60 protein-coding genes and 1 pseudogene (1 of these 61 only partly in view) are annotated in these 49,765 nt (G+C 61.9%); 36 read left to right on the top strand and 25 right to left on the bottom strand.

All coding sequences use genetic code 11. From position 1 onward, the window contains the following. Nucleotides 1-11 carry the final stretch of a patatin-like phospholipase family protein gene (locus JQ567_RS13260; protein WP_212439214.1) on the top strand. The gene continues 1,147 nt to the left of window position 1, outside the view, so 11 of the gene's 1,158 nt are visible here — the last part of the coding sequence; the start codon falls outside the window, past its left edge; its stop codon occupies nucleotides 9-11. Between the two features lie 24 nt (nucleotides 12-35). On the opposite strand, the gene JQ567_RS13265 is transcribed toward JQ567_RS13260, so the two are convergent. Next, nucleotides 36-668: a LysE family translocator gene (locus JQ567_RS13265; RefSeq protein WP_212439215.1), complete on the bottom strand. Its 633-nt coding sequence runs from the start codon at nucleotides 666-668 to the stop codon at nucleotides 36-38. Between the two features lie 710 nt (nucleotides 669-1,378). Between JQ567_RS13265 and JQ567_RS13270 the strand changes: the two genes are divergently transcribed. From JQ567_RS13270 to JQ567_RS13285, 4 genes are all read left to right on the top strand, one after another. Further along, nucleotides 1,379-1,600, top strand: a complete 222-nt coding sequence (locus tag JQ567_RS13270; protein ID WP_212439216.1) for a hypothetical protein — start codon at nucleotides 1,379-1,381, stop codon at nucleotides 1,598-1,600. A 6-nt stretch (nucleotides 1,601-1,606) separates the two neighbouring features. Continuing rightward, on the top strand, nucleotides 1,607-2,026 hold the full coding sequence (locus JQ567_RS13275) for a hypothetical protein (RefSeq protein ID WP_249165434.1): 420 nt from the start codon (nucleotides 1,607-1,609) through the stop codon (nucleotides 2,024-2,026). 518 nt (nucleotides 2,027-2,544) lie between these two features. After that, complete coding sequence (locus JQ567_RS13280) at nucleotides 2,545-3,030, top strand: hypothetical protein (RefSeq protein ID WP_212439217.1); 486 nt, start codon at nucleotides 2,545-2,547, stop codon at nucleotides 3,028-3,030. 996 nt (nucleotides 3,031-4,026) lie between these two features. Continuing rightward, nucleotides 4,027-4,584 (top strand): lytic transglycosylase domain-containing protein, encoded by a 558-nt coding sequence (locus tag JQ567_RS13285; protein WP_212439218.1) that lies wholly within the window; start codon nucleotides 4,027-4,029, stop codon nucleotides 4,582-4,584. Here JQ567_RS13285 and JQ567_RS39045 read toward each other — a convergent pair. Then, the gene (locus tag JQ567_RS39045) at nucleotides 4,547-4,717 is read right to left on the bottom strand and encodes a pentapeptide repeat-containing protein (protein WP_409363597.1); all 171 of its coding nucleotides are present in this window, start codon (nucleotides 4,715-4,717) and stop codon (nucleotides 4,547-4,549) included. The two genes, JQ567_RS13285 and JQ567_RS39045, sit on opposite strands and share 38 nt — an antisense overlap. A gap of 95 nt (nucleotides 4,718-4,812) precedes the next feature. On the opposite strand from JQ567_RS39045, the gene JQ567_RS13295 reads away from it, so the two are divergent. From JQ567_RS13295 to JQ567_RS13335, 9 genes are all read left to right on the top strand, one after another. Then, a complete protein-coding gene (locus JQ567_RS13295) occupies nucleotides 4,813-5,796 on the top strand; it encodes an ABC transporter substrate-binding protein (RefSeq protein ID WP_212439220.1) in 984 nt (327 codons plus the stop codon). Between the two features lie 156 nt (nucleotides 5,797-5,952). After that, nucleotides 5,953-7,542, top strand: a complete 1,590-nt coding sequence (locus JQ567_RS13300) for a M48 family metallopeptidase (RefSeq protein WP_212439221.1) — start codon at nucleotides 5,953-5,955, stop codon at nucleotides 7,540-7,542. 119 nt (nucleotides 7,543-7,661) lie between these two features. After that, complete coding sequence (locus JQ567_RS13305; RefSeq protein ID WP_212439222.1) at nucleotides 7,662-8,219, top strand: hypothetical protein; 558 nt, start codon at nucleotides 7,662-7,664, stop codon at nucleotides 8,217-8,219. Between the two features lie 43 nt (nucleotides 8,220-8,262). Beyond that, complete coding sequence (locus JQ567_RS13310) at nucleotides 8,263-8,634, top strand: nuclear transport factor 2 family protein (RefSeq protein ID WP_212439223.1); 372 nt, start codon at nucleotides 8,263-8,265, stop codon at nucleotides 8,632-8,634. 70 nt (nucleotides 8,635-8,704) lie between these two features. After that, the gene (locus JQ567_RS13315; protein ID WP_212439224.1) at nucleotides 8,705-9,016 is read left to right on the top strand and encodes a hypothetical protein; all 312 of its coding nucleotides are present in this window, start codon (nucleotides 8,705-8,707) and stop codon (nucleotides 9,014-9,016) included. 83 nt (nucleotides 9,017-9,099) lie between these two features. Continuing rightward, nucleotides 9,100-9,780: a Crp/Fnr family transcriptional regulator gene (locus JQ567_RS13320; protein WP_212439225.1), complete on the top strand. Its 681-nt coding sequence runs from the start codon at nucleotides 9,100-9,102 to the stop codon at nucleotides 9,778-9,780. Between the two features lie 869 nt (nucleotides 9,781-10,649). Further along, entirely contained in the window at nucleotides 10,650-10,874 is a 225-nt protein-coding gene (locus JQ567_RS13325) for a response regulator (protein WP_249165435.1), read from the top strand. A gap of 429 nt (nucleotides 10,875-11,303) precedes the next feature. Continuing rightward, complete coding sequence (locus JQ567_RS13330) at nucleotides 11,304-11,522, top strand: DUF6894 family protein (protein ID WP_212439226.1); 219 nt, start codon at nucleotides 11,304-11,306, stop codon at nucleotides 11,520-11,522. Between the two features lie 47 nt (nucleotides 11,523-11,569). Then, nucleotides 11,570-11,782, top strand: coding sequence for a hypothetical protein (locus tag JQ567_RS13335; protein ID WP_249165436.1), 213 nt, complete (start codon nucleotides 11,570-11,572; stop codon nucleotides 11,780-11,782). Nucleotides 11,783-11,796: 14 nt separating this feature from the next. Here JQ567_RS13335 and JQ567_RS13340 read toward each other — a convergent pair whose 3' ends face one another. Together JQ567_RS13340 and JQ567_RS13345 are read right to left on the bottom strand one after the other, a co-directional pair. Next, nucleotides 11,797-11,994 (bottom strand): hypothetical protein, encoded by a 198-nt coding sequence (locus JQ567_RS13340; RefSeq protein WP_212001685.1) that lies wholly within the window; start codon nucleotides 11,992-11,994, stop codon nucleotides 11,797-11,799. Nucleotides 11,995-12,168: 174 nt separating this feature from the next. After that, entirely contained in the window at nucleotides 12,169-12,444 is a 276-nt protein-coding gene (locus tag JQ567_RS13345; RefSeq protein ID WP_212439227.1) for a hypothetical protein, read from the bottom strand. A 334-nt stretch (nucleotides 12,445-12,778) separates the two neighbouring features. On the opposite strand from JQ567_RS13345, the gene JQ567_RS13350 reads away from it, so the two are divergent. After that, nucleotides 12,779-12,955 carry a hypothetical protein gene (locus tag JQ567_RS13350; RefSeq protein ID WP_212439228.1) on the top strand — a complete coding sequence of 59 codons (177 nt, stop codon included), beginning with the start codon at nucleotides 12,779-12,781 and terminating at the stop codon, nucleotides 12,953-12,955. A gap of 270 nt (nucleotides 12,956-13,225) precedes the next feature. Here JQ567_RS13350 and JQ567_RS13355 read toward each other — a convergent pair whose 3' ends face one another. Together JQ567_RS13355 and JQ567_RS13360 are read right to left on the bottom strand one after the other, a co-directional pair. After that, nucleotides 13,226-13,480 (bottom strand): hypothetical protein, encoded by a 255-nt coding sequence (locus JQ567_RS13355; RefSeq protein WP_212439229.1) that lies wholly within the window; start codon nucleotides 13,478-13,480, stop codon nucleotides 13,226-13,228. A 239-nt stretch (nucleotides 13,481-13,719) separates the two neighbouring features. After that, entirely contained in the window at nucleotides 13,720-14,934 is a 1,215-nt protein-coding gene (locus JQ567_RS13360; protein ID WP_212439230.1) for an NAD(P)/FAD-dependent oxidoreductase, read from the bottom strand. Nucleotides 14,935-15,340: 406 nt separating this feature from the next. On the opposite strand from JQ567_RS13360, the gene JQ567_RS13365 reads away from it, so the two are divergent. Further along, on the top strand, nucleotides 15,341-16,651 hold the full coding sequence (locus JQ567_RS13365; protein ID WP_212439231.1) for an adenylate/guanylate cyclase domain-containing protein: 1,311 nt from the start codon (nucleotides 15,341-15,343) through the stop codon (nucleotides 16,649-16,651). Between the two features lie 33 nt (nucleotides 16,652-16,684). On the opposite strand, the gene JQ567_RS13370 is transcribed toward JQ567_RS13365, so the two are convergent. The 3 genes from JQ567_RS13370 to JQ567_RS13380 form a co-directional block, all read right to left on the bottom strand. Beyond that, the gene (locus tag JQ567_RS13370; protein WP_212439232.1) at nucleotides 16,685-17,401 is read right to left on the bottom strand and encodes a dihydrofolate reductase family protein; all 717 of its coding nucleotides are present in this window, start codon (nucleotides 17,399-17,401) and stop codon (nucleotides 16,685-16,687) included. Nucleotides 17,402-17,488: 87 nt separating this feature from the next. Then, nucleotides 17,489-17,899, bottom strand: a complete 411-nt coding sequence (locus JQ567_RS13375) for a cyclophilin-like fold protein (protein WP_249165437.1) — start codon at nucleotides 17,897-17,899, stop codon at nucleotides 17,489-17,491. A gap of 141 nt (nucleotides 17,900-18,040) precedes the next feature. Further along, nucleotides 18,041-18,436: a cupin domain-containing protein gene (locus JQ567_RS13380; protein WP_212439276.1), complete on the bottom strand. Its 396-nt coding sequence runs from the start codon at nucleotides 18,434-18,436 to the stop codon at nucleotides 18,041-18,043. A 252-nt stretch (nucleotides 18,437-18,688) separates the two neighbouring features. Here JQ567_RS13380 and JQ567_RS13385 point away from each other — a divergent pair, with 252 nt between their 5' ends. Further along, complete coding sequence (locus JQ567_RS13385; RefSeq protein ID WP_212439233.1) at nucleotides 18,689-19,582, top strand: LysR family transcriptional regulator; 894 nt, start codon at nucleotides 18,689-18,691, stop codon at nucleotides 19,580-19,582. A gap of 18 nt (nucleotides 19,583-19,600) precedes the next feature. Here JQ567_RS13385 and JQ567_RS13390 read toward each other — a convergent pair whose 3' ends face one another. The 4 genes from JQ567_RS13390 to JQ567_RS13405 are packed head-to-tail and all read right to left on the bottom strand — an operon-like array spanning nucleotide 19,601 to nucleotide 21,570. Beyond that, nucleotides 19,601-19,996: a putative quinol monooxygenase gene (locus JQ567_RS13390; protein WP_249165438.1), complete on the bottom strand. Its 396-nt coding sequence runs from the start codon at nucleotides 19,994-19,996 to the stop codon at nucleotides 19,601-19,603. A 25-nt stretch (nucleotides 19,997-20,021) separates the two neighbouring features. Beyond that, nucleotides 20,022-20,399, bottom strand: coding sequence for a cyclophilin-like fold protein (locus tag JQ567_RS13395; protein WP_212439234.1), 378 nt, complete (start codon nucleotides 20,397-20,399; stop codon nucleotides 20,022-20,024). Next, nucleotides 20,396-20,788 (bottom strand): DUF1330 domain-containing protein, encoded by a 393-nt coding sequence (locus JQ567_RS13400; RefSeq protein WP_212439235.1) that lies wholly within the window; start codon nucleotides 20,786-20,788, stop codon nucleotides 20,396-20,398. Before JQ567_RS13400 ends, JQ567_RS13395 begins: the two co-directional genes overlap by 4 nt. A 20-nt stretch (nucleotides 20,789-20,808) precedes the next feature. After that, nucleotides 20,809-21,570, bottom strand: a complete 762-nt coding sequence (locus JQ567_RS13405; RefSeq protein ID WP_212439236.1) for a carboxymuconolactone decarboxylase family protein — start codon at nucleotides 21,568-21,570, stop codon at nucleotides 20,809-20,811. A gap of 1,462 nt (nucleotides 21,571-23,032) precedes the next feature. Here JQ567_RS13405 and JQ567_RS13410 point away from each other — a divergent pair. From JQ567_RS13410 to JQ567_RS13425, 4 genes are all read left to right on the top strand, one after another. Then, on the top strand, nucleotides 23,033-23,662 hold the full coding sequence (locus tag JQ567_RS13410; protein WP_249165453.1) for an OmpA family protein: 630 nt from the start codon (nucleotides 23,033-23,035) through the stop codon (nucleotides 23,660-23,662). Between the two features lie 149 nt (nucleotides 23,663-23,811). Beyond that, the gene (locus JQ567_RS13415) at nucleotides 23,812-24,735 is read left to right on the top strand and encodes an ABC transporter ATP-binding protein (RefSeq protein WP_212439279.1); all 924 of its coding nucleotides are present in this window, start codon (nucleotides 23,812-23,814) and stop codon (nucleotides 24,733-24,735) included. After that, complete coding sequence (locus JQ567_RS13420) at nucleotides 24,732-25,493, top strand: ABC transporter permease (RefSeq protein WP_212439237.1); 762 nt, start codon at nucleotides 24,732-24,734, stop codon at nucleotides 25,491-25,493. The genes JQ567_RS13415 and JQ567_RS13420 overlap by 4 nt, the downstream gene beginning before the upstream one ends. Before the next feature lie 228 nt (nucleotides 25,494-25,721). After that, nucleotides 25,722-26,519, top strand: coding sequence for a L,D-transpeptidase (locus JQ567_RS13425; protein WP_212439238.1), 798 nt, complete (start codon nucleotides 25,722-25,724; stop codon nucleotides 26,517-26,519). Between the two features lie 76 nt (nucleotides 26,520-26,595). Here JQ567_RS13425 and JQ567_RS13430 read toward each other — a convergent pair whose 3' ends face one another. The 3 genes from JQ567_RS13430 to JQ567_RS13440 all read right to left on the bottom strand — a co-directional run bounded on the left by JQ567_RS13430 (nucleotide 26,596) and on the right by JQ567_RS13440 (nucleotide 29,946). Continuing rightward, the gene (locus tag JQ567_RS13430) at nucleotides 26,596-27,057 is read right to left on the bottom strand and encodes a DUF6691 family protein (protein WP_212439280.1); all 462 of its coding nucleotides are present in this window, start codon (nucleotides 27,055-27,057) and stop codon (nucleotides 26,596-26,598) included. Nucleotides 27,058-27,069: 12 nt separating this feature from the next. Next, nucleotides 27,070-27,495 carry a YeeE/YedE family protein gene (locus JQ567_RS13435; protein ID WP_212439239.1) on the bottom strand — a complete coding sequence of 142 codons (426 nt, stop codon included), beginning with the start codon at nucleotides 27,493-27,495 and terminating at the stop codon, nucleotides 27,070-27,072. 165 nt (nucleotides 27,496-27,660) lie between these two features. Continuing rightward, a complete protein-coding gene (locus JQ567_RS13440) occupies nucleotides 27,661-29,946 on the bottom strand; it encodes a spermidine synthase (RefSeq protein ID WP_212439240.1) in 2,286 nt (761 codons plus the stop codon). Between the two features lie 266 nt (nucleotides 29,947-30,212). On the opposite strand from JQ567_RS13440, the gene JQ567_RS13445 reads away from it, so the two are divergent. Beyond that, the gene (locus JQ567_RS13445; protein ID WP_212439241.1) at nucleotides 30,213-31,814 is read left to right on the top strand and encodes an NAD(P)/FAD-dependent oxidoreductase; all 1,602 of its coding nucleotides are present in this window, start codon (nucleotides 30,213-30,215) and stop codon (nucleotides 31,812-31,814) included. Between the two features lie 41 nt (nucleotides 31,815-31,855). Here JQ567_RS13445 and JQ567_RS13450 read toward each other — a convergent pair whose 3' ends face one another. Next, nucleotides 31,856-32,020: a hypothetical protein gene (locus JQ567_RS13450; protein ID WP_212439242.1), complete on the bottom strand. Its 165-nt coding sequence runs from the start codon at nucleotides 32,018-32,020 to the stop codon at nucleotides 31,856-31,858. A 570-nt stretch (nucleotides 32,021-32,590) separates the two neighbouring features. Between JQ567_RS13450 and JQ567_RS13455 the strand changes: the two genes are divergently transcribed. Continuing rightward, entirely contained in the window at nucleotides 32,591-33,481 is an 891-nt protein-coding gene (locus tag JQ567_RS13455) for a 50S ribosomal protein L11 methyltransferase (protein ID WP_212439243.1), read from the top strand. A 64-nt stretch (nucleotides 33,482-33,545) separates the two neighbouring features. Here the strand turns inward: JQ567_RS13455 and JQ567_RS13460 are convergent, their stop codons facing one another. Beyond that, nucleotides 33,546-33,740 (bottom strand): hypothetical protein, encoded by a 195-nt coding sequence (locus JQ567_RS13460; RefSeq protein WP_212439244.1) that lies wholly within the window; start codon nucleotides 33,738-33,740, stop codon nucleotides 33,546-33,548. Nucleotides 33,741-33,922: 182 nt separating this feature from the next. Between JQ567_RS13460 and JQ567_RS13465 the strand changes: the two genes are divergently transcribed. The 5 genes from JQ567_RS13465 (at nucleotide 33,923) to JQ567_RS13485 (ending at nucleotide 39,886) form a co-directional block, all read left to right on the top strand. Next, entirely contained in the window at nucleotides 33,923-35,758 is a 1,836-nt protein-coding gene (locus tag JQ567_RS13465; protein ID WP_212439245.1) for an aminopeptidase P family protein, read from the top strand. Nucleotides 35,759-36,037: 279 nt separating this feature from the next. Next, a complete protein-coding gene (locus JQ567_RS13470; RefSeq protein WP_212439246.1) occupies nucleotides 36,038-37,306 on the top strand; it encodes a multidrug effflux MFS transporter in 1,269 nt (422 codons plus the stop codon). A gap of 899 nt (nucleotides 37,307-38,205) precedes the next feature. Further along, nucleotides 38,206-38,670, top strand: a complete 465-nt coding sequence (locus JQ567_RS13475) for an Rrf2 family transcriptional regulator (protein ID WP_212439247.1) — start codon at nucleotides 38,206-38,208, stop codon at nucleotides 38,668-38,670. Further along, the gene (locus JQ567_RS13480) at nucleotides 38,660-39,361 is read left to right on the top strand and encodes a class I SAM-dependent methyltransferase (protein WP_212439248.1); all 702 of its coding nucleotides are present in this window, start codon (nucleotides 38,660-38,662) and stop codon (nucleotides 39,359-39,361) included. The genes JQ567_RS13475 and JQ567_RS13480 overlap by 11 nt, the downstream gene beginning before the upstream one ends. A 15-nt stretch (nucleotides 39,362-39,376) precedes the next feature. Next, the gene (locus JQ567_RS13485) at nucleotides 39,377-39,886 is read left to right on the top strand and encodes a peptide deformylase (protein ID WP_212439249.1); all 510 of its coding nucleotides are present in this window, start codon (nucleotides 39,377-39,379) and stop codon (nucleotides 39,884-39,886) included. A 37-nt stretch (nucleotides 39,887-39,923) separates the two neighbouring features. Here the strand turns inward: JQ567_RS13485 and JQ567_RS13490 are convergent. Next, nucleotides 39,924-40,668 (bottom strand): annotated as a pseudogene (locus JQ567_RS13490) (SDR family NAD(P)-dependent oxidoreductase). Between the two features lie 170 nt (nucleotides 40,669-40,838). Here JQ567_RS13490 and JQ567_RS13495 point away from each other — a divergent pair. Then, on the top strand, nucleotides 40,839-41,222 hold the full coding sequence (locus JQ567_RS13495; protein WP_212439250.1) for a helix-turn-helix domain-containing protein: 384 nt from the start codon (nucleotides 40,839-40,841) through the stop codon (nucleotides 41,220-41,222). A 15-nt stretch (nucleotides 41,223-41,237) separates the two neighbouring features. Here the strand turns inward: JQ567_RS13495 and JQ567_RS13500 are convergent, their stop codons facing one another. Next, complete coding sequence (locus tag JQ567_RS13500; protein ID WP_212439251.1) at nucleotides 41,238-41,636, bottom strand: RidA family protein; 399 nt, start codon at nucleotides 41,634-41,636, stop codon at nucleotides 41,238-41,240. Between the two features lie 147 nt (nucleotides 41,637-41,783). Between JQ567_RS13500 and JQ567_RS13505 the strand changes: the two genes are divergently transcribed. Next, nucleotides 41,784-42,380 carry a TetR/AcrR family transcriptional regulator gene (locus JQ567_RS13505; protein ID WP_249165439.1) on the top strand — a complete coding sequence of 199 codons (597 nt, stop codon included), beginning with the start codon at nucleotides 41,784-41,786 and terminating at the stop codon, nucleotides 42,378-42,380. 128 nt (nucleotides 42,381-42,508) lie between these two features. Next, a complete protein-coding gene (locus tag JQ567_RS13510) occupies nucleotides 42,509-42,916 on the top strand; it encodes a DoxX family protein (protein WP_212439252.1) in 408 nt (135 codons plus the stop codon). Between the two features lies 1 nt (nucleotide 42,917). Here JQ567_RS13510 and JQ567_RS13515 read toward each other — a convergent pair whose 3' ends face one another. Then, nucleotides 42,918-43,397, bottom strand: a complete 480-nt coding sequence (locus JQ567_RS13515; protein WP_212439253.1) for a GNAT family N-acetyltransferase — start codon at nucleotides 43,395-43,397, stop codon at nucleotides 42,918-42,920. A 118-nt stretch (nucleotides 43,398-43,515) separates the two neighbouring features. Between JQ567_RS13515 and JQ567_RS13520 the strand changes: the two genes are divergently transcribed. The 4 genes from JQ567_RS13520 to JQ567_RS13535 all read left to right on the top strand — a co-directional run bounded on the left by JQ567_RS13520 (nucleotide 43,516) and on the right by JQ567_RS13535 (nucleotide 45,229). Then, nucleotides 43,516-43,830, top strand: a complete 315-nt coding sequence (locus tag JQ567_RS13520) for a helix-turn-helix transcriptional regulator (RefSeq protein WP_249119179.1) — start codon at nucleotides 43,516-43,518, stop codon at nucleotides 43,828-43,830. Continuing rightward, nucleotides 43,827-44,279 carry an SRPBCC domain-containing protein gene (locus tag JQ567_RS13525; RefSeq protein ID WP_212439254.1) on the top strand — a complete coding sequence of 151 codons (453 nt, stop codon included), beginning with the start codon at nucleotides 43,827-43,829 and terminating at the stop codon, nucleotides 44,277-44,279. The genes JQ567_RS13520 and JQ567_RS13525 overlap by 4 nt, the downstream gene beginning before the upstream one ends. Next, nucleotides 44,276-44,923 (top strand): glutathione S-transferase family protein, encoded by a 648-nt coding sequence (locus JQ567_RS13530; protein ID WP_212439255.1) that lies wholly within the window; start codon nucleotides 44,276-44,278, stop codon nucleotides 44,921-44,923. The genes JQ567_RS13525 and JQ567_RS13530 overlap by 4 nt, the downstream gene beginning before the upstream one ends. A gap of 144 nt (nucleotides 44,924-45,067) precedes the next feature. Continuing rightward, on the top strand, nucleotides 45,068-45,229 hold the full coding sequence (locus tag JQ567_RS13535; RefSeq protein ID WP_212439256.1) for a hypothetical protein: 162 nt from the start codon (nucleotides 45,068-45,070) through the stop codon (nucleotides 45,227-45,229). 90 nt (nucleotides 45,230-45,319) lie between these two features. Here JQ567_RS13535 and JQ567_RS13540 read toward each other — a convergent pair whose 3' ends face one another. After that, nucleotides 45,320-45,472, bottom strand: coding sequence for an AraC family transcriptional regulator (locus tag JQ567_RS13540; protein WP_249165440.1), 153 nt, complete (start codon nucleotides 45,470-45,472; stop codon nucleotides 45,320-45,322). Between the two features lie 158 nt (nucleotides 45,473-45,630). On the opposite strand from JQ567_RS13540, the gene JQ567_RS13545 reads away from it, so the two are divergent. Then, nucleotides 45,631-47,217: a multicopper oxidase family protein gene (locus JQ567_RS13545; RefSeq protein ID WP_249165441.1), complete on the top strand. Its 1,587-nt coding sequence runs from the start codon at nucleotides 45,631-45,633 to the stop codon at nucleotides 47,215-47,217. Between the two features lie 36 nt (nucleotides 47,218-47,253). Here the strand turns inward: JQ567_RS13545 and JQ567_RS13550 are convergent, their stop codons facing one another. The 3 genes from JQ567_RS13550 to JQ567_RS13560 all read right to left on the bottom strand — a co-directional run bounded on the left by JQ567_RS13550 (nucleotide 47,254) and on the right by JQ567_RS13560 (nucleotide 49,501). Next, the gene (locus JQ567_RS13550) at nucleotides 47,254-47,784 is read right to left on the bottom strand and encodes a dihydrofolate reductase family protein (RefSeq protein ID WP_212439258.1); all 531 of its coding nucleotides are present in this window, start codon (nucleotides 47,782-47,784) and stop codon (nucleotides 47,254-47,256) included. Between the two features lie 410 nt (nucleotides 47,785-48,194). Next, nucleotides 48,195-49,004: an MBL fold metallo-hydrolase gene (locus JQ567_RS13555; protein ID WP_212439259.1), complete on the bottom strand. Its 810-nt coding sequence runs from the start codon at nucleotides 49,002-49,004 to the stop codon at nucleotides 48,195-48,197. 53 nt (nucleotides 49,005-49,057) lie between these two features. Further along, nucleotides 49,058-49,501, bottom strand: a complete 444-nt coding sequence (locus tag JQ567_RS13560; protein WP_212439260.1) for an SRPBCC family protein — start codon at nucleotides 49,499-49,501, stop codon at nucleotides 49,058-49,060. Between the last annotated feature and the right edge of the window lie 264 nt (nucleotides 49,502-49,765).

Below are 49,765 nucleotides of genomic sequence, written 5' to 3' on the forward strand. Positions count from 1 at the left end.
CGGCCGAGTGACGGCCTGACACCGAATTCTCGGTGTCAGGCGTGACGGCGGCTGAACAGCAACAGGCCCCCCATCGTCGCGAACAGGCCTCCTGTCACCCTGTTGATCCAGCGCATGTGGCAGCTGGAGCGCAGGACCGGAGCGATCGCGGAAACGCCGAAGGCACACATCGCCAGCACGCTGAATTCGCATGCGATGAAGGTAAGGGCGAGGATGGAATATTGCGGGGCGAACGGCTCGACCGGGTTCAGGAACTGCGGGAAGAACGCGGTGAAGAACAGGATGGCCTTGGGATTGCTGGACCCGACCAGGAGGCCCCTGACATAATGCGTGCGCAGGCGCCGGCCGCTGTCCGCTGCAGCGCTCTTGATATCGACGGCTTCAGCGTCGTTGCCGAACGTCTTGATGCCGAGCCATATGAGATAGATCGCCCCGATCACCTTGACCACGGTGAAGGCAAGCTCCGATGCCGCGAGCAATGCACCGAGGCCCAGCGCCGAAAGCGCCATGACGCCGAGGACCGCGCTGATGCTGCCAACCGCAGCTGCCAGCGCGCCCGACTTGCCTTCGTTCAGCGCCGTCGTCATGCAGGTGAGCATGGTTGGGCCGGGTGACAGCACCAACACGGCCACGGCGGCCAGGTACAGCAAGTAGGTCGTCAGGGTCATTGTTCGCATCCAAATGCGTGGTGAGGTTAAGCGTGCGTAGTGAGGTTAAGCGACACCCTGTCGGGTGTGCCAGCCGGTGATGGCTATGACGGTGGCAGGTCCATTTTATTAGCAGTTGGGTAGCCGCCCACCCAGCCCATACTTGTACCAAAAGCGACGCGGATTACCCTGAGCGGCCCTCTCCCCGTTCGGAATGTGAGCAATTCCGGCCAGCGAGCCGGAAAATTGCTCGTTTCTTCGACCCTCTGGCCCCTTTTTTCGTCATGGCCGGGCATAGCCGTCTGTAGGACGGCGTCGCTACCGCTCGCCTATGCCCGGCCATCCTCGTCTTTCTTGCTTAATGGAAGCCAAGACGTGGATGCCCGGCACCCGTCTCCGCTAAGCCTTCGACGCGGCCAAAAGTGATTGGCGCGCCGGAGCTTTAGCGAAGGCGGCAAAGCCGGGCATGACGACGTACGGTACGAGACGCTATTTCGTTGATCTCTTTTTGAGTCAGACTCTTAGGAAGCCTCCGAGCGGACCGCAAGCACGCGCTGTTAGAACAGCGCTGCGTCAAGCGGATCCGGGCTCCCTGCCCGCATTTCGAAAATGAATCGCCCATTTTTCAGCCGCCGGCGGGCGATAATTGTATTTTGGCCAGCCGTTGGAACTTTTCGGAACTTCTGCCATTGCAAATTTGCTGATGGTGCGAACCCCAAGGAGTGTTTGCAATGGCAACCCAAATCGTGATGGACCACACTGGCGATACCCGCCATGAGTTTGATGCGAACGACGCGAGGGCGTTGCTTGAAGCGGAAAGGCGCTTCGAACAGCTCACAGGCGCCGGCTTCACAGCGGCAATCAGAAATTCCTCTGGCGATCCGACGGTAACCCGCAGGTTCGATCCGAAAGCCGAAGAAACCCTGTTTTATCCAAGGCTAGTCGGCGGTTAGCGTCTCATGTTGCAGACAACGCTACGTAATGCGGTCCGTAACATCAGGCAATTGCTGGCGGATAGCGTGAACCGCTGGCAATTGCTGCGGGCTCAGTATCGAGAATTGGGCTGCCCTCAAAGGGAGGTGCGCGGCATAAGGTTGTTGCAATCGTGGCTATCGGCTGAACAACTCGTTCAGTTCAACAAATACGGGTATTTCGAAGTCACGGGCTGCCAAAGCGGCAAGCGATACCGCATCTGTTATGGCACCGCGACAAATATTCATGAACTTGACCAATATGGGCGTCCGAAAACCGGTTGGTGTTTTGTACCAAACCAGCCACTGGTTCCGGGCGACGTCATGCTCGCACAGAAAATTGCTTTGGAGACCGACGAGTGGGCTGCACTGGCGGTGGCCAAATCGTTCAGGCCGACTTGGCATTGAACAGACTTGGCATTGAACAGAGCTGGCATTGAACAGAGCTGGCATTGAACCTCAGATGCGACTTCAAGCCTCGCGTCTGAGGGGCCGAGGTCTGCTGCGCCGCCGCAGGCAGGAGCAGCGCTGGCGATCCTGATGCGGTGCAGCACGGGCTGCGCCGGCGGCGTCTCTACGGAAAATGGATGCAAGCAGACTGTTTACCAAGTCGGTCAATGACGTGAAAACCACCTTCCCTAAGCCGTCCGAAACGAATCCGCTCTAGGCTGCCTCCAACAAGCAAGAGGCAGCAATGTTCACGATCATCAGGGCGCTCGTCATCGCGGTATGCGCGTATGCCGGTTCATCGGTAGCAGGCAGTCAATTCCCGGACCTGCCGAACTCCCATCAAATCTACACCGAGTAGCTCACGGAAGTTCGTGATCGAGCTCAGCAACAGCAATTCCGGCAGTAACCACGTTCAGTTACGGACTGTCAGGAATTAGGGCGTTTGCTCTCCGTCAGGTTCTGTGGCGGAGATGGTTATGCCTCTCGGACGATACATAGCCTGGGTCGGCGCATCGTTGCTGGTGTTGCTGTTCGTGGCCAACTGGTTCTTTCCGCAACCTTTGGCGGAGCCCGCCGGTGACGAAGTTAACAGGCCGGTCATCCGGATCGCTTCGCTACAGCAGCCGCCGGAGCGGATCGTCATCGACACCAACCTTCCGACGATCGTTCCGCCGCCCGCGCCCGCCGCCGATGCCATCCCGGACGAGCCGCCCCCGCAAGCACAATCATACGCGCCGATAACTTCTCAGGCGTCGGTTACTGGCGTGGAAAAAAGCAAGCCAAAGGCCACGAAGAGGATGGTGAAGGAGGCTGCAGCCAGACAACCGTCATCGCCCCATGCGCAAATCAACACGCCTGCGGCCCCGAGTAGCAGCCCGGCGCCGATCGCACCGCCTACCAGGTTGTCGTTCGCGAACATCATTTCCGGGCAGCTGGTGAGAGAGCTGTTCAACCTTCATTGAGCCTCAGCGCAGGGACACCATCGTCGTCCCCCCAATGCCGAGCACACGGGCGGCGCCCCCGGCTCCTCTAAGTTCCCACGATGAACGCGGTGACCTACGCCGGGCAACGGCTGGATCATTGCCGCGGCCAATGGATCGATCGCGCGTTTGCTCGCGCCTCCGTGCATTAACCCTGTTGTCAGACTTACTTCGTCGCTCCTGCGCGTAGGTCCATTCTGCCGCTAACCCGCCGCATTGGATCCTAGAAATCGTTCGGCGACGTTGGGCAGATTATTTTCCCCTATTCGGGGCAAGCACCTTCGTTCTGGAAGAGCAGATCATGATGAGGGCAGGTCTCCTCGTTGTCGGCCTCAGCGCTCTGACCATCATGGAGCTGGGGACACCGCGACGCACGAAGACAAGTGCGCCAGATCGGTTCGAGCAACTGACCATCGGCGTCAGCGTATCGGGCGACACCCTGGAGACGGCTGACCGGCGCGAAGTCCACCGTTTGCAGCATGAAGCACCGGTTCAGCCGATCTCATCCGTCGAACCAACACCGCCGCCGGATGCGACGGCGGCCTTAACTCCAGAAAAGGATCCGGGCACCGTTGGGAGCGCTACAGGCGGCAAGAAGCCCGTTGCCGGGAAGTTGCGGCCTGGATCCAAATACACGGAGCCTGACAAACCCAAGCCTCAATCCACAAATCCCAACAAAGCTGCAAGGGTGGCTCGGCCGAAGCCGATGGGCGAGGCCAGGCCGTGTCGTCCGAATGCATTCGATGGTCTGCTTCAAGCATTGAACCTGCCCGCCCGATGTCAGACCTAGCACAATCGCTTTCGTGCAATGTCGGATTGGCCGGCGCCAAACCGGCGCACCTCGCTCGCACCCCAGGAGGAGCAGAGCGTGTGGTCGAAATCAGGCCGCCTCGCCCGGACGAGCGGTGCGTACCTGATAGATCGCGAGACTGGTGCTACGTATCAATCGCCGCGATCGTTCTAGCGGCGGTGATCGCGTTGGCCGTTATCGCAGGCCTCTACATCTTTCGCAGCACGCTTTCAAACCGGCAGACAATCGAGTCAATCGACGTCAAGGCTCTGGTGGAGCGCATCATCAAAGTCGAATCGGCGGGAATTGCGAATAAAAGGAACAAGCTTTCCAGCGCCACAGGGGCCGGTCAATTTCTCGATGACACCTGGCTCGAAGCCATCCGAAAGCATCGCCGCGATTTGATCAAGGGACGCAGCGATAAAGAACTCCTGGAGCTACGACAGGACGCCGAACTTACGCGGGAGATCATTGCGCGGCTGCTTGAGCAATATGCCAGGACACTGCATAAACGCGGTCTGCCCCTCACGTCCGGTTCGCTTTATCTGGCCTATTTTGCCGGACCGGCTGGCGCCGTGGCTCTGCTGTCCGGCGCCGAACATGCCGACGCCGCATCCGTCATGGCCGCCGCTGACGCGACCGGTCGAACCACCCGCCAGAAACTTGTCAGGGCTAACCCATTCCTCGAGGTACTAACGGTACGCGATCTCAAGAACTGGGCCGATCACAAGATGCGCGGCATCTAGATCGCCCTGTTGCCGAGATCCGGCCATTCGCCGTCATGGAACGACCACCTTGCAGTGCGGTCGCACCCTCCAAGTCAGCTTGCTCCAGGTCAGCTTGCTCCAGGTCAGCTTGCTCCAAGTCAGCTTGCTCCAGGTCGGCTTGTGACCCAACGCGGAGCTCCGGCCGCTCTTGGACTCGCGCCGAAAAGTGCTTACCATCGGGTGAAACTGTCGAGCGCGGGGCCGGCCATGAAGCGACGCGAGTTCATCCGGCTGGTCGGCGGCGTGGCGGCCTCATGGCCGCTGGCAGCGCGGGCACAGCAGCGCATTCCGATCGTGGGCTTTGTCGGATTTGCCAATGCCGACGTCGACGACGTGACGGTCGGCGCTTTTCGCAAGGCGCTGGTTGGGCTCGGCCACGTCGAAGGACGCACCATCATCGTCAATGCGCGCAGCGCCAACGGCGACGTCGCGCGCGGCCACGCCATGATCGACGAACTGGTGGCACTGCCGGTGAATGTATTTCTTTCGCCGGGCCAGGCCGCGGCGCGGGCCATCGTGCGCAAGACGAATATTCCCGTGGTCGCGGTGGCATTGCCGGCGGTGCAGAGCGACCCCGAACTGTTCCAGAGTCTGGCCCGGCCCGGCGGTACCGTGACCGGCTTCTCGGCGTTCGGCGAGGAGATTTCGGCCAAGCGCATCGAAATGCTGAAGGAGATCCTGCCCGGCCTGAAGAAACTCGGCGTGATGCACAACGCCACCGATCCCACCTTCAGCGCCTGGGGTTCGCAGACCATGGCGGATGCGAGGACGGCCGGTATCGAGCCGGTACGCCTCGGGCTCAGTGCGCCGTCCGCCATGCAACTCACCGAGCAGATCAAGAAGCTCGCCGACGACGGCGGCACAGCCATGATCGTCATCCGCGATTTCCTGACGGTGGCCATGATGGCGGACATCTGCCGGATCGCAACCGACCTGCGCATTGCCGTGATCGGCGAGCATGCCGAAATCGCGCGGGCCGGCGCGCTTTTCAGCTATGGCGCCGATCTCGCCGACCTGTTCCGTCGCGCTGCAAGCTATGTCGACAACATTCTCAAGGGCCAGAAGCCGGCGGAGATGCCGATCCAGCTGCCGACGAGGTTCGAGCTGATCGTCAATGTCAGGGTTGCCCGGACGCTCGGGCTCACGTTCCCACCGACAATCCTTGTGCTCGCGGATCAGCTGATCGAGTGAAGCCGCAAAGCAGCCCCCGAGACGCACCTAAGCTGATTGCCGGAGGGACCGAAAGGTCAATTGCACTGCCATGATGCGATGGTGACGGCAAAGTGGTTACGACAAAGGAGCGAAAGTCGTATAGTGCCGTCCATAGATGAGCCAGGGAGGAAATCCATGCGGAAGTCTCCATTCGGTGTCGCCGTCGCGGCTCTTATGCTTTCTACGTCTCAGCCGCTGGTCGCCGCGCAAGACGACGTGGACCAGCAGCTCGGCAACGTGAACTTCAAAACCTCTTGCAACGATGTTGCGCAGCGTCGCTTCGATCGCGCGATGCGCTATCAGCACTCGTTCTGGTACAGCAATGCCAAGGAGATCTTCGAGGAGGCCATCAAGGCTGATGCGACATGCGCCATGGCCTATTGGGGCATCGCGCTCACGATGATGGACAATCCGCACGCCGCAATTCCGCGGCCTAATCTTGCGCCCGGCCTCGCCGCGATCACCAAAGCCAGGGAGATCGGAGCCAAGACCGAGCGCGAACGCGACTATATCGATGCGATGATGGTGATGTACGCGGACCACGAAACGATCCCCCACGCCCAGCGCATGCGCGCGCTGCGCGACAAACAGGCCGACATCGCAGCGAAATATCCAGACGATGACGAGGCTCAGATTGCCTACGCCATCACGCTGAACACGTCGGCGGATTTGAAAGACAAGACCTACGCGCAGCAGACCAAGGGCGCCGCAATCCTGGAGCCGATGTCCGTACGGCTGCCGCAGCATCCGGGCGTGACGCACTACCTGATCCACCTCTACGACTATCCGGCGACCGCGCAAAAAGGCCTCGACGCCGCCAACCGCTACGCCAAGATCGCGCCGGCCGCGCCGCACGCCCAGCACATGCCGTCGCACATCTACACCCGCGTCGGCTATTGGAAGGAATCGATCGCCTCCAACGCCGCCTCCGTGAAAGCCGCGAAGGCCGAGAAGTCGGTGGGCAATTACCTGCACGCGCAGGATTACATGGTTTATGCCCACCTTCAGCTCGCCCAGGACCAGCAGGCGCGCGCCGTCATCGACGACATGATCAAAGAGACCGACTTCAAGGCGACGGTCGCAGCGGCCGACTACGCGCTGGCCGCCTCGCCTGCGCGCTATGCGATCGACCGCGGCGACTGGGACGCCGCCGCGCAACTATCTGTCAGGCCGAGCAACCTGCACTTCGCGACGGCGATCTCGCATTTCGCGCGCGCGCTCGGTGCGGCGCGCTCCGGCAAGCCGGAAGCGGCCAAGGCCGATGTCCAGAAGCTCGCGGAATTGCGCGACAAGTTGCGCGACGCCAAGGACAATTATTGGTCGCAGATCGTCGACATCCAGCATCAGGTCGCCGTTGCCTGGGTGCTTCACGCGGAGGGCAAGTACGACGAGGCTCTCAAGGCCATGAGTGCGGCAGCGGACGCCGAGGACCTGACCGAGAAGCATGTGGTCACGCCAGGTCCGATGGCGCCGGCGCGCGAGCTCTACGGCTTCATGCTGCTCGATCGCGGCATGGCCAAGGAGGCGCTTGTGGCATTCGAGGCCACCAAGGCCAAGGAGCCGAACCGCTTCCAGGGCTACGCCGGCGCAGCCAAGGCAGCCGACACGCTCGGTGACAAGGCCGCAGCGCGACAGAACTATCAGCAACTCATGGCGCTCGCGGCGAACGCCGACACGGAGCGGCGCGAGGTAGCGGCGGCAAAGACCTATCTCGCCAGCAACTAGAGCATGATCCGGGAAAGTGGGCACCGGTTTTGCGAGAAGATCATGCCCAAACAAAAGATGGAGCCGGGTGACGATTCGAAGAAAAGTCATCCTGCTCTAGCGACCAGAACGGTGGTGCAATGAGAAGGGTAGCTATCGCCGTCGCAGCAGCCTCGCTGGGGTGCGTACTCGCGGCGGCGTTGGCGTGGTTCGGTCTGCCACGGCACGCGGCGGCAACTGCGACCGCGCCGGTATGGACCGAGGTGGCTTGGCCCTTCCCCATCGACCAGTGGGGGAAGGGCAAGGCGTTCCGCTGCAAGGCGGCCGACTGCGGCGCCGAGGTGAACCTCTATCTGCGTGCCAAGATCGGGTTTTGCAATTGCACGACCGGCGTCGCCGATGACGAAGATCTGGATCGCATGGGAGATCTTGTTCTCGTCGGCGACGTTGCGCCGCTCGGCGCCGGTCGTCCGGTCAACATTGCGTGGATGAAGGGTCGCAGCCGCGCCTACACGCTCAACACGCGCAATCCGCCCGGCAAAACGGCGATATCGGTGGTTTTCAACGAACGCTGCGACATGATCGCCGCAACCGCCGTGCTCGGCAACGACCGGCCGGCGGCGACCGAGCCCAGCGTGATCGAGTTCCTCAACGGCGATAGGGTGATGCGCTGGGCTGAGATCACGCTCGGCCTCTGATGCGAGTGCAGGCAAGACTGTCCAAACGGGATGGAGACGGCAAATGGACATTCGCGCCGCACTGAAGGAGCTGTGTGAAGCCTTCAACGCGCACGATCTCGATCGCATCATGGCATGCTTTTCTGACGATTGTGTGCTGGAGATGCCGAGGGGAAGCAGCCCGTGGGGCTCCCGTTTCGAGGGCAAACAGAATGTACGGGAAGCGCTGGCAACGCGCTTTGAAGGCTTGCCCGACGTCCACTACGGCAACCCTGCGCATTTTGTGGACGCGGCTGCCGACACCGGCATCTCAAAATGGACCCTCACGGGCACCACCCGCGAGGGCGCGCGAAAGGAAGTCCAGGGTTGTGACTTCTATACGTTCCGCGACGGCAAGGTGATCCGCAAGGATTCGTACTGGAAAATCGTTGATTGAGAGTACGGTTTGGGCGCTTTTCGGACCTCATGCGGCGTGCGCAGGATGCCCCGAAGGGGGTTCCCCTTCCATGTTATTTGGCAATGTGAGCAATTTTGACCAGCGAGTCGGTGTTGCGACGCGGCATGATGCTATCGTCACCCCACATCGGAAGATCAGGCAGATGACATGGGCCCGCGAGCTTATGGAAAATAACTCCGTCGAAACCACACGCTACACGATGGCGGAGCTTTACGAACTGCGCCGGCTACTTATCAGGCACTCGCGCTCCATGCCGCCCGGGCCCGCCCGCAATGAGCACCGGCAGATAGCGGCTTCGATGCGCTCGCTCGCCTGCGACAAAAAGTGGCTGGCCGCCCATACCGTGGATGGCCATAAGTAGGGCCGCCTCGGACGTAGTTACATTCCGGACCGCTACGGCCAAAACGGCTAAGGTAGATGTCCTGCCGCGGGACCAAACCGGACATGGCCAACAACACCAATCAGGCTGCCTTTGATCCCAAGGCGTTTCTCGCCGTCGTGGGCGAGGGCAAAACTATCCTTGAATTTCAAAAGGATCAGGTGGTCTTCGCCCAGGGCGACACGGCAGACACCGTCTTTTATGTTCAAAGCGGCCGGGTCAAGGTTGTTGTCATATCCGAGCAAGGCAAAGAGGCGGTGGTCGGGATTTTTGGACCCGGCCAGTTCTTTGGCGAAGGCTGCATGAACGGCCATTCGGTGCGGATCGCGACCACGACCGCGATGGAAGACTGCCTGGTTACCGCTATCACGAAGGCCGCGATGCTCGCGGCCCTTCACGATCAACCGAAGTTTTCCGAGATGTTCATGGCCTATCTGTTGACCCGCAACAGCCGCATTGAGGAAGATCTGATCGATCAGCTCTTCAACTCCAGCGAAAAGCGGTTGGCGCGCCTGCTGCTTCTGCTGGCGAATTTCGGCAAGGAAGGCAGTCCCCAGCCGATCATTCCAAATATCAGCCAGGAGACCCTGGCCGAGATGATCGGCACCACCCGGTCCCGGGTGAGCTTCTTCATGAACAAATTCCGCAAGCTCGGCTTCATCAGCTACAACGGAAAAATTGAGGTCAATAGTTCATTGTTGAATGCGGTCCTGTACGACAAACCCGAGATCAAGCGCGAACCGTAACGATCGAGCGCGTCGCTTCCACGGACCTCTTCACGCCCCTGAATACGTCACGACAAGTGCGGCAACGGCCAGAACGCAGCTCACGATGAGCACCAGGAGAACCGGTCTGCCCAACAGCCCCCCTCTTGCCTCCACCGCCGTCTCGACTATTTGCTTTCCATCTTTATGCATTGAACTCTCCTGTGGGCGGACCAACCGCCGCCCCTCCCACGAGTTCCAGAACCTTTCGGAACGTTCAACGTTGCCGGATTTCTGGTCCCTATAATTGGAAGTGAGCAAAAGAGAACAGCGCCGCCGCCCCGAATGTGATCGGCTTGAATCCGAACGTCGCTGTCCGCAACGGCGACGTTTCCCAAGCGTGGCCCCGGCGCGGAGCAGCCCCCAAGCCCAAGCGCCGGGGCCATTCTGTCCAAATTCACCACGTTCGACCGTGAACGCGAAACGACGTCGCGCCGCGATGCGGCTTCGTTGATTTCTGGTGATCGCAATGGCGATGTGATCGGCCGGCGCGCCGCGATGAGAGCGGCCCCAGCCCGGGGCTGGATTCCTGCTGGGGCCGGTCTTTGAGAACCGGGCGCAGCCGAATGGCGCACCCGTCCTCTGCAAATGTCAGCACATCCCGTTCTTTGGCGCTGTTCAATTTTGACCACTATGCGAAACATGCCGGGTCCTGATTGGGACGGCCCCGACGCGACGTTTGCGCATCGCTATTTTGGAAGGCGCTCCAAGTCATTAACTTTCGGAATGTGAGCAAAATGGAGCAGACGGGGGACCGGGGGAGTGCCAAGCTGGTTCCATCACCGGCCCGCTTCGGTATCTACCGGTGACTGAGAGTTCTGGAACGCTCCCGCCCAATGCAGGGAAGCATCATGACTTCATCCCAACAATTTCTGATCGCGATCGAGCGCCCGCGCTGTCTGCACTGCCAGGCGCGGATGATGCTGGAGCGCGTTTCGCCGGGGCCGATCGGCTTCCAGCACCGGCTGTTCGAATGCCCAAAATGCGATCACGTGCAGACAAGCGTCATTGTGTCGGATCCCTTGAAGTCGAAGGTGGTCGGATGGCTCGGGGGAGAACTCAGAACACCGAACTGAGGTAACGTCCATGCTCCAAAGACAAAGCCAGGGTCCACAATGCACGGCTTGCGGTTCTCCGATGAAGTTGACCGCTATCGAACCGAGCGATACGGGCCAGGACCTGCGAACGTTTACTTGCCCGCATTGCAGGAGGATTCAACGGCACATCATCGAAAGCGCGGTGACTGATGCATGGTTGGATCGTGGCGGATTGGTGGCCTGATGTATCGGCGCCACGAGTGCATCGCCAAAGCGTCAACCTGTCGTGAGAACGCGCACGAGGATCCAACATGTCATGACTACTGGATCGACCAGGCAATCGTATGGCATCAACGCGCCATCGACGCCCGTCGCGAATACGTGGCCACTCACGAAGTTCATGATGGGCACGTGATACCGAAGTAGCCGCGTTGGATTGGCTACCACCCGTGCGATAGAGCATTGACCATGCAAAAGTTCTTTTTTGATATGAAAGACGGCGTCCCGATGCGAGACCGCATCGGCATCGAGTTCAACACGAATGCCGAAGCGATCAGGCACTGCAAGGAGATCGCGCAGGACTTCCGCGACAACAGCCTGCGGGACGACCAGGACCTTGAGATATTGGTTGTCAGCGAAAGCGGAAAAGAGATTTATCGCGAGTTCGTTCACCGCGAACCGGAATAAGGGCGCCAGGACCGACTGCCCCTGCCCGCCTTAAACAGATTGGTCCAATGATGATGACTAACTCAACTCTTGAGTTCGAGCGCTTGCTGGGCAAGGCCGCGCTCGCATTGTGGCCGGACCTCCCTCGCGACGTGCAAGAGAACCTGTTCGAAACCGCTGTGGCCGGTGACATTGGAATGGGAAAACATTTGGCGTCGTACCTGCACGACCACCATCCGAAAACGGCTCATCCCGCGACGCCGACGCAGTTAGCGCAATGAGGGTGTCACGGGCCCTACGAGGCCAAGGCTGCGATTCCGGCAGCAATCCGATTTCTGCCCGGTGTGGTTAGGCGCAACTTGCCAGCGATATCGGCCATGTAGCCTAACGCGATCAATCGGGCGCTGTGTTCGGCAGGGATGACCGCCGGACGGTCATTTACGGCGGTATGGCCAACCGCAAGCAGCGATGCGAATTCTTGATGGGTCAGCATTGTCGCCTCCAGGTCATGGTCTGAGTATGGCCTGCTTCGGCAACACCGCATGGTCAATTTAGCTCAGTCGGAAAAAATTGAATCCGAAAAGATTGAATCCGTCAGTCCCCATTTGAAGCGCGAAGTTCTAAGCGCCCATGTCCGAGTCTGCTCCTAGGACCGAACCCGGGCACTTCACATCGCCGGGGACAACTTATGGATCGCAAAGAAGCCGCACATAAGCCTGACTGGAGGCAAAGCCTGTGGGGTGGAGGATTCGCCATGGCTTCCAGATTCGTAATCGGTGACAAGGTCCATCAAGCATTCAGCAACCACGCCGAGGGAACGGTCGTTGCGGTATTCAAGGATCAGGCCGGTGGACTCCGGTAAGCGGTTGAAATGTTCGGCCACCGCACCATTCAGATCGCAAGCGAAGGCAGCTTGGTCGCCCGCGACGATTGAGTCGTCCAACTGACCCGGCTTTGGGACGGCTATAAGTCGGCGATGCGCTGATCAATGCCGCTCGGTCTGGGAAATCAATCCGGCCTTTGTCAGGGGATTCCAGGAACCATAGCCATAACGCTCTGTTGGTTTCGAGCAATCCGACCAGGTCCCCTCTTCGACCTTTCGGCTGGGCAGCGTGGACTACGGCCATAGAGTTATGGCGAGGTCGGGCGGAGAAATCCGGCAACCTTGGTAACCCGTACGCTGAATAGGTGCTGCAGCATCGTCCCCAGCCGATTCAAAATCCGTTGAGAAGCAGGAAAATACGAAGCTGCGCCTACTCTTGCAATCGAGGCACATGATGGAACAGGTTTATCATATCGATGACGATGTCCTCCGCCAGGTTGACGCACCGCAGGGCTGCGATGTCGTCGAGCAGAGTAATGTCTACACAGCTCTGACAGAGCACGGTTTGGACAATTCAATCCCTGCCCTTGACGTATTGAACAGAGCTGGCGGCGTCGACCCGGAGGATTGAACAAGGCTTGCGAGGTCGAAAGAGGCAACCATGAAAATCGCGCGTCCACCGCCGAGCTGTACCCATTTCCAAACCACGGAGCTGCCGTGCGCCACATGCGGCAGGCCGATGAAGCTGACCCTCATCGAACCAGGCGGCTCCCACATCGAACTGCGCACGTTCGAATGCGCGGGGTGCGACACAGGCGCCAGCTTTTTGATGGCTGTTTAGGCGGCGTCAACGCGTGGCCACTTCAACCCGACGGCCAAATCGCCAAAGGTCCCGCCCGGCTTAGTCGCGGATCATTGCGATCAGCTTGAAGTCCTTGTCGAGCTTGATGTCATACTGCCCATCCCTGCATTTGGCGTCATCGACTTCAAAATAGCCGCTGGCCTCGGTTTCCTTTTCCATCTTGCCGCCCGTGCAGCCAAGGCCTTCCAGGACAACCTTGATTTTCTCGGCCTCGGCCGGTGTCACGGGGGTGTCAGCAAGCGCGAAAGTGCTGCTTGCAAGCGCAGCAGCGAACGCCGTCAAGAAGAGCTTCATCGGTGCATTCTCCAATTGCGCAAACGAAACCAGCCTGCCCCAGGTTTGTTCCAACAACCGAAGGCGTCAGGAGGAACCCGCTTTCTCACGATGCTGCGTGCGTGTTATCGTCCAAAAAAACCAGCCTGAAAGGGAGCAAGTTAATGCGCGGACGGCGTGTAGTGATGGATTCATGACGACGTTCGGTATGTGCAGCCATCTCCTTGCACCTTGTCAGGGCTGCCTACTCCGGCAAGCTCTTATCGCTGCACGGCCGGCGGCTTCTGCACCGTCGGTGCGGCGGCAGCCAGAATGTCCGCCCGTACACCGGTCCGCGGCGGATAGATCCGCTGCTGGTTGATAATCTGCTTGGTCGATTTGGCGACGGCGCCGGAGGCGTGCAGCTGGCGATCCCATCCGACGGTGTGCAGCGCGCCCCAGGCTCCGAGGTCGAGCACGGTGACATACCAATCGATGTCAAGCGGAAGCATCGGCTGCCCAAGCAAATCGGCGACAACGTTGTTTCCGGCAAAGCGGCCCATCGGTCGTGCGAACTGGCAGGACATCACGGTGGAATGCTCGCCATCCACGACGCAGGAAGCCACATCGCCGGCGGCAAAGATGTTTGTCGCACCGGTGAGGCGCATGAACTGATCCACGTGGAGGCGGCCAAGCCGATCGCGCTCGACGTCAATTGTTTGCGCCACCGGGCTTGCCCTCATCCCCCCGCACCACACCACCGTCCGCGCCGGGATGATCTCGCCGGAGCTCAGCGTGACGGTATTCGCATCGATCGCCGTGACCCTTGCGTTGAGCCGCGTTTCCACACCGAGCGCCGCCAGCGCTTCACTGACGATCGGGCGCGCTTGTTCTCCGAGTGTCACGCCAATAACGGGATTGGGATCGACGAGAATAATACGTCGCTCGCCGGAGAGGCCGGCCTTTTCAAGCTTGCCTGGCATCTCGGTCGCGACTTCGATGCCGGTGAAGCCGGCGCCGACGATGACCACCGTGGCGCGGCCTTCGGCATCCGCCTGCTTGCCCAACGCGGCGAGGTGCGCCTCGAGCCGGACGGCCGCCGCATAACTGTCCACGTCGAAGCCGTAGGCCGCCAGCCCCGGTATAGCGGGACGCGCGAGCTGGCTGCCGAGCGTCAGCACCAGCCGATCGTATTCGATGACCTCGCTGCCGCTATTCGTGGTGACGCTCACGTGCTGCTTGACGGGATCGACCGCCCGCACCTCGGCAACCCTGTGATCGACGCCGACCGGGTCGAGCAATTCGGCGAACGGTATCGCCGCCTCGCCGATGTCGACCTCGTAATTGCGAACCCTGATGTTGTGGTAGGGGTTGCGGTCGACGACCAGTATCTCGACATCCGCCGCCGGCGCGCCGATCTCGTCGCGCTTGCGCGCAGCACCCAGGGCGGCCCACAGCCCCGCAAATCCAGCACCAAGGACAACAATGCGCGGCATATGATTTTCCCGAACGTTCGGCGGGAGCTAATCGTGTGAGAGAAGCGGAATCAAGTGTGTTGGGCCAAATCCCGTCAGTTCGGCGACTCCGCTTGCCGCTCATTCCCGTTTCATATTGGCCGCCAAAACCACCTTCCTCCATTTCTTGACCTAGTCCGAGATTAGTTTGGCGAAGTCGGAGGGGATCCGCTAAGAGCCGTGCCGCCCAGACTGGCAAGCTTCACCTGCAAATCCAAATTGGCTTGAGTGATACCTGGTTGAGGGGCAGCAGCCGATTACCGCATGCTGAGGCTGGGCTACGCGGTTTTGACTTCCGCGTACCGCGGCAAACTGTTAAGATCCAGGTCGAACCTGCCCACGGAAGTCGACGAAGCCGATCACGCCACTTTATGTGAAGTGATGCGCAATGGTTCCGAAAACCCAATACGCAAAGAGCGGTGATGTTCGCATCGCCTATCAGGTCGTCGGCGAAGGGCCGTTCGACCTCGTGTTCGTTCCTGGTTTCATTTCGAACCTCGACGTCGCCTGGGAGGAGCCATATCGGGCGCGGGTTTGGACCCGCTTGGCGGCCTTCGCCCGCCTGATCATGTTCGACAAGCGCGGCACCGGGCTTTCCGACAGAACAGTTGGTGTGCCAACCCTCGAAGAGCGCATGGACGATGTTCGCGCGGTCATGGATGCCGCGGGCTCGCAACAGGCCGCCCTGTTCGGCATCTCCGAAGGTAGCGCGATGTCAGTCTTGTTCGCGGCAACCTACCCGGAGCGTACCCGAGCGTTGGTCCTGTACGGCACCTATGGCCACTTCCTCTCGTGGGTGATACCCCCGGACAGGATAGATGCCGCACTGGCTCGCTTGGAGAAAAATTGGGGCACCGGCGAGAGCCTCCGTTTATTCGCTCCCAGTGTGGCATCAGACGAGACGTTCAAGCTGTCATGGGCGCGTTTTGAACGCCTGGGTGCAAGCCCCTCCGCAGTTGTCGCGCTTATGCGAATGAACAGCGAAATCGATGTTCGTCCAATCCTTCCGTCGATCCGAGTGCCGACGTTCATTATTCATCGACAAGGGGACGTTCGCGTCAACGTTGAAGCGGGGCGGTTCATGGCCCGGCAAATCCCAAACGCGAAATATCTCGAGCTGCCCGGCAGCGATCACATGTTGTGGACCGGCGCAACAGAACGGATATTGGATGAGGTTGAAGAGTTTCTGACAGGCTCGCGGTCCGCAATCGAATCTGATCGCGTGCTCGCGACGGTTCTGTTCACTGACATTGTGAACTCAACCAAGCGTGCCGAGACGATCGGAGATCGTGCATGGCACGACGTGCTGGATCGGCACAACGCGCTCGTGCGGCGGGAGATTTCGCGACATCGAGGGCATGAGGTGAGATCAATGGGAGACGGCTTCCTGGCAACCTTTGATGGGCCGGCTCGGTCAATCCGGTGCGCTCTGGCGATCAATGAAGGCGTTGAAGCTCTTGGGCTGCAGGTAAGGGCCGGCCTTCACACCGGCGAGGTCGAGATGGCCGATGATGACCTGAGCGGCATTGCGGTGCACATTGCATCGCGTGTCGCGACGATGGCAAAGCCCGGGCAGGTTCTGGTGTCGAATACAGTCCGTGACCTTGTCGCCGGATCAAACATCAGGTTTCATGACGAAGGTAGTCATTCCCTAAAAGGCATCTCAGAAACGGTCAGATTGTTCGCGGCCGAACGTTAGTAGTGCAAAGCGGCTGCGGCTATATCGAAGACTTTACCCGGGCGCGCGTTCCACTGCGTGACGTAGCCAGACCATTCCGCCCTCAAGCGTCTCGCAGTGAGTCAACCGCAACGCCTGCCCGGCACCGGGACGTTCGCCCTCCGGGCCGCTGTAGTCAACAATGCTTTGCGTGCCGGCAACTCCATCTACCGCGGGGAAAATCAGTGTGCTGAACTCATCGATAAGCTTGTGCTTGAGGAATGCACCATTGATCTTGCCACCGCCTTCGAGTAGTAGCTTCCTCGCGCCGAAAAGGGAGGCCAGCTGCTCCATCGCCCGTGACAGCTCATCGCCTTTTGTGCCGGCGAAGACATATGAAACACCATCTTCGCGAAGTTCGGCGAGGTAGGCGTCAGAAACCTGCTCACCGAGTACCGCAACGACGTGGTCGCCGCCGACATTGTCCTTGCCGTAATGAACATGGCCCGATGGGTCGATAGCGACGGCGAGCTTGCGGCCATGGCGTTCGGCGACATGCGCTTCACGCGGCACCTTCGACGCTTCGGCAATGCTCCGTTCGGTTCCTTTGGCCATTTCACTCATGGTCTTGCGGCCAACGATCCACCCATCAGCCTCGAAGCGTTCATGCATTTTTTCGTGGTACGCGCGCAAAACATCCCACGAAATGCCCGGGGCCGCCCGAGTGAACCGGCTGGGATGAAGGCGTCCATCAATCGACGTGCTCATGTGGCAGATGATGTAGGGTCGCATGAATCGCTTTCTTGTTGAAGGGCACTAACGCCGAGATAAATATAGCCGGTTATGTTCGCGCTCCCATCGAGGCCTGCAGGGCCGCTTTTATTGCGCACGCTCAATCCGAACAGTGACGGATCCGGGTCGGTCGAACATCGAAACGTCGCCGGCCACTTGTCCAAGGATGATAATCCCCGGCTGAGGAACCTGACCATCGCTATAGTAGATGACGAAGTGATCCGAAGTCCAAAGCCCAAGCGTTCCCTTCGAGAAACGTGTTTGGCGCACCGACTCCTGTAGTGGCGCAGGCAGATTGCCGGTCTTTTCCTGGCGCAGGTGATCGCGCATCTGGATCGTAACCGGCAACATGCGGACGAGCGACCTGGCCGCGTCGTTGTCGGCCAGATCGGCAGTCACTTGGCCCCATTCAGAGGAAATCAGAATGCGCTCCATTGCCATGAGAGGTTCTGTCAGTCCGAGGATGGTGACGATCGTTGCCAGCGTCGCCACGAACATGGGGTGTGCTCCTGTGATCATCGGCGGCTCCTCCGCTTGGTTGGCGCTTCCCGGGCCACGAGATACCGCTCAAAGAACGCCTGAAGCTTCTCCCACGGAATGAGTTTCACGCGGTCATAAAGATCAACGTGCCCGGCACCGCTATTTGCTGTATTGCGTGTCACTCACCTTTTCCATCCAATCGACATTCTTGCCGTTGAGAGCTTCCTGAACCGCAATATGCGTCATAGCGGTGTTGGGCGTCGCGCCATGCCAGTGTTTCTCACCGGGCGGAAACCACACTACGTCACCTGGCCGGACTTCCTCGATCGGGCTGCCTTCGGTTTGGACCCAGCCGAGACCAGCCGTAATGATGAGGGTTTGGCCAAGCGGATGCGTATGCCATGCGGTACGCGCGCCGGGCTCGAACGTCACGCTACCGGCGTTCAACCGCATCGGATCACCGACTTGAAAAACCGGTTCGACGCGGACCGAACCGCTGAAGTAATCCTGCGCTCCCCTTGTCGATGGGCGCGAACCATTGCGTTCAATCTTCATTGCCGTTTTCCTTTCCATCGCTTGCTGCATTGGCTGCTGGGCAAGGGCGGGCCGATATCCGACCAGCACTGCCAACCCGCCGACGATGCGAAGCAGATGCCTGCGCGTTACCTCCAAGCCAGTTGAATTCCGCTCCATTGCTCATCCCCGCTCAGCCACGCGAATACGCGTCGTTTCGTCCACGAACATAAGACGTGCGCGTCTTTCGACTAGCCGCTATAATCCGAAAGGACTTATGATGAGGAGCGATAAATGCAGCGCGGCTACCTCGATGACCTTCTGGCCTTTTCGGTCGTTGGCAGAGAACGCAGCTTCACGAGGGCCGCCGCGCAGTTGGGCGTGTCGCAATCCTCTCTCAGCCATACCATTCGCGAGCTTGAGGCGCGCCTTGGCGTGCGGCTTCTCACTCGCACCACCCGCAGTGTAGCCCCGACGGAGGCAGGTGAGCGCCTGCTGAAAACCATTGGTCCCCGCTTCGAAGAGATCGACGCTGAGCTCTCGGCGGTGCGTGAGTTGCGTGAAAAGCCGGCCGGCACCGTCCGGATCACCGCGACAGAATATGCCGCCGACGCGATCCTGTTGCCAAAACTCGCTACGCTTTTACCGAAGTATCCCGATATCAAAGTGGAGATCGTTGTTGACTACGGCTTAAGCAATATCGTTGCCGATGGTTACGATGCTGGCATACGAAGCGGCGAGCAGGTTGCCAAGGACATGATCGCGGTGCGCATCGGGCCTGATTTGCGCATGGCGGTCGTCGGAACGCCGTCTTACTTCCGCAAGCGGCCCGAGCCGAAGAAACCGCAGGATCTCATCAGCCACAATTGCATCAATCTGCGTCTTCCTTCACATGGCGGGTTATACGCATGGGAGTTTGAAAAAGGCGGCCGCGAACTGAAAGTGCGCGCGGACGGCCAGGTGACCTGCAACGGGGCGATCCAAATGCTGAATGCCGCTCTGGCGGGGCACGGCCTGGCCTACATTCCGGAAGAGATGGCGGAGCCGCATCTGGCGAAACGCCGCTTGAAGCGCGTCCTTGGCGATTGGTGCCAGCCGTATTCGGGTTATCACCTGTTCTATCCCAGCCGCCGACAGTCTTCCGCAGCCTTCAACCTTGTGGTGGATGCGTTACGGCACCGAAGCTGAGCCGCAAGCCATCGCTTCTTACTTCGCTTGGCTGCCGAGCACGACCGGGTCCACCGGGATCAACTTCAGCGATTTGACCATCTTCTCGACGGTCGCCTTGTACTTCAGGAAGTGAGGTGCTTGCAGGTGAGCAAGATAAGCTTCGCGGTCCCGGTAAATCTCGAACACCGTGATCTGGCTCGGATTTTCCTTGTTGGAAACCGAGTAGAGAGTGAGCACGCCCGGCTCCAGCCGAATGGCGGCTTCGATCTGTTCGGCCACGGCAGATTTGTAGCTATCGAGCTGGGCCGGATCGACGACGATTTCGGCGATCTGGATATGTTGCTTTGATTTTTCCTCACTCATGGCGGGCGCTCCCGACAGCACCAACAGCAGGGCCGTCACACCAAAGATCATGGATTGCTTGACGCTCATTGTTCACCCCTCCCACGCGCTTCACTCATGACCGTTTGATGGTGGCACTTATCGCGCCTCGCACAGAGAGAGCTTCCACTCCCGCCTTGACCTTGCCAATAACGATCAGGCCGGGTGCCGGAATGCGCTCTCCATCATGGCGATAGAAGATCGCCACGTCCGGCCCGGGAGGCCAATAGCCGATGGTCCCCACCGCGTAATCATGTGTGCGCTTGCCTCGTTCGGAAATCGCCCTTGGCAACGCTGCAAACTTCTCGCGCCGGAAAAGATCGTTCATGGAAAGCGTGAGCGGCAACAGGGACGCGAAATCCCGCGCCGCGTCGCTGTCGGCCAGGGTTGCCTCAATCGACGTGTCGCCAATGATGATGCGCACGCAGGCTTCTGCGCCTCTATCTTTGCTCATCGCACCTCCGGTGCACCCTCAACGATATAGACACGGGATTTCGCCGATTGAAGACGGATCGGCCTGATCGCACGATAGGCCGGCGAGTCATACCAGGCTTGTGCCTGTGCCATGCTGTCGAAGGCGATCATGACAATGCGTTTGGGCTGATCGCCTTCCAGGGACGCGGTTTGTCCGCCGCGCACGATATAGCGGCCAGTGAACGGCGCAAACGTCGCTTCTACCTGCTGGCTGTAGGGTTTGATGCCTTCCGGATCGCTGAGCTCGAATTCGGAAATGTAAAAGGCAGGTCGCTTGGGCTGGCTTTGCGTTTGAGCAAAGACCGCTCCGAATGCGCCGATCGCTACGGAAGCGACGGCCGCAAGCAGCGCAGTTGTTCTCGTTTTCATGTCAGCTCTCTTGCAACGCGTCAGCGCGCTCGCTTTTCAAACACGTCCTTGGCCACCGGCATCGCGGAGAACACGTTGGGCCAGCCCGCATAAAAGGCGAGATGCGTCATGGCTTCTGCGATCTCGGCCTGTGTCAGCCCGTTGTTCATCCCGATCGTGACGTGGCCGGTGAGCTGAGCGACCTGCCCGGAGGCAACCAGCGAGCTGATCGTGACAAGGCTCCGGTCGCGCGGCGCAAGCCCCGGCCGCAGCCAGAGATCGCGGAAGAGGACATCGGTCGTGTACTGCGTAACACCCGGGAAGACCGCGCCATAAAGCTCGCCAACGCGTTTCGCGCGATCCGCTTCGGCAGCTTCGTTGAGGGCAAGCAGTTTTGGCATTGCCGGGGAAAGCTGCTCTGTTGCGATTTTCCGAACGGCGAACACTTCCCTGGCGACCGCGACCGCCTGCATCGCGTTGCCCCAGCCCGCGTAGAATGCCAGATGGGTCACGATTTCGGAGATTTCGGATGGCTTGACGCCGTTATCGAGCGCGAAGCTGAGATACTCCGGCACCTCGGCGGTTTGATTGCGCGCAATCAGTGCGGCAAGCGTTGCGATACTGCGATCACGGACGCTGAGGCCGGGACGCTTCCACAAATCGCCGAATAGCGTTTCCTGTCGGTATTTTTCAAGCGCTGGCGCTACAGAAGCCACATCAGCACGCGCTTTGGTCGGGTCAGCTACTGCCATGGATGACGCAAATAAGGACAGTGACGCAAGTGTCATGGCAAGAACCTTCATATGATCTCCTGTGGTTGTCGGGATTTCGTGCGGTCTCGCACGATGAATTACGAAGAAGTATGGCGGCGGCCCGCCGCGCAGAGAACAACCATCGCGCGGGCGGTATATTGGCTCGAGGCCTTTCCGCGGGAATGCCTTCTAACGAGGCGATGGCTGTGTGCTGAAGCATGGGCGTGCTGAAGCATGGGCCCCAATCTAGGGCATCCGACACCATGCGATTAGCCTGCTAAATGTGTATGGACTTATCGGTTCAGCGCAATAATCGGCATGGATTGAGGATGCCTGTCTCTCTGTTCCTTCGCGCAGCGAACTGAGTCGTCCCGTGCGCAACAACGATATGGATGCGGCGGGTGCGACAAATCAACCCGACTGGCAAATAATTTCTGATCTTCAGAAATGATGTCAAGCCCAAGAATAAAAAATATTTCGCTTTTCCCGAAAACAAAATCAGGGCATATCTATCGCCATCCTGTCCCGCTCAGAGGGGCGTTGGCCAACGTCACAACGAGGGACAGGTCGCGGTGGACGCAAGGGTTGCGACTGACGAGCGCAGCTTGAGCGTACGGTAAAGACGCGTGGTCCTGACGCCCCGTATGCTGGCGTCAAGTTGCGCAAGGGCTCACGCCCTGCGCGGCGACGGTGACAACGAGCACGGCCCGACCGGGGAGATCGCGTTATAAGCCGTAAAGCCACTGCGCAGGGAATGTCGGAGTGCCTCCGCTGCCCTGTATGCTCGTGTGCAGCTTTCTTTGCACTATTCGCACACGAGACCGCGGGTGCAGCGCGCACCCGGCATTCCCTGCGCCCTCTGATTTTTCGAGGGCGGGAAGATTCTCAAAACCTCGGGCGCAATGCGTCGCGAGAATGCGAAACTATATCCACGTCGTCCCGGCCTTGAGCCGGGACCCATACGCCGCGGCCCATCGGTGAGATCGCCGGCGTTAGTGACCTTCTGCAAACAACGACCGCCGCGGAGTATGGGTCCCCCGATGCGCAATTGCGCATCTGAGCTCAAGGCCGGGACGACACAGGACAATATGACAGAACGGCATTCTGTTCGCCCAAGCCCTTGACCAATGGCGGATTCATCGGTTGAGATGCAACCATGTTCCGGGGCAAATCCATCCTGCTGATCCTTGCGCTCACGGCGCCGTCGCTGGCGTCGGCGCAGACGATCAGCTTTGGCGAGGGGGCCGCCATTCTCGGCAAGAGCTGCGCCCCCGACATCACCGCCAATTGCCGCGGCGTCAATATCGACTCCACCCGCCTGAAGGAGTGTCTCTATCGCAACCAGGACGTGATGTCGGCGGCGTGCAAGACCGATTATCCCCGGGCGTTCGATGCGATCCAGAAACGCATCGCGGCGCGCGCCACCGTCGGGCGGGAATGCGAGTTCGAAGTCGTCAAGAAGTGTGGCGGCAAGGGACGCGAGGTCTTCAAGTCCCTGGCTTGCCTGCTGGCGTTGCCAACCGTGAGCGCGCGATGCACCAAGTCCATCGCCGACGTCGGCTACCGGGCGCAGGACGACGTCGCAACCAGGCTCAGCGGGCTGGAAACACCGCTGGAGCTGGATATCCCCGCGCTGCGCCAGCAGGTCCTCGAGCGCTCGAAACAGAGGGGCAAGAACGAGCCGCCGCCGAACAAGCGGCCGCCGATCGCGCCCGAACTGAACAAGCTGCCGAGCTTCAATGTCGACATCCAGTTCGACACCGACACCCCGATCGTGCGGCCGGAATCCTATCAGACCATCGGACGGCTGGCCGACACGCTGGTCAACTCCGCACTGCTGAACTACACGTTCCTGATCGTCGGCCATGTCGAATCGACCGGCCGGCGCGACCACAACGTCTTCCTCAGCCAGCGGCGCGCCGACGCGATCCGCGATATCCTGGTCAACACCTTCAAGATCTCGGCGAAGCGGCTGCAGTCGGTCGGCCTGGGCGAGGAGCAACTGCTCGATCCCGCCCGTCCCAACGGAGCCGTCAATGCGCAGACGCAGATCATGACGCTGGCGAAAGTGCCCGAGCAGGCCGAGCCGGCCGCGGCGGCAAAAGGCGCGGCCGCGAAAAAGCCGGCCAAGAAAAAGCACTAGCAAGAGATAATAATTCCATTCGCCGATTGCGAAGCGGCCCGCGCATTCCTATCTGAAAGTTCCCGCTGCCCCCGCCCGCGCTAACGCGGCCGCAGCGCTGCGCCATCTCAGTTGCCATAATTCCAGATCAGACTGCGACCATGCTCTCCATGTCCCCGATCATTTCCGTCGCCAACCTGTCCAAGACCTATGGTTCGGGCTTCAAGGCGCTGAACGGCATCAATCTGGACATCCGTCGCGGCGAGATTTTCGCGCTGCTGGGTCCGAACGGCGCCGGCAAGACCACGCTGATATCAATCATCTGCGGCATCGCGAACTTGAGCGAAGGCCGCGTCACCGTCGACGGCCACGACATCAACAGGGATTACCGCGCCGCGCGCTCGCTGATCGGGCTGGTGCCGCAGGAACTGCACACCGATGCGTTCGAATCGGTGTGGGCGACCGTGAGTTTCAGCCGCGGCCTGTTCGGCAAGCCGAAGAACCCCGCCCATATCGAGAAGGTGCTCAAGGACCTGTCGCTGTGGGACAAGAAGGATTCCAAGATCGTCACGCTGTCCGGCGGCATGAAGCGCCGCGTCATGATCGCAAAGGCGCTGTCGCACGAGCCGCAGATCCTGTTCCTCGACGAGCCGACCGCGGGCGTCGACGTCGAATTGCGCAAGGGCATGTGGGAAGTGGTGCGCGCCCTGCAGGCCTCCGGCGTCACCATCATCCTGACCACGCATTACATCGAAGAGGCCGAGGAGATGGCCGACCGCATCGGCGTCATCAACAAGGGCGAGATCATCCTGGTCGAGGACAAGGCCGGGCTGATGCAGAAGCTCGGCAAGAAGCACCTCAAGCTGTACCTGCAGAGCAAGGTCGAGGCGATCCCGGAGGCGCTGGCCGCCTACAATCTCGAACTGTCCGAGGATGGCCGAGAAGTGACCTATAATTACGACACCAAGGGCGACCGCACCGGCATCACCAGCCTGCTCAGCGACCTCCGTAACGCCGGCATCCGCATCTCCGACCTCGACACCACGCAATCGTCGCTGGAAGACATCTTCGTCAGCCTGGTGAGGTCACCATGAACTGGCGAGCCGTTCAAGCCATCTATCTGTTCGAAATGGCGCGCACCTGGCGCACGCTGCTGCAGAGCATCGTCTCGCCGGTCGTTTCGACCTCGCTGTATTTCGTGGTGTTCGGCGCCGCGATCGGCTCGCGCATCACCGAGGTCGACGGCGTCAGCTACGGCACCTTCATCGTGCCGGGGCTGGTGATGCTGTCGGTCTTGACGCAGAGCATCGCCAACGCCTCGTTCGGCATCTACTTCCCGAAATTCGTCGGCACGATCTATGAATTGCTGTCGGCGCCGGTGTCGTATTTCGAGATCGTGCTGGGTTATGTCGGCGCCGCCGCCACCAAATCGATCATCCTCGGCCTGATCATCCTCGCCACCGCAGCCCTGTTCGTGCCGCTGCACATCATGCATCCCTGGTGGATGCTGACCTTCCTGGTGCTGACCGCGGTGACCTTCAGCCTGTTCGGCTTCATCATCGGCATCTGGGCCGACGGTTTCGAAAAACTGCAGATGATCCCGATGCTGGTGGTGACGCCGCTGACCTTCCTCGGCGGCAGCTTCTACTCGGTGAACATGCTGCCGTCGGGCTGGCGCACCATCACGCTGCTCAATCCGGTGGTCTATCTGATCTCCGGCTTCCGCTGGAGTTTTTACGAAATCGCCGACGTCAGCGTTGCTCTGAGCCTCGGCATGACGCTGGGCTTCCTGGCGGTGTGCATGGTGCTGGTGTGGTGGATCTTCAGGACGGGGTATCGGTTGAAGAATTGAAATGGAGGCGTAGCCCGGATGAGCGCCGCCGCTCGCGAAAAAGTCAGCACTATCAGTCGGATTCAGCCCCTTCTCCGCCTTGTTTGCGCCGTGGGGCGCATTAACGATGGGTCCGCAGGCCGCTGGAACGGCGACTGGATTCCGGGCATATTGGATGCCGGGGGACGGAGAGCTGCGGCGCCTGCATTCATGGCGCTTTGGTAAAACGGCCTGGAGGCCAAAGGTAAAATGCGTTCCTTCCTCGTTGCCGTCACCGGCCTGGTGCTGTTCGTGGCCAGCGCCGCGCAGGCCAAAGTCGCCATCACCGTCGACAAGGATAGCCAGCAGATGACCGTCGCCGTCGACGGCGTCGAGCGCTATCGCTGGCCGGTGTCGAGCGGCCTTCCCTCGTATGAAACGCCGAACGGCAGCTTCCGCGCCTTCCGCATGGAGCAAGACCACTATTCCAAGGAATTCGACGAAGCGCCGATGCCGCATTCGATCTTCTTCACGAAGGTCGGTCACGCCATTCACGGCACCGATTCCGTCAACCGGCTCGGCTCCCCGGCTTCGCATGGCTGCGTGCGGCTGTCGCGCGACAACGCCGCGAAGCTGTATGCGCTGGTGCAGGAGCAGGGCGTGCTCAACACCACGGTGACGCTGACCGGCTCATCCCAGATGGCATTGGCGCGCAATCCGCGGCCGCGCACCAATAACGCCGTCGCGCGTCGCGCCCCTGCGCCGCAATACGAACAGCAATCCAACGCCGCCGGTGATCCCGTCGTGATCACGCCGCAGCCCGGTATGGTGCCGCAGGGTCGCGCCGACGACGGCTACATCTATCCGGCCGACGGCAGTTCCGGCGAGGCGCGTTATCCGGCGCCGCGCGACCGCCGCCTCTACGGCGCGCAGGCCTATCCGCAGCAGCAGCCGCAGCAGCAGCAATATTATGACAACCGCGGCTACGCGCCGGCGCCGCAGGGCTATTACCAGCCGCAGCCGCAGCCTTATTACCAGCGGCGCGGGCTGTTCACCTACCAGGATTAACGCGCAAACCTGGCGGCCTCATCGTCATCAACTCCCGTCGACTGGCCAAATTGACAACGGGCGAGCTCGAACGGATTTAGCCGTCCGCGGCACGGACAACTGACGCATCGCGGGGAACTATTGGCCGCGACGCCTGCCATTTGTCGTGCAGAAACATCCCGCTGGCCATCGCCACGACGAACACAACCACGCCCGGCGACAGCGTCGCTAGGCTCTCCAGCGCCGGTCCCGGGCACAATCCGACGAGACCCCACCCAATGCCGAATAGTCCTGCGCCCAGCACCAGCGGCGCATCGACGTCGGATTTGCCCGGCCAGAAATACTGCCCGGCCAGCACCGGCCGCGCGCGCTGCCTTGCCAGCATGAAGCCGGGAGTGGCGACAGCCAATGCCGCCGCCATCACCACGGCGAGGCTTGGATCCCACGCGCCAAAGATATCGAGGAATGCGAGCACTTTGGTCGGCTGTACCATTCCGGAGACGAGCAAGCCGGTTCCGAAGATCAGGCCACACAACAACGGCGCGATGGTCCGCGACATGATTTCCATGGCTCAGCCTCCCAACATGTGGCGGGTGACGGCCACGGTGATCACCGCCGTCACCATGAAGACGATGGTCGCCGCGATCGAGCGCACCGACAGCCGTCCAATCCCGCAAATGCCGTGACCGGAGGTACAGCCGCCGCCGAGCCGCGTGCCGAAACCAACCAATAGCCCCGCCGCCACGATGACGGCCCAGTTGGCCGGCAGCTTGGGCGGCGCCATGCCGTAGCCGATCCATCCGGCGATAACGGGAACCAGCATCAGCCCCGCGATGAAGGCGATGCGCCAGGCTTTGTCTTCGCTGCGAAAATTCAGCAGGCCCGCAACGATGCCGCTGATGCCGGCGATCCGGCCGGTCAGCAGCATCAACAGCACGGCGGAAAGGCCGATCAGCGCGCCGCCGATCGCAGCCGACGCGGGAGTGAAATTGGCCATCACGAAATTCCGTTCGTTTTGCGAGCGCGCCGAACCATATAGGCGCTTTCCAGCGAAGTGGACCCGGTTCGCGTCAAGAAAATGCGTCAGGATAAGGAATCTGGAGTCGCGTTTCGATTGAATCGAAACGGGACTCTAGACCGGCAACGAATTATCGCAATGGGCCTATTGTTCGCCGTCGCGCATCCGGCGCCAAACGGCCCCCAACACGTTGGAGTAATCGTCGGTCCAGACCCGCTGGTGGTCTTCGGCTTCGGTCTCGGCCCATTTGTCCGATGATGCGAGCGCGCCGACATCAGCCTCCTGCCGTGCCGACACCACCACCGAGGTCGAGAAGATGTACTCACTGTCGCGGCCGGAATCCTCGCTGTAGACCCAGCTCTTCATGTCGTTGGCATCGGCAATGCCGACCACGACGCTGGACAGCTCCAGATGCCGGTTGGAAACGTGCATCGCGACCACACCCTGCGGCGCCAGCTTTTCCTTGTAGATCTCCATCGCCTCTTCGGTCGCCAGATGAATCGGAATCGCATCAGACGAATAGGCGTCGACGATGATCAGGTCGTAGACACCGTTCGGCTCGCGCGCGAAGGTCAGCCGCGCATCGCCGATCACCGGCTTCAGGTCCGGCTCGCACTTGCTGATATAGGTGAAATATTTCGGATCGCGCGCGGTATCGACCATCGTCTGGTCGATCTCGAAGAACTTCCAGTCCTCGCCCGGCAACGAGGCGCAGGTCAGCGTGCCGGAGCCAAGCCCGATCACCGCAACCCGCAGCGCGGCCCCTTTCCGCTCGCGCACCGCCGTGATCGCCTGCCCGATGCCGCCATCCTTGTGGTAGTAGGTGATCGGCTCGGGCCGGCCGGTCACTGGCGTGCCGTCATCGTTCTTGAATTTTTCGGCGCCGTGGATCGTGGTGCCGTGCATCAGCACATGATACTGGCCGTTCGACGTCACCACGATCTTGTGGACGCCGAAGAAGCTGCGCACGGTCTCCACCCGCCCGTCGTCGGAAGGGTAAGCGCGCAGCAGCACCAGCGCCACCACCACGGTTGCAAAGATCTTCCAGCGGCTGGCGTTCAGCCCGAGTGCCAGCAATGCCGAGAGCACGCCGACCGCGCCGATCATCCAGACGCGGTGATCGTCGAGCCAGTGCATGACCTTGCCTGGTGACCAGGACGGTGCGATCAGCGCCACCGCCAGCGCCGCGAGGAACGGCCAGTACCAGGCGCTCCAGCGCGGTAACCGTTCGTTTCCCGTCGGCCGGCACAACGCCGCCAGTGCCAGCAGGATCGGATATTCGGCGATCCAGGAAAAGGTGAACGGCGCGATCAGGCCCGCGAAGAGACCGCCGATCATGCCGCCGAACGACAACGCGACATAGAAGCCGGTGAGATATTTGGCCGCCGGCCGCGTCCGCGCCAGTTCGCCATGGCAGGCCATCGCGATGACGAAGAAACACAATTGATGCCCGCCGAGCGTCAGCAGCAAATTCTGCTCGCCGCCGAAGGCAAGCAGCACGACGACACCGGCGATCGCCAGCGGCTGCGCCAGCAACATCCATTTGTGCGGCAGCAGCGGCCGCGACTGGAACACCAGCACCCAGGTCAACAGATACAGCGACAGCGGCAGCACCCATAACAGAGGTGCCGCGGCGACGTCGGTGGAGATATGCGCGGTCACCGCGATCAGCAGACCCGACGGCACCGCCGCGAGGAAAATCCAGCGCGCGCGCGTCATCCATGACGGCGCCGGCGCATCCGCATCGTCGGCAGGTATATTCAGGTCAGCCGCATTGGCCGGCGAACGCAGCAGCAATATTGCGCAGCTTGCGATCAGCACGATCAGCAGGCCATAGCCGCCGGTCCAGATCAGGTTTTGCGCGCGGAGCGTAAACATGGGCTCCAGCAGCACCGGATAGGACAACAGCGCCAGGAAACTGCCGATGTTGGAGGACGCATAGAGAAAGTAAGGATCGGGCCCGCTGGGATGGCCGGTGCGGACGAACCAGGCCTGCAGCAGCGGGTTGTTGGCGGCGAGCGCGAAGAACGGCAGCCCGATCGATACCGCAAAGAGACCCAGTAACCAGACCGCATAGCCCGAATTCGGCGGCTCGCCCCAGCCGCTCGAGATCGACAGCGGCAGCGTCAGCATGGCAACGACGAGCAGCACCAGATGCACGGTCACGGGGACGGCGCGGTTGCGGAGTTGCATCAGAAAATGCGCATAGGCATAGCCGCCCAGCAGCAGCGACTGAAAGAACACCATCGCCACCGACCACACCGCCGGCGAGCCGCCGAGCCGCGGCAGCACCATCTTGGTAAACAGCGGCTGCACCGAGAACAGCAGCAGCGCGCTGACGAAAATCGCCGCGGTGTAGACCACCAGAACCATCCGGTTCCGGGAATCGGACGACAGGTCCGTGGCGGCGGACGGTTCAGAAAGGCTCATGAGAGCTCCGGCATGGACCCGGCGGGCGCCGGAGGGCGGATTCTTGGCGACAGGGCGCCGCGAGAGCGCAATGGAGCATAAGGTACCTGCGTCGGCAATGCAGGCCGGGACGTCAAATCCCTCATTTGATGCTGTGCGGACATTCACATCTTCGCTATGGAGGAACGTCATTCCGGGGCGCGCGAAAGCGCGAACCCGGAATCTCGAGATTCCGGGTCTGGTCCTTCGGACCATCCCGGAATGACCACACAGATATTGAAGCGCACATGAACGAAACGGACGTCGTCATCATCGGTGCGGGGCATAACGGCCTCACCTGCGCAGCCTATCTCGCGATGGCCGGCCTGCGCGTGAAGCTGGTCGAGCGCCGCAAGGTGGTCGGCGGCGCCGCCGTGACCGAGGAATTCCACCCGGGATTCCGCAATTCGGTGGCCGCCTACACCGTCAGCCTGCTCAACCCGCAGATCATCACCGATTTGAAGCTGGCCGAGCACGGCCTGCGCATCGTCGAACGTCGCGCACAGAATTTCCTGCCCGCGCCCGATGGCAGCTATCTCCTCACCGGCGAAGGCCGCACCCGGGATTCAGTCACCAAGTTGAGCCCGCGCGACGCCGATCGCATCGATGCGTTCGCGCACGAGCTGGAGGGCATTGCGGATGTATTGCGGCAACTGGTGCTACGCGCCCCGCCGAACATCGTCGAAGGGTTCAGCCTCGGCGCGATTCGCGAGACTTTCAACGCGCTCGGCACCGCCAGCATCCTGAAAAAGCTGTCGCTCGAACAACAGCGCAGCCTGCTCGATCTGTTCACGCGCTCGGCCGGCGAGATGCTGGACGAACGCTTCGAAAGCGACCTGGTAAAAGCGCTGTTCGGCTTCGACGCCATCGTCGGCAATTACGCCAGCCCCTACGCGGCGGGCTCCGCTTACGTGATGCTGCACCATGCGTTCGGCGAGGTGAACGGCAAAAAGGGCGTGTGGGGCCACGCCATCGGCGGCATGGGCGCGATCACGCAGGCGATGGCGCGCGCGGCGCGCGGCCATGGCGCCGACATCGAACTCGACGCCGGCGTGCGCGAAGTGATGGTCGAAGGCGGCCGCGCGGTTGGTGTCATCCTCGACAATGGCCAGACCGTGCGCGCGAAATACGTCGTCTCCGGCGTCAATCCGAAATTGCTCTACACGCGGCTGGTGCCACGAGAAGCGCTGGCGCCGGAATTCCTCGATCGCATCACCCACTGGCGCAACGGCTCCGGCACCTTCCGGATGAATGTGGCGCTGACCGCCCTGCCCTCGTTCACGGCGCTGCCGGGCGAAGGCGATCATCTCACGGCCGGGATCATCCTCGCCCCCAGTCTCGATTACATGGACCGCGCCTGGCAGGACGCCCGCGAGCGGGGCTGGAGCCGCGAGCCGGTGGTCGAGCTGCTGATCCCCTCGACGCTCGATGATTCGCTCTGCCCGCCCGGCCAGCATGTCGCGAGCCTGTTCTGCCAACACGTCGCGCCGCAATTGCCGGACGGAAAATCGTGGGACGACCATCGCGAGGAAGTGGCCGACCTGATGATCGCGACGGTGGACAAATTTGCGCCGGGCTTTGCGGCGAGCATCGTCGGCCGACAGGTGCTGTCGCCGCTCGATCTGGAGCGCGAGTTCGGTCTGCTCGGTGGCGACATCTTTCACGGCGCGCTGACGCTGAACCAGTTGTTCTCGGCGCGGCCGATGCTGGGCCATGCCGATTACCGCGGGCCGCTGAAGGGCCTCTATCATTGCGGCTCGGGCGCCCATCCCGGCGGCGGCGTCACCGGCGCCCCCGGCCACAACGCCGCCAAGGTGATCCTGGGCGATCACCGCGCGCTGTTCGGTTGAGGGGCGCAACACCGTTGCCGGTGCCGCGCCCTGCTCGGTGGTTAGATGGCGTCGTAGGCTTCGGTCGGAAGCACCCGCGCGGTCTGCATCATCGCCAGCGGCGAGATCGTCTCCATCGCGGATTGGCGGCGCTCTTCAGCCGACGGATAGCCGACGAAAGCGCTCAACGCACACATGACTGCAATAACTGCCGTAATCTTGGCCATTTCAATTCCTCCCTTGTTAATATTTATTTACGGCAGCGATCCTGGCATGCGCCCGTTTACGCCAGGTTCCCGCATCCCCGGTCGCAGCTCCGATCAGCAAACGCTGTGAATCGGCGGTGAATTGGCTAACAAGCCTTGAAAATTGCGATCGCTTCGCCGTGGACAAGGTGTGGAAAACCGTTGGACCACCGGTGGAGAAACCGGTGCCTAAGCCGGGCAAACCAATGGGCCAGCCTGTGGAAGCCTCCTGTATGTTCCGGTGCATGACGTTGTGGAAAAGCGTTGCGTCAAGGCTCGACAAGCTGTGCAAGCGCGGACCGCACACCAGCCGCGACCGCTCAATCAATCAGGGAATGAGATGATGGGTGCCCTCGACGAATTCATGGAGAGCAATTGGGAGAGTGGTTCCTATGCTGGAAATGGGGCTGGCAAGATCAGCCATGATTGGGGTACTTCAGAGAGGCCATGGAACCGAGTTCCGCCGGCCGCTGCCAGTGGCAGGTTCTCCCGACCTTATGAACTGAAGCTTGCTCAAGTTTGAGCTTTCCGCTGTTTTCTCGTGGTTCCCCAATGACCTCCACCCCTGCTACCTCCCGTGCGGCCTTCGCGGTCGGCACTGAGACCGCCGCCAAGCAAGTCGTCGATATACTTACCGAAGTCTTTTTTGAGGGGCAGGCCGCCATCGCCGCGTTTGAAGGTCCGGGCGGCCGCTGGGATGTCTCCGTGCATTTTGCCGTCGCGCCGGATCAGGCGCTGGTGCGCCAGCTCGTGACCAACGCCGCCGGCGAGGAAGCCGCGAAAACCATCGTCTTCGACACGGTCGAGGCCAAGGACTGGGTCAAGGCCACGCTCGAGGACCTCGTTCCGGTCCCCGCCGGGCGTTTCGTCGTGCACGGCCACCACGACCGCGCGCGGGTGCCAACAAACAAGATCGGCATCGAGATCGAGGCGGCGCTGGCGTTCGGCACCGGCCACCACGGCACCACGCGCGGCTGCCTGCTGCTGCTCGATCACGTCCTCAAAGCGCACCGGCCGCGGCGCGTGCTCGACCTCGGCACCGGCACCGGCGTGCTGGCGATCGCGGCGGCCAAAGCGCTGCAGGAGAACGTGCTGGCCAGCGACATCGATCCGCTCTCGGTGCGGGTTGCGCAGGAAAACGCCCGGCTGAACGAAGCCGGGCATCTTGTGCAGGCGATCCCCGCCACCGGCTTCTCGGCGCCGCAATTCGCGCAGGCCGGCCCGTTCGATCTGGTGCTGGCGAATATCCTCGCCAATCCGTTGCGGCAATTGGCAACGCCGATGGCGCGGCATCTGGCACCATCGGCGCTGGTTATCCTGTCGGGACTGCTGACGCCCCAGGCGGCTTCGGTGATAGCAGCCTATCGTGCGCGGGGCCTGGTCCCGGCGCGTCATCTGCGCATAGAAGGCTGGAGCAGCCTGCTGCTGCGCAACGCGGGCTAGAAACCCTTTTAGTTTTGACGCGTTTTCTTCACGCGAACCGGATCCACTTCGCTCGAAAACGCTCCTATTCAGGAGGCTCAGGAGGTTTGTAGCGGGCGATGACGCCCTTTTCTTCTTCCTGCTTGGTACGTTTGACGCGCGCCAGGGCGAACCGGTCCAGCATCTGGACGATGACGCCGCGTTGCTTCTTGTTGGCGATCGGGGGGGCCGGGCCGCGGCGGACGGGCGGCGAGATCTTCTCAAACATAAAAGCAGGCATCGTGTATCCCCTCTTCGTTGAGATGAAACACTCCTGGAATTTCCCCTGGTAGCCTCACGTGAACGGCTTGCCTGGCAAACCGTTCCGTCCGATCTAACGCGGACATGGATATTGAAGCACAGATTATGCCAAATTATGGCTATGTTGTGCGGACCTGCACCCAACCCCTGAGTGACCCGGCGATGTTCGAAGCCCATTTCCAGACATTCGAAGAGCCCGAAAGCGGCATAGCCCTGACGGCACGGCTGGCCGCCTTCCGCGAGGAACTGGCGCGGCGCAAGCTGTCGGGATTCGTGATTCCCCGCGCCGATCAGCAGCAAAATGAATATGTGCCGCCGTCGGAAGAGCGGCTCGCCTGGCTCACCGGCTTCACCGGCTCGGCCGGCATGGCCGCCGTCCTGACCAAGGAAGCCGCTGTTTTCGTCGATGGCCGCTACACGCTGCAGGCCGCCAAGCAGGTCGACCGCAAGGCCTGGCATATCGAGCCGCTGGCCGATCCGCCGCCGGAGCACTGGCTGGCCAAGCATCTTGCCGCCGGCGACCGCCTCGGTTTTGACCCATGGCTGCACACGTCCGCGGCAGCCGAGCGGCTGGCGGCGGCCTGCGCCAAGGCCGGCGCGGAGCTGGTCGCGGTGGACAACAACCCGCTCCACGCGGTGTGGACCGAACGCCCGGCCCCGCCGCTCGGCCCGGTCGCCATTCACGGCGCGCAATTTTCCGGCGAGATCGAATCCGAGAAGCTCAAGCGCATCCGGCTGGAGATCGCAAAACTCGGCGTCGATGCACTGGTGCTGTCGGACTCGCACGCGGTGGCCTGGACCTTCAACATCCGCGGCGCCGACGTCTCGCACACGCCGCTGCCGTTGTCCTACGCGCTGGTGCCGAAGGACGGCCGCTCCACCATCTTCATCGACCACCGCAAGCTCTCGAACCTGACGCGCGATCATCTCGAACAATCCGCCGACGTCCGGGAGCCGGACGCGCTGACGCCGATGCTGACCGAACTCGCAAAGGGTGGTGCCGCGATCGCGCTCGACAGCGCCACCGCGGCCGATGCGCTGAGCCGCATGATCGCTTCCGCCGGCGGCAAGCCGGTGCTCGGCAACGATCCTGTCTGTCTCTTGAAGGCGGTGAAGAACATCACCGAGATCGAAGGCACCCGCACCGCGCATCAGCGCGACGCGGTGGCGTTGACGCGGTTTCTGGCCTGGATCGACCGCGAGGCGCCGTCGGGCGCGCTGACCGAGATCGACACCGTCGAGGCGCTGGAGACCTTCCGCCGCCAGACCTGCGCCCTGAAGGACGTTTCGTTTCCGACCATCGCCGGCACCGGGCCGAACGGCGCCATCGTGCACTACCGCGTCACCCGCAAGAGCAACCGGCGGATTTCGTCCGGCGATCTGCTGCTGATCGATTCCGGCGCGCAATATGAAGACGGCACCACCGACGTCACCCGCACCATCGCGATCGGCGAGCCGACGGACGAAATGCGCGACCGCTTCACCCGCGTGCTGCGCGGCCATATCGCGATCGCGCGCGCGGTCTTCCCCGACGGCACCACCGGCGCCCAGCTCGACAGCTTCGCGCGGCAATATCTTTGGGCCGCCGGCCTCGATTTCGAGCACGGCACCGGCCACGGCGTCGGCAGCTATCTGTCGGTACATGAGGGCCCGGCGCGGATTTCCAAGCTCGGCACCACGGCGCTGAAGCGCGGCATGATCCTGTCCAACGAACCCGGCTACTACAAGACCGACGCCTACGGCATCCGGATCGAAAATCTCGAACTGGTTGTCGGCGCCGACGTTGCCGGCGCCGACAAGCCGGTCAATGCGTTCGAGACGCTGACGCTGGCCCCGATCGACCGCCGCCTGATCGACGTGCACATGCTGAGCCCGACCGAACTGAAATGGCTGAACGACTACCACGAGCGCGTCAACCGCGAGGTGCGCCCGCATCTCGATGACAACGCGACCAAGCTGTGGCTGGACGACGCGACGGCAGCGCTGCTGCCGCTTTAATGGTCGTCCCCTGCTCTCCGACTGTGTCCTCCGCGAAAGCGGGGGACCCAGTACGCCGCGGCTCATCCGCATATAACTCCGGTCTCTGGAATACTGGATCACCCGCCTTCGCGGGTGACGACAACGGTGCCTGGGATGCGCGATGACAGCTGAATTTGTTGCACGAGACGAAGCATCACCATGCCGCCTCCCGATCCCAGCATAGCCGCATGCCGAAACGGCCGTATTCGCCGTGAGCCATCCCGCTACAGTCCAATTCACACAACGGATCGGACCTGAATGCATGGCGTGATGGGCAAGCCGCCCGGTGCTGCTGGCGACACCGGCGGCGTCGCGACGTCGAAGACGATGCTGCTGATGCTCGTCGCGATGACGGGCGTCGCGCCGATCTCGCTGTACTTGCTGGTGCCGGCGCTGCCCGTGCTGGCGACGACGTTCGGGCGCGATATTTCGATCGCGCAGATGACGGTGTCGCTGTTCATGGTGGGCATCGCCTGCTCGCAGATCATCATGGGGCCGCTGTCGGACCGCTTCGGACGCCGCCCGGTGCTGCTGTGCGGGCTCGCGCTGATGGTCGCGGCGAGCGTGGGCTGCATCTTCGCCGAGACCCTGCCGCAACTGATCGCCGCGCGCTTCCTGCAGGCGCTCGGCGGCGCCACCGGCATGGTGGTCAGCCGCGCCATCATCCGCGATCTCTACAGCCGCGAGCGCATCAGCTCCATGATCAGCCTCGTCATTGCGGTCATGATGATCGCACAGATGCTGAGCCCCCTGACCGGCGGCCTGCTGGAAACCGCGTTCGGCTGGCGCGCGATCTTCTATCTGATCACGGCAGCGTCGCTGACGATCACGGTGGGCATCGCGATCATGCTGCCGGAAACCCGCCGCGAGCGCGCCGCCGGCAGCAGCTTTCGCCGCGACATCGGCGGCCTGATCACGTCGCGCGCGTTCATCGGCTACGCATTGTGCCAGGTGCTGGCCTCGCAGATCATCTTCACCTTCGCCGGCGGCGGGCCTTATATCGTGGTCACCCAAATGGGCCGCACCAGCGCCGAATATGGCGCGTGGTTTGCGACCACCGGCTTCGCCTACCTGGTCGGCAACCTCTTCTGCGTGCGCTTCGCGCCGCGCTATCAGCTGGAGAAGCTGATCTGGTTCGGGCTGGCGCTGCAGCTCGGCGGCAGCCTGCTCAATCTGGTGTGGAGTCTTGCGGGGACCAACCAGGCGCCTTCCATCCTGTTCGGCACCCAGATGATCGTGATGTTCGCCAACGCCTTCGTGATGTCGAACTCGGCGGCCGGCGCGCTCAGCGTCCGCCCCGAAGCCGCCGGCACCGCATCCGGCGCGATGGGATTTTTGCAGATGGGGATCGGCTCGCTGGTGTCGCAATTCGGCGCCTATCTCGGCGGCCATTCCGCCACGACGCTGCCACTCACCGCCGCAATCTTCGCGATCTCGATCGCCTGCGCCTCGACGATGATCTTCATCGTGCCGCGAAGGAAGGTGATCGTGAGCGAGAAGGTGGAGAAGGAACAGAGAAGGTTGTGAGGTGCAATGAATGTCACCGCACTCGTCGTCCCGGCCTTGCGCTCAGATGCGCAATTGCGCATCGGGGGACCCATACCGCGTGATGTCTCGATGAAGCCCCGATAACAGAGACCGTTCGCAAAACTTCTTCCTGTGGTTATGGGTCCCGGCTCAAGGCCGGGACGACAGCGTATTTGTTGTTGCACCGAGACCCAAACATGATTTCGCATTCTCGCGACGCATCGCGCCCGAGCTTTGCAAGTAACTTCCCTCCCTCTCATCAAGAGGGCGCAGGGAAGACCGGGTGCGCGCTGCACCCGCGGTCTCGTGTGCGGTTTGCACAAAACAAGGTGCACACGAGCATACAGGGCAGCGGAGAACACCCAGCCTTCCCTGCGCAATTGCTTTACGGCTTATAACGCGATCTCCCCGGTCGGGCCGTGCTCGTCGTCACCGTCGCCGCGCAGGGCGTAAGCCCTTGCGCAACTTGACGCCAGCATACGGGGCATCAGGACCACGCGTCTTTGCCGTACGCCTCTGTCGCGCTCGTCAGTCGCAACATCGACGTCCATCGCATCCCCGTCCTACGTTCGCGACGATGGCCAACGCCCCTCTGAGCAGGACGGGATGGCCAAAGATATACTCCTGATTTGAGCTTCTGGAAAAGCGAAATATTTTTTATTTCAGGGCTTGACATCACTTCCGAAAATCAGAACTGATTTACCCGACGGGTTGTTTTGTCGCGGTCCGGGCAATTCCCTCTCCGTCGTCATTCCAGGGCCCGCGAAGCGAGAGCCCGGAATCCATCCGCCGACATCGCAGACGGCTTAGCGGATTCCGGGCTCGCGCCAAGAGGCGCGCGCCCCGGAATGACGAGAGAGGCTTGACCCAATGCCCTCTCATGTAATATCAATAGTTACATGAGAAGAGACAGCCGATTATCCGGCGTGCTGCACGTGCTGCTGCACATGGCCGAACAGGATGAGCCCGTCACGTCGGAGGCGCTGGCAAAAGCCATGGATACCAACCCGGTGGTGATCCGGCGCGTCATGGCGGGGTTGCGCGATCAAGGTTATGTGCGATCGGAGAAAGGCCATGGCGGCGGATGGACGCTGGCGCGTGATCTGGCTGATGTCTCCCTGCGCGACATTTATGAGGCGCTCGGCGAGCCTTCGTTGCTGGCGATTGGCAACAGAACCGAAGCCCCCGGCTGCCTGGTGGAGCAGGCCGTGAACGCCGCCCTCACCCGCGCGTTCAACGATGCGGAGGCGCTGCTGTTGTCGCGCCTGGCTGACGTGACGCTCGCGAAGCTGAGCGCGGATTTTCACAAGCGTCTGGTTGGTCGCGGCAAAGGCCATCGGCTGGAGGCCGCGCATGCAAAGTGATGCGGCCGCCCAGGAAATGCTGGACCATTTCTCCAACCCCGACGCAGTGAAGCATTATGCGGAAGGACCGCGGCGTTTCGTGCCGGGCTTTGCCGACCTTCACCGCATGACATCAATCCTGCTGGCGGAACATGCGCCGCAAGACGCGCGCGTCCTGGTGCTGGGCGCCGGCGGCGGCCTGGAGTTGAAGTCGATGGCGGAGACCGCGCCCGGCTGGACGTTTGTCGGCGTCGATCCGGCCGCGGCGATGCTGAAGCTGGCGGAACGGACGCTGGGGCCGCTCAGCGCGCGCGTGCAGTTCCGGCAAGGCTATATCGACGATGCGCCCGACGGACCGTTCGATGCCGCGACCTGTCTGCTCACGCTGCATTTTCTCGATGTCGATGAACGGCGGCGGACGGCCAGCGAAATCCACCGCCGTCTCAAACCCGGCGCGCCCTTTGTGGCCGCCCACTCCAGTTTTCCGCAAGGGCACAGCGAGCGCGCGACCTGGCTGTCGCGTTACGCCGCCTATGCGATTGCTTCCGGCGCCGATCCCGACAAGGCCAACGGCGCCCGCGCCGGGATCGACAAGAATTTGAGCCTGCTCAGCCCGGAACAGGACGCGCAAATCCTGCGCGAAGCCGGCTTTGCGAGCGTCGAGCTGTTCTACGCCGCGTTTACCTGGCGCGGCTGGATTGCGTACGCCTGAAGCGGTGGAGCGTTCATGACCGTCCGCCCTATCGTCCGTTACCCCGATCCCCGGCTCGCGCTCCCCGCGCAGCCCGTGACCGCGTTCGACGGCGCGCTGCGCGAGCTTGCGACTGATATGCTCGAGACCATGCACGCCGCGCCCGGCATCGGCATCACCGCGCCGCATATCGGCGTCTCGCTTCGTGTCGTCGTGCTCGATCTCGACCCGGTCGACGGTGCGCGGACCTATGTCAATCCGGAGATCATCTGGGCCTCGCCCGAGATGATCATGCACCAGGAAGGCAGCGTCTCGATGCCCGGCGTCAATGACGACATCGAGCGCCATGCGCGGTTGCGGATCAGCTATCGCGACATCGACGGCCATGCCCGAACCGAGGAATCGCAGGGCTTGCGCGCGGTATGTCACCAGCACGAGATCGATCAGCTCAACGGGATGTTCTGGATCAGGCGGCTGTCCCGGCTCAAGCGCGAGCGGCTGATCAAGCGGTTCGAGAAGCTGTCGCGGGACGGTGCGGCGAACTGATGCCTGCGGAGCGCCTGACCAGGCGCTCCGCTACGGCTCAGCGCGCGCTGTCGATGATCGCGCCGCCATCGGGAGTGAGGCTGTAGCCCGTCAGGAACTGTGCGTCTTTCGTCGCGAGGAACAGCACGACGGGCGCGATGTCTTCCTCCGGCGATCCGAAGCGGGCGAGCGCGTTGGTCGGCGCCGGCACGTCGGCCTCCTCGCCCCATGTCTCCGCCAGCGGCAGGACATTGTTCACAGTGATCTTGTCGGCGGCCCATTCACGCGCGGCGGTTCGGGCAAGGGCGCGCACGGCCTTCCTTTGCCATGTTGTAGGGGCCATAACCCTTCAGGCCGATGACACCGGCCATCGAGCCGAAGTTGATGACGCGCCCCTCTCCGCTCGTCTTGAGGTAGGGATAGCAGGCCTGCATCGTTCTCAGATAGGCAATCGGGCCCACGGCGAAATTGCGCTGCAACTGCTCCACCGACAGATCGATGACGGACGAGAACGGCGCGGACGGATCGAACGCATTGTTGACGAGGATGTCGATCCCGCCAAAGGCGGTCACGGTCTTGGCCACCGCTGCCTTGATTTGATCCGCATCGCTGATATCGGCGACGACGCCGATCGCGGTCCCGCCAGCGGTCTCGATATCCGCCACGACGGCATCCACGTTTGCGGGCGTTAGCGACGCGACCGCGACCTTGGCCCCTTCCGCTGCGAACAGCTTGGCAGTGGCGCGGCCGATGCCGCGACCAGCGCCAGTCACAATGGCAACTTTTCCGTTGAGGCGGCCCATATTCATCTCCTTTGTGTGTCGATGGTTTGCAGCCCCGCCCCCATAGGGCGACGGGATTTCGCAAGCGGTTGATCCAAACGGCGCGCTTCTATTTGCGCGCGCCTCTCGTGCACGTTGAAATGCCGACGAAGATGGATATGTGCAAGTAGGATGAAAAACCTGCAGTAGGTATGGAAAATCTGACCATGGCCGACGAGATCAACATGCATGACGAGATGCGGCGCGCCTTTGCGCTTCTCTCGGGCAAATGGAAGCTGGAGATCCTCTGGCTACTCAATCAGCGGGTGCACCGCTTCGGCGAGCTGCGCAAGGGAATTCCCGGCATCACGCAGCACATGCTCACCGCACAGCTGCGCGAGCTCGAAGCCGACGGCCTGATATCACGCACCGTGTTCGCGCAGGTGCCTCTGCGAGTCGATTACGAGATGACTGCAAAGGCCCGCGGGCTCGGGCCGACGATGGCCGCGCTGACGGCCTGGTGGAACGAATATGGAAGCAGCGTGCCGAAGAAGCGATCGGTCTCGAGCGGACGCCGGACCAAAGACAGCAGGTAAGCTGCCGCCAATCAATCAGGCAGACTGCGGAACCCGCGCGATCACCTTGATCTCGAAATCAAAACCCGCGAGCCAGTTCACGCCCACCGCGGTCCAGTTCGGGTAAGGCGGCTCGCCGATCGCCTTCAGCCGGATGGGACCAATCGTCTCCCACTGCCTGGCCGGGTCGGTGTGGAAGGTGGTGACATCGACGACGTCGTCGAAGGTGCAACCGGCGGCCTTCAGCACGGAAGCGAGATTGTCGAAGGCAAGCTGGACCTGTTTTTCGAAGTCAGGTTCGGGCGAGCCGTCATTGCGGCTGCCGACCTGGCCGGAGACGAACAGCAGGTCACCCGAGCGGATCGCCGCCGAATAGCGGTTGATTTCGTACAGTGCCTGCCGGCCGGCAGGGAAGATCGCGTCGCGTTTGGCCATTGGTTCACTCCATTCGAACAGGCAAGGCCCGGCCGCAACGGTCGCGGCCGGCGGGAGCATTGATATACGCCCCGTATGCCGCTATATTGTTCATACGCGCCGTATGTCAATAGCATACGCGGCGTATGTTTATTGCAGGAGTTGGCTTTGGTCGCGAAGCGGCGGGCGCAGATGGTGGAGAAAACCCGGGCCAAGCTCATCAAGGCCGCCCGCAAGGCGTTTGCGGCGGAGGGTTATGCGGCGGCGTCGATGGACGAACTCACCGCCAAGGCCGGCCTGACGCGCGGCGCGCTCTACCACAATTTCGGCGACAAGAAGGGCTTGCTGCAGGCCGTGATCGACCAGATCGACGCGGAAATGGTGGCGCGGATGCGCGCTGTCCAGGATCGGGCCAAGACCGCATGGCTCGGATTTCTCGACGCCAACATCGCCTTCATCGAGATGGCCCTGGAGCCGGAGATCCAGCGCATCATGCTGCTGGACGGGCCGGCCGTGCTCGGCGATCCATCGCGATGGCCGAACCAGAACGAGTGCCTGCGCACCACGACGCAAACCATCCAGGCGCTGATCGATGCGAAAACGGTCAGGCCGGTGGATGCGGAAGCGGCCGCTCGGCTGCTCAATGGCGCGGCGCTCAGCGCCGCGCTGTGGATTGCGGCGGCCGACGATCCCCACGCCGTCCTTGCCAAGGCAGTCGCGGCGTTCCGGCATCTTGCGGTCGGTCTGCTGCAGATCGAGCAATGAGCGCGGCGACCAACCGGGAAGCTGCGATGCACCCGGCGGTCTAAAAAAAATGCCGGGGGATGTCGGATCGGGCCGAGCGGCTGCGTCCTTGGCACAGATGATCAAGCTTCGTTCAAGGAGATTTTTCGATGAACACGCCAGCGATGCTCTGGACCGGTCGGATTCTGACGGGGCTCTTCGCCCTGTTCATGCTCGGCGCCTCGGTTGCACCCAAGCTGCTCCAGCTTCCGGTGGCGGAAGAGACGATGGCGCAATTGGGCTGGCCTTCCGGCTTTGCATTTACGATCGGAATCATCGAGCTGGTCTGCCTTGCGCTCTATCTGATCCCGCGCACCAGCGTGCTTGGCGCGGTGCTGATGATGGGGCTGCTCGGCGGCGCGATGGCGACCCAGACCAGGGTGGGCAGCCCGCTGTTCAGTCACATTCTGTTCAGCCTCTATCTCGGGCTGTTTATGTGGGGCGGGCTGTGGCTCCGCGACCCGCGCGTTCGGGCGCTGTTTCCGATTGCACTGGAGCCCGCCGACGCCGTGCGCTGACTCACCGGCGCGCAAGGCGCTTCTCATAACGCCAGATTTCGAGATCAAACGGGCCGTCAACGGTATCGAGGCGGTTGACCATCGTCCGGGCGAGATACCATCCGCTCTTCTCGTAAAATTTTGCGGCGCGCGAATTGCCGATCGCGCAGGCGAGCCACGCCGTCTCGACGCCGCGCTGCGACATCTGCACCTCCGCGTCCGCGATCAGCGTGGCCGCCACACCCGTGCCGCGCGATGCCGATGTGACGTAGAACTGATTGAGCTCATCGCCCTTCAGCATCGCAAAGCCCAATGGGGCGCCCAGCGGGCCTATCACCCGCACATCGGCAAGCGCGGCGGACATCCGTTCGGCAAAATCTTCAAACGTTCGCGCACGCGCCAGCGCGGGCGGCAGGATCGCGGCATGGGCATCCTGCCAGCCGTCATACCACAGGCGCGTCAGCACGCTGGTCTCGGAAGGGTCGGCGGGTCTTGGCTTCATCGCATCTACATTATCCTCCGTCATATCGATTGGAAACCTCATCAATCCAACTGCGAAGTTGACTCCGCCTGTGACAAAAGCAATACTTCGCTACATGGTGAAGTATCAAGCCTCCCGTATGGACCGCACGTTTTCGGCGCTCGCCGACCCTACCCGGCGGGCCGTGCTGCTGCGGCTGAAGGAAAAACCCGGGCTTTCGGTGAGCGAACTCGCCCGGCCGTTTTCGCTAAAACTGCCTGGAATGATGAAGCATCTCGACGTGCTGTCCGATGCGGGATTGATCAAACGCACAAAAACCGGTCGCACCGTGTCGGTCCATCTTTCGGTCCGGCCGATGCGGGAGGCCATGGAGTGGCTCAAGCGGTATGAGCGGCTCTGGACGGTCAGCCTCGATCGCCTGGTTGCGCTCGTGGAAGAGGATGGCGAGCGATGACCAGGAGCCTGCCGAGCGTGACCATCGTGCGCAGGATCAAGGCCTCGCCCGCCAGGGTTTGGGCGGCGATCACGCAGCCCAAACTGATGATGCAGTGGTGGGGTCCCGATGCCGGGCCGACGCTGCGCGCCGAGGCGGACGTGCGACCCGGAGGCCGCTTCAGCGTCGTCTTCCGGTTGCTGAACGGCGAGGAGCACAATCCCACCGGGGTTTATCAGGAAGTGATTCCAGAGAAGAAGCTGGTGTTCACCTGGGACTTGCCGGGAACGAGGGAACGCGAGTCGCTGGTCACGTTTCTGCTTGAGCCTGACGACGGCGGCACCAGGCTGACCCTGCGACACGAGCACCTTCCCGACGAAGAGGCGCGCAAGAGTCACGAGCACGGCTGGAGTGGCCTGCTCGACAAGCTGCCCATTTTCCTTGAGGTTTTTTTTGGAGTTGCCGAATGAGCGACCTGATCCTCACCACCTTCGATTGGGTTCCCGAACCGCCGCGCGGCTATGTGCGTGACATCCGGGTGCGTTGGGCGCTGGAAGAGGCAGGCCTGCCCTATCGCGTCGAGACCGTGCCGTTTCGGAAACGGAATGCCGAGCATTTCGTCCACCAGCCGTTCGGCCAGGTGCCGTGGTTGACCGATGGCGACATCTCGATCTTCGAGAGCGGCGCGATGCTGCTTCATCTCGGCGAGCGCAGCGACGCGCTGATGCCCAGTGATCCGCGCGGTCGCAGCGAAGCCAAGGAATGGCTGTTCGCGGCGCTCAACTCCGTCGAAATGGCCAGCCTGCCCTGGTCCTTGCTCATCTTTTCCGGCAACACCGGCGACACGCCGGCCTGGAAACTCTTTGACGGGTTCCTGCACCAGCACCGGCTCAAGCACATGGAGGCCGTGCTGGCAGGACGCCAATGGCTCGCCGGGACATTCTCGGTCGCCGACATCCTCATGGCGGATGTGCTGCGCCTCGTCGCCCGGTTCGACGGCCTGGCGAAATATCCCGCCTGTCACGACTATGTCGCGCGCGCCACGGCCCGACCGTCTTTCGTGAAGGCACACGCAGACCAGTTGGCGCATTTTGCTGCGGCAGATGCAGCTTGAGATTTCTTCACGGCGTTTTCGAACCTCGTCGGCGCCCGAGCGACGTCGTGTGACATCCGTCACAGCGACGGGAGGCGTCCTGCGGCATTGATCTGCCCATCGACGGCGGAATGGTCCGCCCGACCTGAAAAGGAGTGGACGACAATGCAGAACATGGAACAGAAGAACTCGGAAATCCGCGAGTTGAACGATGCAGAGCTCGAGGCGATCAGCGGCGGCAACATCTTCGGCGACATTGGGCGCTGGATCGTTCGCCGCTTGAAAGGAGACGGCGACCTTCGCCGTGCGACCGACCGCCCGAACTAAACTCATCTTCCAGACTGACTCCCGCGGCGCAAGCGGCGTTCGCGGGGGTCAGGCCGCGGGCTTTTGCTGCCAATCCCCAACGGCCGTTCGTCACGGCCGCGTGCTCGATTTTGGCGAGGAGCCGAAGGCGCGGCGAAACGCGTGCCCGAACGCGCTCTGCGAGGTGTAACCGACCTCGGCCGCCACGCTGGCGACGTCCGATCCACCGCGCGCCAGTGCTGCGCGCGCAAGCGTCGCACCCAAAGAGGCAACTTCGTCGTTGCAGGGCAAGCGACGCAGTTCATGGCGCCGCAACATTCCCGGAAATTAGAGCGCTTGGTCGTCGTGCGCGATGGCGAATCGCGTTGCACCGACTAGAAGGGACTTGCGGACTGCGCTGCCGCAGAGTCCATGGAGACCACATGCAGAACCCGAAGGATGTTGCTCCCGACGCGAATGCGACAAGCGGGATGAGGCTGTCGCGGCGCCAACTGCTCGATGGCGGCTTCGGGATCGGCGCGTATCTGCTGACCGCAGGGAGCGTCCGGGCGGCCGACCATGTGCACGGCAATATGGACATGTCCCCCAGCATGGGCATGGTGCCGGAGAAACCTGTGCCCGCGATGGATCAACCGCTGGTCGAGCCCGAGGTGCGGCGATCCGCCAATGGCGTGCTCAGCACGACCTTGCGGGCAGCCTACGCCTACCGCCAGATCGGCGGCGTCAGGCTCTATGTCAGGTCCTATGAAGGCGGCAGCCCGGGGCCGACGTTGCGCATGAAGCCCGGCGAGACGTTGCGCATCAAGCTGATCAACGATCTGCCGCCGAACCGGGACACGCTTCCCGCCGATATCAGCCGGCCGCATCAGTTCAACAACACCAATTTCCACTTCCATGGCGCCCATGCGAGCCCGAGCGGCATCGCCGACAATGTCATGCGCTCGATGGCCCCTGGCCGCGCCTACGAGATCGAAATCAAGCTGCCGGAGGACCACACCCGGGGCACCTACTGGTATCACCCCCATCATCACGGCAGCGCCGATATCCAGATGTCGAGCGGAATGGTCGGCGCCCTGGTCGTCGAGGGCGATTTCGCCGATGTGCCGGAGATAACAGCCGCCCGCGAGCGCATGCTGATCCTGACCCAGGTGGTCTATGACGCGCACGGCATGATCGAGAATTTCGAAACGTTGTTTCCGGAGACGGCGACCCGCTTCCTGGCGGTCAACGGCCAACGCCGGCCTGTGATCGAGATGCGCCCCGGCGAGGTGCAGCGCTGGCGCATCCTCAATGCCGCCTATCAGGACGACATGCTGCTCGATCTGGAGAAACACGATGTGCACGCCGTCGCCTATGACGGCATCCAGCTCGGCGCCGTGCAGCGCCTGAAGCAGCTTCTGATCGCGCCGGGCCAGCGCGCCGATATTCTGGTGCAGGCGGGTCCCGCCGGCACCTATGCTCTGGACGCGAAACCTTATGACCAGGGACACCCCTCGCCTGTCGGCCAGCTGGCCCGGCTGGTGGTCTCGGGTGCGCCGATGGACATGAAGCTGCCGCGCGCATTGCCGCGCCCGCCGCTGGAAACCATCAAGGAGACCGAGATCACCAACCGCCGCACGGTCACCTTCTCGGCGACCGCGCCCGAAGCCGATGCCGCCGGCCATTGGCAGGAATTCAACTTCTTCATCGACGGCAAGAAGTTCGATCCCGGCCGCATCGATCAACGCGTCAAGCTCGGCGCGGTCGAGGAATGGACGATCGTCAATACGCATGAGCATGACGACCACGTCTTTCATATCCACACCAACCCGTTCCAGGTCGTATCCGTCAACGGCAAGGCGCTGGCCGTGCCGGAATGGCGCGATACCGTCATCGTGGAGCGCAAGGGCGGCAAGGTCGTGTTCCGCTCGCGCTTCCTCGATTACACCGGCATCTACATGGTCCACTGCCACATGATGAATCATGAGGAGATGGGCATGATGCAAACGGTCGAGGTGTATAAGGAGTGATCAACTTGGCGGCCGTCCATCGGGCGAGTCCGGTCATCATGCGGTAACGTACGTCAACCTGATCACGTCCTCGTCCATTCGATCGCTGGCCGCAAGGCGCAGCGGCGGCCGCGGGCCGGCGAAGAATGGCGTGCCGCGACCCAAAACGACGGGATGGAGGTAGAGTTGGTACTCATCGATGAGACCAAGATCGGTCAGGCTTCGCGCCAGGTCTGGTCCGGAGACGTCAATCTCGCCTGCGCGCTCAGCCTTCAGCCCCCGTATGACAGCCTCGAGGTCATCCCCGACCAGCGTGGCGTTGGGGCCGACTGACTTCAGGGAACGCGACACGACCCATTTCGGTTGTTTCCGCCACGCCGCTGCGAACTCGTGTTCCGCGGCGTCCCACTCAGGATGGTCTTCGTCCCAATAACGCATGATCTCGTACATCCGGCGACCGTACACGCTGCCCGAAAGTCCGCGCACTTGCTCGATCCAGTGATGAAACAGCGCCGGGCTTGGCCTGAATTCGTTGTGGTCGACGTAGCCGTCCAGCGACTGGTTCATTCCAAATACGATCTTCGCCATGTCTGTCTCCTTGTGGCGCTCCAAGCCTGAGGACGTGCCCGATCGACAACTTCCGACAGTTTGCGATCATTTTTTTGCCGGGTCGCTCCGACATTCACAACTGTCATCCTCCGCGAAAGCGGAGGATCCAGTACGCCGCGGCTTCTCGGCTCTATCGTTGACGTCTCTGGAATACTGGGTCGCCCGGTCAAGCCGGACGATGACACCGAATATGGGTCCGCGATCTCGCGGCACGACATGCCCGAGCTATTGCTTTGGTTTCGCCCTCTGATGACAGAGGGCGCAGGGAAGGCCGGGTGCGCGCTGCACCCGCGGTCTCGTGTGCGATTGTGCAACAAGATGGTGCACACGAGCGAAGCGTAACCCGCCGCTTCGTCGCGGTGAAACAATGCGGTGGATTACGCCTTCGGCTAATCCACCCTACGAGCTGCCGCCGGCTCATAGCCGTATGCTTCGCCCTTACGAACGACGCGACCAATGCCCGGCCAGCCGAGATGGGCTCCGGCAATCCACGTCCCGGCCCCCGCCACCTCATGGAGAATCTTTTGGCGGGTTGCGCGTGCAGCCGGCTGGTCGTCGTCATAGCCCCAACTGAACTCGGGATTGCCAAACTGCAGGGCCGGGACATGAATGATATCCCCGAAAAACAGAAAACGGTCTTCGTTCGTATCAAACGCGTAGCCGGTATGACCGGGAGCATGACCGGGCAATGCGACCGCTCTCAATCGCTCGGCAACCCGGTCGCCATCCCGGATGGATTTCAGCAGGGGCCGGAACCGCGCAAGCTGCGCCTCGGCGAAAAAGCTCTCCACAGCCGCCTCGGAAATGGCGATCGTCTTCAGGTTCGGAAACATCACGCGGCCGTCCGGGGTCAACAGCCCGTGCAAATGATCCTGGTGGGTGTGCGTCAGCGCCAGAACCGTGATCGAAGCCGGCTCGATCCCGGCATCCGCCATGGTCTGCTCGAGACGGCCCACTGTCGGGTTCCAGCCACCTCCTCCGCTGTCGATCAGAACGCCGTCGACGCCCGGACCTGAGAGAGCGAAGCAATTGACGGACAAGCGAAGCGTCCCCGCCCGCCCGGCTTGCGGCACGGGGTTATCCAGCGCGTCTCGCAAAAGGGCCGGGGGCATATCGAGGTAGCCGTCCGACAGCGACCAGACGCGCCACCCTCCCGACGTGCCGCTGAGAACGTTGCGACTGCAGGATTTCACAATCATGAGACCACCTCTTCGTTCCGCGCTGGATGTCCGAGGCCGATCCAGCCGGCAAGCTACTCGTTGATCTCGGGCTCGACGAGCTTCGCCAGGTTTCGCAGCGACTCCTGCCAACCGAGATAACAAGCCTCGGCTGGAATGACATCAGGCACGCCGGCCTGCTCGATATTCACCTCGGTGCCGACCGACACATTCTTCAGCGTCACGGTCACCTGCATCTCGCCGGGCAGGTTCGGATCATCGAACGTATCGGTGTAGCGCAAACGTTCGCTAGGCACGAGTTCGACATATTTGCCGCCGAACGAGTGGCTTTTGTCCGTCGTGAAATTCCGGAAGGACATCCTGAACGTACCGCCGACCTTCGGTTCCAGATGGTGCACGGTGCAGGTAAAGCCGTTCGGCGGAAGCCATTTCGCAAGCGCATCCGCTTCGAGGAACGCGCGATAGATCTTCTGCGGGCTGGTTGTCAGGACACGGTGCAGACGGATGGTGCTGGGCATGCTGATGGACCTCTTTGGATTGCAGGTTGGTGCCCCGAGGACGAGTGAGGCTTGATCGAGCCGACATGGGGTCTGGTATTTTTTTGTAAGGGGATCTCATGCCTGTTCGGCCTACGGTGGCATAGGTCCGCATTCTCGCGGCACGATATGCCCGAGCTATTGCTTTGGTTTCACCCTCTGATGACAGAGGGCGCAGGGAAGGCCGGGTGCGCGCTGCACCCGCGGTCTCGTGTGCGATTGTGCAACAAGATGGTGCACACGAGC

The sequence above is a fragment of the Bradyrhizobium sp. AUGA SZCCT0431 genome (assembly GCF_018131065.1).
Taxonomy (GTDB): Bacteria; Pseudomonadota; Alphaproteobacteria; order Rhizobiales; family Xanthobacteraceae; genus Bradyrhizobium.

What these genes read in the sequence shown, in the direction of transcription:
- JQ567_RS13265 (WP_212439215.1), bottom strand. Translation starts at nt 668, where the DNA reads ATGACCCTGACGACCTACTTGCTGTACCTGGCCGCCGTGGCCGTGTTG.
- JQ567_RS13270 (WP_212439216.1), top strand. Translation starts at nt 1,379, where the DNA reads ATGGCAACCCAAATCGTGATGGACCACACTGGCGATACCCGCCATGAG.
- JQ567_RS13275 (WP_249165434.1), top strand. Translation starts at nt 1,607, where the DNA reads ATGTTGCAGACAACGCTACGTAATGCGGTCCGTAACATCAGGCAATTG.
- JQ567_RS13280 (WP_212439217.1), top strand. Translation starts at nt 2,545, where the DNA reads ATGCCTCTCGGACGATACATAGCCTGGGTCGGCGCATCGTTGCTGGTG.
- JQ567_RS13295 (WP_212439220.1), top strand. Translation starts at nt 4,813, where the DNA reads ATGAAGCGACGCGAGTTCATCCGGCTGGTCGGCGGCGTGGCGGCCTCA.
- JQ567_RS13300 (WP_212439221.1), top strand. Translation starts at nt 5,953, where the DNA reads ATGCGGAAGTCTCCATTCGGTGTCGCCGTCGCGGCTCTTATGCTTTCT.
- JQ567_RS13305 (WP_212439222.1), top strand. Translation starts at nt 7,662, where the DNA reads ATGAGAAGGGTAGCTATCGCCGTCGCAGCAGCCTCGCTGGGGTGCGTA.
- JQ567_RS13310 (WP_212439223.1), top strand. Translation starts at nt 8,263, where the DNA reads ATGGACATTCGCGCCGCACTGAAGGAGCTGTGTGAAGCCTTCAACGCG.
- JQ567_RS13315 (WP_212439224.1), top strand. Translation starts at nt 8,705, where the DNA reads ATGTTATTTGGCAATGTGAGCAATTTTGACCAGCGAGTCGGTGTTGCG.
- JQ567_RS13320 (WP_212439225.1), top strand. Translation starts at nt 9,100, where the DNA reads ATGGCCAACAACACCAATCAGGCTGCCTTTGATCCCAAGGCGTTTCTC.
- JQ567_RS13325 (WP_249165435.1), top strand. Translation starts at nt 10,650, where the DNA reads ATGACTTCATCCCAACAATTTCTGATCGCGATCGAGCGCCCGCGCTGT.
- JQ567_RS13330 (WP_212439226.1), top strand. Translation starts at nt 11,304, where the DNA reads ATGCAAAAGTTCTTTTTTGATATGAAAGACGGCGTCCCGATGCGAGAC.
- JQ567_RS13335 (WP_249165436.1), top strand. Translation starts at nt 11,570, where the DNA reads ATGATGATGACTAACTCAACTCTTGAGTTCGAGCGCTTGCTGGGCAAG.
- JQ567_RS13340 (WP_212001685.1), bottom strand. Translation starts at nt 11,994, where the DNA reads ATGCTGACCCATCAAGAATTCGCATCGCTGCTTGCGGTTGGCCATACC.
- JQ567_RS13350 (WP_212439228.1), top strand. Translation starts at nt 12,779, where the DNA reads ATGGAACAGGTTTATCATATCGATGACGATGTCCTCCGCCAGGTTGAC.
- JQ567_RS13355 (WP_212439229.1), bottom strand. Translation starts at nt 13,480, where the DNA reads ATGAAGCTCTTCTTGACGGCGTTCGCTGCTGCGCTTGCAAGCAGCACT.
- JQ567_RS13360 (WP_212439230.1), bottom strand. Translation starts at nt 14,934, where the DNA reads ATGCCGCGCATTGTTGTCCTTGGTGCTGGATTTGCGGGGCTGTGGGCC.
- JQ567_RS13365 (WP_212439231.1), top strand. Translation starts at nt 15,341, where the DNA reads ATGGTTCCGAAAACCCAATACGCAAAGAGCGGTGATGTTCGCATCGCC.
- JQ567_RS13370 (WP_212439232.1), bottom strand. Translation starts at nt 17,401, where the DNA reads ATGCGACCCTACATCATCTGCCACATGAGCACGTCGATTGATGGACGC.
- JQ567_RS13375 (WP_249165437.1), bottom strand. Translation starts at nt 17,899, where the DNA reads ATGTTCGTGGCGACGCTGGCAACGATCGTCACCATCCTCGGACTGACA.
- JQ567_RS13380 (WP_212439276.1), bottom strand. Translation starts at nt 18,436, where the DNA reads ATGAAGATTGAACGCAATGGTTCGCGCCCATCGACAAGGGGAGCGCAG.
- JQ567_RS13385 (WP_212439233.1), top strand. Translation starts at nt 18,689, where the DNA reads ATGCAGCGCGGCTACCTCGATGACCTTCTGGCCTTTTCGGTCGTTGGC.
- JQ567_RS13390 (WP_249165438.1), bottom strand. Translation starts at nt 19,996, where the DNA reads ATGAGCGTCAAGCAATCCATGATCTTTGGTGTGACGGCCCTGCTGTTG.
- JQ567_RS13395 (WP_212439234.1), bottom strand. Translation starts at nt 20,399, where the DNA reads ATGAGCAAAGATAGAGGCGCAGAAGCCTGCGTGCGCATCATCATTGGC.
- JQ567_RS13400 (WP_212439235.1), bottom strand. Translation starts at nt 20,788, where the DNA reads ATGAAAACGAGAACAACTGCGCTGCTTGCGGCCGTCGCTTCCGTAGCG.
- JQ567_RS13405 (WP_212439236.1), bottom strand. Translation starts at nt 21,570, where the DNA reads ATGAAGGTTCTTGCCATGACACTTGCGTCACTGTCCTTATTTGCGTCA.
- JQ567_RS13415 (WP_212439279.1), top strand. Translation starts at nt 23,812, where the DNA reads ATGTCCCCGATCATTTCCGTCGCCAACCTGTCCAAGACCTATGGTTCG.
- JQ567_RS13420 (WP_212439237.1), top strand. Translation starts at nt 24,732, where the DNA reads ATGAACTGGCGAGCCGTTCAAGCCATCTATCTGTTCGAAATGGCGCGC.
- JQ567_RS13425 (WP_212439238.1), top strand. Translation starts at nt 25,722, where the DNA reads ATGCGTTCCTTCCTCGTTGCCGTCACCGGCCTGGTGCTGTTCGTGGCC.
- JQ567_RS13430 (WP_212439280.1), bottom strand. Translation starts at nt 27,057, where the DNA reads ATGTCGCGGACCATCGCGCCGTTGTTGTGTGGCCTGATCTTCGGAACC.
- JQ567_RS13435 (WP_212439239.1), bottom strand. Translation starts at nt 27,495, where the DNA reads ATGGCCAATTTCACTCCCGCGTCGGCTGCGATCGGCGGCGCGCTGATC.
- JQ567_RS13440 (WP_212439240.1), bottom strand. Translation starts at nt 29,946, where the DNA reads ATGAGCCTTTCTGAACCGTCCGCCGCCACGGACCTGTCGTCCGATTCC.
- JQ567_RS13445 (WP_212439241.1), top strand. Translation starts at nt 30,213, where the DNA reads ATGAACGAAACGGACGTCGTCATCATCGGTGCGGGGCATAACGGCCTC.
- JQ567_RS13450 (WP_212439242.1), bottom strand. Translation starts at nt 32,020, where the DNA reads ATGGCCAAGATTACGGCAGTTATTGCAGTCATGTGTGCGTTGAGCGCT.
- JQ567_RS13455 (WP_212439243.1), top strand. Translation starts at nt 32,591, where the DNA reads ATGACCTCCACCCCTGCTACCTCCCGTGCGGCCTTCGCGGTCGGCACT.
- JQ567_RS13460 (WP_212439244.1), bottom strand. Translation starts at nt 33,740, where the DNA reads ATGCCTGCTTTTATGTTTGAGAAGATCTCGCCGCCCGTCCGCCGCGGC.
- JQ567_RS13465 (WP_212439245.1), top strand. Translation starts at nt 33,923, where the DNA reads ATGTTCGAAGCCCATTTCCAGACATTCGAAGAGCCCGAAAGCGGCATA.
- JQ567_RS13470 (WP_212439246.1), top strand. Translation starts at nt 36,038, where the DNA reads ATGCATGGCGTGATGGGCAAGCCGCCCGGTGCTGCTGGCGACACCGGC.
- JQ567_RS13475 (WP_212439247.1), top strand. Translation starts at nt 38,206, where the DNA reads ATGAGAAGAGACAGCCGATTATCCGGCGTGCTGCACGTGCTGCTGCAC.
- JQ567_RS13480 (WP_212439248.1), top strand. Translation starts at nt 38,660, where the DNA reads ATGCAAAGTGATGCGGCCGCCCAGGAAATGCTGGACCATTTCTCCAAC.
- JQ567_RS13485 (WP_212439249.1), top strand. Translation starts at nt 39,377, where the DNA reads ATGACCGTCCGCCCTATCGTCCGTTACCCCGATCCCCGGCTCGCGCTC.
- JQ567_RS13495 (WP_212439250.1), top strand. Translation starts at nt 40,839, where the DNA reads ATGGAAAATCTGACCATGGCCGACGAGATCAACATGCATGACGAGATG.
- JQ567_RS13500 (WP_212439251.1), bottom strand. Translation starts at nt 41,636, where the DNA reads ATGGCCAAACGCGACGCGATCTTCCCTGCCGGCCGGCAGGCACTGTAC.
- JQ567_RS13510 (WP_212439252.1), top strand. Translation starts at nt 42,509, where the DNA reads ATGAACACGCCAGCGATGCTCTGGACCGGTCGGATTCTGACGGGGCTC.
- JQ567_RS13515 (WP_212439253.1), bottom strand. Translation starts at nt 43,397, where the DNA reads ATGAAGCCAAGACCCGCCGACCCTTCCGAGACCAGCGTGCTGACGCGC.
- JQ567_RS13520 (WP_249119179.1), top strand. Translation starts at nt 43,516, where the DNA reads ATGGACCGCACGTTTTCGGCGCTCGCCGACCCTACCCGGCGGGCCGTG.
- JQ567_RS13525 (WP_212439254.1), top strand. Translation starts at nt 43,827, where the DNA reads ATGACCAGGAGCCTGCCGAGCGTGACCATCGTGCGCAGGATCAAGGCC.
- JQ567_RS13530 (WP_212439255.1), top strand. Translation starts at nt 44,276, where the DNA reads ATGAGCGACCTGATCCTCACCACCTTCGATTGGGTTCCCGAACCGCCG.
- JQ567_RS13535 (WP_212439256.1), top strand. Translation starts at nt 45,068, where the DNA reads ATGCAGAACATGGAACAGAAGAACTCGGAAATCCGCGAGTTGAACGAT.
- JQ567_RS13545 (WP_249165441.1), top strand. Translation starts at nt 45,631, where the DNA reads ATGCAGAACCCGAAGGATGTTGCTCCCGACGCGAATGCGACAAGCGGG.
- JQ567_RS13550 (WP_212439258.1), bottom strand. Translation starts at nt 47,784, where the DNA reads ATGGCGAAGATCGTATTTGGAATGAACCAGTCGCTGGACGGCTACGTC.
- JQ567_RS13555 (WP_212439259.1), bottom strand. Translation starts at nt 49,004, where the DNA reads ATGATTGTGAAATCCTGCAGTCGCAACGTTCTCAGCGGCACGTCGGGA.
- JQ567_RS13560 (WP_212439260.1), bottom strand. Translation starts at nt 49,501, where the DNA reads ATGCCCAGCACCATCCGTCTGCACCGTGTCCTGACAACCAGCCCGCAG.